The sequence below is a fragment of the Atopobium sp. oral taxon 810 str. F0209 genome (assembly GCF_000466405.1).
In the GTDB taxonomy this organism is placed as follows: Bacteria; Actinomycetota; Coriobacteriia; order Coriobacteriales; family Atopobiaceae; genus Olegusella.
Genome location: NZ_KE952937.1, coordinates 117,193 through 161,574, shown reverse-complemented (window position 1 = coordinate 161,574; position 44,382 = coordinate 117,193). Strand labels below are relative to the sequence as shown.

The window sequence follows — 44,382 nt, the reverse complement described above, 5'->3', positions numbered from 1 at the left end:
CTAAAAAAGTGAAGTAGAACGTGGCGTTTGACACTTGGCATGAAGTAGAACGTGGCGTTTGACACTTGGACTAAAGCAAGGCGTGGCTTTTGGCTCCCAGCATGAAATGAAGCGTGGCGTCTGCCACATGGCATGCCACACCATAGGTTGCTAGTAGGTTGCTAGTAGGTTGCTAGCAAGATGCGCACTCTTTTTGCACGCTCTGCTTTATGCTGTAATCATCAGTGCAGGCAATATGCACTATATCCCTATATTGGTGATTAAACCTCGCAGGAGGTAAGTGTATTCAAACCTTGCGGGAACAAGTGTGAGTGAGGAAGTATAAACCTCGCGACTAACAGGCGCGGGCGGGAGCATTGTGAGGGATTACGGGCGTCGAAGCAGAGTGCTCATGCTGCCTTGGGAGTAAATTTCGACAACATGAGTTGCGCGTGAGATGGCAGTGTAGAGACGACGACGCGCAATCGGAGTGTCAGGATACACTTCCATTTGAGCATCAGGAATGATGACACGGTCAAATTCCAAGCCTTTAGCGAGCTTGAGATCCATCACGATGACACCTTTTGCAGGCAAAGCTTCATCACGACTGAGCAACTTGGCGTCACTGCCCAACTGACGTGCAAGCCAATGCGCACGTTGTCTATCAGCACAGATAATTGCCGTGAGTCCAGGTTTTTGAGCGGCATTTTTGGCAGCGGCTTGCAATATGTCCAAATAGTTGTCCTTGCTACAGGTCTTAATAATTGGTTCGATTCCTGATTCCTGTACCGAGGTGAGTTGTGCCTGTTCCTTTTCGGAGAGAAGACCCGCAAAAAGTGCTGTAACTTCAGGAGAAGAACGATAACTTGTGAGCAGCCTTGCTTCCTTAATCTGTGTGGTGCCGCCAAAGACTTCACGGATTTCGTTCCAGCTTGCAGAATGCTCACGCGTCGCCTGATGCGGATCGCCCAGCATTAAGAAATGAGCTCCGCGGAAATAACGTGCAAGTACGCGTAGTTGCACCACGCTGTAATCCTGTACCTCGTCAATCACGACATAGCGCGCGTCTTCGGCACCATGCCCTGTAATAAGTAGACGTAGCCATAGATGCTCTGCTCCACTAAGGCTTTCTGTACCGAGAACTCGTGTGCCAATACGGTCGAGCCGCAACCACTCCAGCGTATCGACAGCGGTGTGTGCTGCAGCAAATCGCGTGGCTATAAACTCACGAGTAAGTGCGATAGTTTCTTCTTCGCTATCAGGATCAATACTGTGACCAAAGATCTCAACTTGTTCGTCAATATCCAGTCCAATAAGTTCCTCTTGCCAGCGTTCCTCGCGTGACATACGACCAAATTTACGCTCGATAGCCTCGTGTATTTTGTCAGTTGAAAGCGCGGTACGACGTGGACCAACAGGGAATTTTGCGAAGGAATTCCAAGCAGATCCTACTTGGCTTGGTTTGAGGATGGACTCACCTGCAATGGAGATGCCACGGAAGTCTTGTGGTTCAAACTCCAGTGTTCCTAATGCTTGCTCGAGTGTATCTAGCTGACTTGCGTTGCCTTCGGCACCATCACCACGCTGGTCCAATCCAAGGCTTGCAAGAAAATCCTGCCAAGTGCCTGTATTGGGGTTTGCCTCACCCAGTTGTGGCAAGACTGTATCGATATACCGTCCAAAAATCGGACTAGGCGTAAAAAGCCACACTTGGCTGGCATCAAGATTGTCGCGTTGGCGATACAGTAAAAATGCGATGCGCTGCAACATCACAGACGTTTTGCCCGAGCCTGCAATACCTGATACCAGCAATACAGGTACGTCTTCGTGACGAATGATAGTGTTCTGCTCACGCTGAATTGTGGCTGTAATAGCGCGGAGTTTTTCAGAATGCTGTCGGCGTAGCGCATCAAGCAACAATGCGTCCTCGATAGCGACATTGGTATCAAAATAAGAGAGAAGCTTATCCCGCACTAAATCAAATTGGCGGCGCAGCAACAGTTCAACCGTACGCACACGGTCGCCAACCATATAAGAAGTTTTGTCCATTTCTTGATTGTAGTAGGTCTCAGCAACAGGACTGCGCCAGTCAACAACCAAGGGGTTTGCTTCGTGATCGGTGACGCCAGTGGTGCCGATATAGACATCACGAGGTGGACGACCAGGGCGCATACGCAAGGTGACTTTGGCAAAATAGGGCTGTTCAAGTAACAGTAAAATGCGTGCTAGCTTGTCGACCGAGATATCGTGATAGTTGTTATAGGTATCAATGACGGAATTGAGTGTTTCGATGGCCGCAAGGGTCTCCATGGTTTCATCAGCACTGCCAAAGTTTAGGCGAACCTCTTCAGAAAGTGCAATAAGGTCCTCACGAGCGCCATGATGGCTGGTCTCGATTTCCTCGCTTAGTTCGTCACGCAGGGTGATGAGTTGGGTATATATCTCATTGAGATGAGCTTGTTCTGCAGCAAATTCAGCAGTGTTATTGACAGTTGAAGTATCCATTTAGTACTCCGACAAGGTGGGGGCAGTGCTTGTTTGGGCACAGCTGCGCTTTTCTTTGCGTTCCTTGTGACCACCAATTAGCTCACTGACTAAAATCGATACAAAAATTGAAGCAAAACCTACAAGCATAAGTGTCGTTACTGTCTCGTGATAAATCAAAACCGAAAAGATAACGCCAAATACGCTCTCAAAAGACATGATAAGTGCTGCCTGAGAGGGGTCAACATACTTTTGTCCGAGATTTTGCATCACGATAGCAAGGACTGTGCCCAGCAAAATCAAGAAGGCGAGTTTGCCAAGCAAATCTGGAGTAAAGGTTGTGATTGTTGGCAGCGCGTCTTTTGCAACGATACCTGCAACTGCACATACCGCCGCAAATACTAACAATTGAATGACAATGAGTGTAGGTAGATCATGAGCGGGTGCCAGTATAGAAATCAGCACAATATTGATAGCAAAAAGTAATGCACAACCTAGAGTCAAAGCGTCTCCAAGGCCCATTGTAAAGGCCCCTGCAAGTCCTTTGGTACTGCTTCCCAGTGTGACCAAGCAAACACCTACGATACATAAAAGCGCAGCTAGAACATTATGTGCCTGAGGACGTCTGTGCTTTATTGCCCAATATAAAAACGGTACCATCACGCAGTAGGTTGCCGTAAAAAAGGCATTTTTTGCTGGTGTTGTATAGGTCAGACCGATATTTTGTACTAGGTAGGCAGCACCGCCCGAGATGCCAATGAGTGCACCTGCCACCAAATGCGAAGAATCTAGATTACTACGGAGCCGCTTCCAAAAGATCGGTATGCAAAGAAGTCCCGCTGCAGCAAAGCGAATGGTAAGTAGCCACGTTGCTGGAATCGTGTCAAGGGCGCCTTTGAGCACAACAAAGGAACCGCCCCAGATCAGTGTGGTGGCAAGCAGAGCAAGTTTGTAGACCCATACAGGGAAGGCAGCTGTTCTTTTCATGAGGGCAAGTATAGCGGCAAATACAATTTTGCGTGAGCATTGTTGCAGAGTGTTACAGCTATCCCAGTCAATCCGTGCTGCGCGCTACAATATATAGGTTGCAAGTACCTGACTACCAGCATCTCAAGGGAGACCTATGGCTGACAAAATCCAGATGAAAACGCCGCTTGTCGAGATGGATGGCGATGAAATGACCCGCATCATCTGGCAGATGATCAAAGACGAACTGATTTTGCCGTTTATTGACTTCAAAAGTGAGTATTACGACCTTGGCCTGGAAAATCGCGATAAAACTAGTGATCAGGTAACTATTGACTCAGCCGAGGCTACCAAGCGTTTGGGTGTTGCCGTTAAGTGTGCAACCATTACTCCCAACGCACAACGCGTGGAAGAGTACAAACTTCATCAGATGTGGAAAAGTCCCAATGGCACTATTCGCACCATGCTCGATGGTACGGTTTTTCGCGCGCCTATCGTAGTACGCGGTATTGATCCGGTGGTTCGCAGCTGGAAAAAGCCTATTACCATTGCTCGTCACGCTTATGGCGACGTATACAAAAATGCTGAGATTCGCGTGCCTGGCGCTGGCAAAGCAGAACTTGTCTTTACTGCATCAGATGGCAGCGAAACCCGTGAGCTTATTCAAGAGTTCACTGCTCCTGGCATAATTCAGGGTATGCACAATCTTGATGCCTCGATTGAAAGTTTTGCACGTAGCTGCTTTGAGTTTGCGCTTTCTACCAAGCAGGATTTGTGGTTTGCCACCAAAGACACCATTAGCAAAACCTATGACCATCGTTTCAAGGATATCTTTGCTGAGATTTTTGATGCAGAGTATCGCGAGCGCTTTGAGGCGGCGGGTATTGAGTATTTTTATACACTTATTGATGATGTGGTAGCGCGCGTGATGAAGTCCGAGGGTGGTTTTATTTGGGCATGCAAGAACTACGATGGCGATGTGATGAGCGATATGCTTTCGAGCGCTTTTGGTAGCCTTGCAATGATGACTTCGGTACTTGTCTCGCCCCATGGCTACTACGAGTATGAAGCTGCGCATGGTACCGTGCAACGCCACTACTACAAACATCTCAAGGGTGAGCCTACTAGCACCAACTCTGTGGCGACGATTTTTGCTTGGTCAGGCGCTCTGCGCAAGCGTGGTGAGCTTGATGGGTTGCCCGAGCTTATGGCTTTTGCTGACAAGCTTGAACAGGCAACCATTGATACGATTGAGTCAGGCCAGATGACGGGAGACCTTGTGCGTATCACAAGTATTGCAAATCCCACAACGCTGGATACACATGGTTTTATTGCTGCAATTGCAAAGAGACTCAAGGCGTAGCGGAGCGCTTGAATGACAGGTCCTGTGGGTACAAACCCAATGCGCGAGTCACCAGAACCGCAAGGAGGTACGGCTGTGTTTGCAAATCCTGACCGTATCCTTGCGCTTGTTCTTGGGGCTTTATTTGCCGTGATAGCTGTGCTCATGGTATTTCATTGGCATTGGAGATTTCCTGATTGGCAGGATTTGCCAAGTGCTCGTCTCAATTTATTTTTGAACGGTGGGCCAGTGACGGTATCTTTGGAAGCAGGTACCGATGCTGATGCAAATGAGACAACACAAATTCCTATCTTTCAGGAACTTTACGAACGTGAGCTATTTAATAAATTTGCTCCATCGCGAAAGCTTGTGTTGGATGAATTATCGCTGATGCCAGGTCTGGCACATACGAGGAGTTTTGATGCCTGGGAAGGTTTGCCCGCAATGAGTAGGCATATGGTGCCCCAGGGTGTTGCCGTATCTGATAAGTGGATTTTTGTCTCAGCATACGACGGTGCATATCAGACAAATTCTGTGATCTACATGATTGATAAGGCAACGGGCAAACTTGCCAAGACCCTCGTGTTGGAGGGGCAACCTCATGTGGGCGGTTTAGCGTATGACGATACAGTTGACCGTCTTTGGATTGCAACGCGCAAGGGCAAAGCAGCACAACTTGCCTCAGTGAGTCTAGAACAGCTTGAGGCATATAAAGCTGAGGATAACAAACTGCTTGAGTATGATACTCAGATAAGTATTGCGGGCCCTAAGCGTGCATCTTTTGTTGAGTATTTTGAAGGTAGTTTGTACGTGGGATATTTTGATGTTGCAGGTCCAGGCATTCTTTGTCGCTATCGTCTGACTTGGGGAGGAGAGCTGCTGGACGAGGTAGCAAACTCTCCTACTGAAACTTGGGAAATCCCTACGCGTGCTCAGGGAGTTGCACTGACAAAAGACTACGTATTTGTCTCACAGTCCTATGGTGTTGAATCATCAAGACTGTATGTATATGAGCGTCAGAACACTCGTACCCCGCATGCAGATCCCTTTGTGCGTGCAGCCCATGCGGTGGCAGGAGATGTGGCTGAGCTTGTCGGCGTGCGCGCAAAGGCAGCTGATAAAAGCGCAGATATACTCCTAAATTTTGCCAAGAAACAGACAGATAGTATTGACACGACTCCTACAGCAAAGGCTCCTCGTACTCAGACGGGTTCAGCTGGTGCAGGTTCTGCAGGTGCTACTAAGCCATCTGTGCGCAGCCTTAATGCAAAGTTTGTAAATAGCGCCACTGAATCCATAAAAAGCATCGCCAGCAAAGCTCGTAAAGCGAGTAAAAAGGCAGCTCAATATCATTCAAATTATATTGCGTGTCTGCGCTTACCGCCGATGATGGAAGATATTTCCGTTAAGGATGGTCTACTTTACGCTGTTTACGAATCTGGTGCGGCAATTTATCGAGAAAAATATGGCGTGGGAGTTGATCGTGTAGTCGCCTACCCCTTAGAAGTCATTCTTGAGCAAGCGGGGGTGACAAATGATGAGTAGCTCCCAGCAAGATGGCAAAGATAGATTATCTCGTGCTATAGGCTTCCCGCTTACAAGACTTGTCCTTTGTTTTGGTGGCTGGCTTCTCCTTTTTTTGTTGCTGGGAACCAATAATCCTATCTCTCAAATCCTCAATCTGTCCCCTTGGGGTTTTGTGCTGGAGGCCAAACCCTTAGATTATCTTGTATGTATCGGTGGACCGTTACTTACTTTTATCTTGGCGCTGGCATTGTTGGTAGTGGGAGTTGGCTCTGTTCGTGCAAAGAAAGCTCTTTTTAGCGATCCTCTACTTGACCATCTATTCAAAAAACCGCAGCTTGAGACCCCACAAACATTGATTGCATTTATCCTACTTTTTGTGTTGGTGCGTGTGGCAGGTGAGTTGCTTGCTGTATTTTTGCCTCCCGCATTGATACCAGAGACACCTTTGGTACTTGCAGATTTTCAGTTTGATACTCCTGAGTTAGGTGTTGCGGTGGGTTTGCAACAACTCTTTTTCATGGCACTTCATCTGCTCATTGTACTTGCACCCTTATCACTTGCCGTGCAGTCTAGTTTGCTAGACAAAGCTGGTATGTGGCGTTGGCCCTGTATGGGGCTTTGGTTACTTATTGCAGGTAGTTTGGTAGAGTTTACGCCGCTTACAGGTACGTTTGTGTACTGCGCATTGGCATATGGACCGTCTCGGGTGCTTTGTGGCTGGTATTTTTTGAGGACAGGGGATTTTGCTCGGACAGTATTTTTTGCTTGGGTTATCGAGGAGGTTCTGGGCTTTGCTTTTTACTTTTTGGTCTAAAAGAAAAAGTGAATTTTGTAACGTAAAGATAGTGGGCGTTGTTGCCAGTCTGCTGCTGGTATTTGTTTTGCTCACTGGTTGTGAGGCGACTTCACCAGTACATGCGTATAACAATGCTCAGGGTGGCATTGCAGGCGATAGCCAAAGTGAAGTCACCATCGCCAAAGGTGAAAACTATTACGACCTTGAAAGCGTGGTGCTTTATTTGGAAAGCTACGACGAGCTACCACCCAACTATGTCAGTAAAAAAGAAGCACGTAAGCAAGGGTGGTCTGGAGGCAATCCCAGCAATGTAATACCAGGTGCCGCAATTGGAGGCGATTATTTTGGCAACTATGAGGGTGCCTTGCCCAAGCTGCCAAAAGGGGAGAGTTATCGTGAATGCGATATTGATACTGATGAAAGCAAGTCTCGTGGCGAGCGCCGCCTGATTTATGTGGATGATGGTGATAGTAGTAATGGGGCAGGTCCGTACTATTACACCGAAGACCACTACGACAGCTTTGCTGAAGTGCAGATTCAAAATGGCAAGGTGATTGTTAATGACTGACATCGCAGCGCGTCCACACTATATTCTTAGTGCAAAAAAGATGAGCAACAGAGAAAAAGCGCTCGATTATATTTACGAAACCCTGCTGTTGCCACGTGATGGTGGTCGCAATCTTGATGCGATTGCTGATTTGATGGGGGAACTTCCTAGCTGTGTTATCGAACTGAGACATGTTGAGCTGCTTGATGGAAAGGGCCCCCTAGCTGAGTGGGGTTTGCGGCTTCGCGGCATGCTTTTTGATATTGCTATGCAGCGTGACGACCTTGACCTTGTCATTGTCCGCTAACCTGCAGCCTATCGAGGGGCTGTAAGCGACGAAGAAATGCGGGTTATTAGCTTAGGCCGCTTTGCGATGGCTGTCGCGGTGCATGAGAAGCCAACTGATGCCCAGCAAAACGCAGCTGATTGTAATGGTATGCAGTCCTAAGTGCACAAGCAGAGCATTACCTAAAACAGCACCGATGACAAAAGTAATGACCACACCGTAATAAAGTCCTGCTGTCCGCAAATGAGAGATTTTCTTTCCATCAAAATAATCGACGAGTTCCTGTGTACCACTACGTAGGTTGCCGATACACATGGTGGTTGCAAAAGCATGCCCATGCAGTTTGCGGAAAGCTTGTACTTGCATGCCGCAAGCGAGGGAAGTCAGACTGTTGGCAACAAGGTTAAAGTCGGATCCTAAGCAAGCGACTATGGCAAGCAAAACGATTTCTCCAAGTACGACATGCTGACGCCAATGGATGCCTGGCTCCTTTGGAGTCTCGTTTTTGTGATAGCGGCGAATTACCTCGGAGATGGCACAGCCCAGCGCAAATGCGATGATGGGGGAGAGGTAGCGGCCAATTACATCCCAGTTGCTGGTAGAAAGATTGACGCCCAAAAGTAGAAGGTTGCCTGTTTGAGCATTTGCAAATACCTTGCCTCGTGCAAGATAGGAATAGGCATCCATCAGACCACCAGATAGTGCCAATACCAGCGCAAGTTCAAGTGATTCGGATGTTTGGATTGCCTTGGATCGCACAAATAAACCTTTCGCAGTAAACCTTGCCCTATCAACAATGGCACAATCCCTGCTGGGTACAAGACTCAAGCCAAAGTTTTGACAAGAATCAAACCTTAAAGGTTTTCGCAATCCTAAATCATGCGTATAAAACCAATCATCTGAATGACTGACCCAAGCAGTACAAAGATATGCCAGACACAGTGCATATGTGGGTGTTTGCTTCCCGCCAAATAAAAGATGATGCCTATCGTATAGGCTACCCCACCAGCAAAGATCCAACCAAGCCAACCTTGCCCCACCTCAAGCAGGGTGGGCAAGGGGATAAGCATGATTGCCCAACCCATCAAAAGGTAGCTAATTTGACTGAGTACCTTGATAGGCTTTGCCGTCATATCATAGGCGTTAGCGGCAATTCCCAGCGCTGCAATACCCCATTCCACTGCAAGCAGTAATTTACCAGCAGCTGTATTCCAAAATACAATGAGTGCAATGGGCGTATAACAACCAGCAATTAACAAATATATAGAGCAGTGATCAAGGATGCGTAGCACTTTCTTTGCCCGTCCTACCGGCAGTGCATGGTAAGCAGTGCTAACGCCATATAACAACATCAGGGAGAGTGCATAGATAACAATGCCGACAATCATTGGGATAGTGGGTGCCTCAAGGGCAGAGCGCAACATCCATCCCAATGCAAAAAGACCGAGTCCGACGCCTACAAGATGCGAAATAGCATTAAAAGCTTCTTCGCTGGGGCTATATTTTGGTAGAGGAATGCGATCGAGCATAGTAACCTCCTTTGTTCCTTTTACATGATTGTATCAATATAAAGATGAGATTATAGGGTTATTAAAAACCGTACACACAAATTAACAAACCCATCTTTGACGAAGCAGAACCTAAACAATAAAATTTGTAAAGATGTGCGTACGTGCATAGTTGCTAAGGAGCAAATAAAGTGAGCAAAACAGGAAAAGAAATGCGAGCTTCTAGTCAAGCAGTGCTGACGGACTTTTATTTGCCTGCGCTGCGAGATATTCCCGATGTGGGCCTGTTGCTTGAACAAACATGCAGACTGATTAATGGTTATCTAGACCCGTTGGGTAGTGTGCATCTGACGCCTTCAATGATTTCCAACTATGTTAAACAGGGCATTATCGATTGCCCTATAAAAAAGCTCTATTATCGCAATCATGTGTGCGATCTTATTTTTGTAGCAATCACTAAGACGGTTCTACAACTGGATGATATTCGTAGTTTGCTAGAGCTTCAGCGTGCGCAATACACGCGTGAAGTGGCCTATCAGAGTTTTATTGAGCTTTTTTCCACTGCGATTAAGGGTACAGAGAGTATCTCTACAGATGAGGATAGTGAGCTCAAGCAGCTGTTATGTGAGCTGGTGAGCTGCTGTGCCAATCAGATTCGTTTAGAAAAACAGGTTCGCTATATTCTTGACAAGCAAAGCCAAGGAGAATCTGCATGAAGCGCATATTGCTTATAGCTACAGGCGGTACTATTGCCTCGGTCGCTGGCGAAGCAGGGCTTTCACCCGCAATGACAGGAAAAGAATTAGCCTTGCAGGTGCCGCTCATCGAGGGTTTGTGCAAACTAGATGTTGTTCAGCCGATGAACATCGATTCAACTAATATGCGCCCTCGCGACTGGCTACGTATTGCTCGAGAAATTCGTGATAATTACGACAGGTACGATGGTTTTGTTGTATTACACGGTACCGATACGATGGCATATACTGCGGCGGCGCTATCGTATCTTATCCAAAACAACGACAAGCCAATCGTGCTAACGGGGTCACAGCAGCCTATGGGCAATCCCTTTACCGATGCCAAACTTAATGTGTACCAAAGTCTGCTTTATGCTCTTGACGATGAGAGTAGTGATGTGAGTGTGGTTTTTGGGGGCGAAGCGATTGCGGGAACGCGCGCTCGCAAACAGCGCACGATGAGTTTTAATGCATTCTCAAGTGTTAACTATCCAGCCCTTGCGCTCATACGTAATGACCAAATTGTGCGTGTTAGTTCTGCTCATAAACTCACTGAACAACCTCGAATACCTTGTTTTTATGACAAGTTGGATGAGTGTGTGATTGTTATCAAGCTTACGCCCGAGCTTCAACCTTCAATTTTTGCTCTGCTTCAGGCGGACTATGATGCCATCATACTTGAGACCTTTGGTATTGGTGGTGTTCCAGAGTATCCCGATGCATCGTATGAGCGTGCGATAGATGAATGGATAGCCTCAGGTCGCAGTTTGGTTATGACAACACAGGTACCTGAGGAAGGCCTCGATTTAGGCGTCTATGAAGTTGGGCGTGCTTACGCCAATAAGCCTGGCATTTTGCAGGGTGGCGACATGACGAGTGAATCGCTTGTAGCCAAGACTATGTGGGTTCTTGGACAAACGCACGATACGGCAAAAATCAGTGAGTTGTTTTATCGTCCAGTCAACCATGATCGTAGCTAGTCCAAACCAATCGAGGTTGCAGCTGAACTTGCGTGTTACTTGGCTCTTATAGGTCGCGATGGGTAAACTGACGCTTGCCTGAGGCATAGTCACTTACAACATGGTTCTGTCCACGCAACAAATACTTATAACTTACGAGCCCCTCCAGTCCTACAGGACCGCGCGCATGAATCTTGCCCGTGGAAATGCCAACCTCAGCGCCAAAGCCGTAACGGTAGCCATCGGCAAAGCGTGTTGAGGCATTGACATAGACACCTGCTGAATCAACCATCTGCTGGAATTTGTGAGTCTCGGTGTCACTGCGGGTAAGAATCGCATCGGTATGATGAGAGCCGTAGCGATTGATATGTTCGATTGCCTCTTCGGTATTCTCGACAAGCTTGACACTGAGTTCAAGTGCGAGATATTCGTGAGTATAGCCGTCTTTGCCTAGCGGCTTCACCTTAATGTAGTGGGCAACCTCGTCATCGCCGTGCAGACTAACACCAACTGCCTCACAGGCTGCAGCCAAGCGGGGTAGAAATTCCGTTACGATACTGCGCTGTACTAAGACAGTCTCTGTCGTATTGCAGGCAACTACATACTGTGTTTTAGCATCAATAAGTACGCGCAAGGCTTGGTCGAAGTCCGCGCTCTGTTCAACAAAACTGTGGCAAATTCCATCGGCATGGCCCATTACGGGGATTTTGGTATTGTCCATAATGTGACGGACAAAGGCATTTGAACCGCGCGGAATTAGCAGGTCAACATCACCATCACAACCCAGTAGTTCATCAATGTCAGCATGGGATTCTGCTTGCACGAGGCAAGCTTGGGGAAGTCCTGCCTTAAGAATAGCGTTGTGGATGAGAACAAAAAGACAACGATTTGTTTTGGCGGTTTCACGTCCTCCCTTAAGAATTGCACAATTGCCCGACTTGATACATAGGGTTGAAATCTGCACGAGCGCATCGGGGCGTGCTTCAAAGATGACGCCAATAACACCTATGGGACAGCTTATACGACGGAGTTCTAGACCCTCGTCAAGTTCGCGGTTAAGTGTGATGACTCCAAGCGGATCGGGAAGACCAATGAGCTGGTCGATACCTGCACACACATCGTTTAATTTGTGTTCATCAAAGCATAGGCGTTTAATGAGTTGGCTTGCAATTCCTGCTTCCTTGGCGGCTTGTATATCTGCAGCATTTGCTGCAAAAATCGTGTCTTTAGCCTCAAGCAGGGCTTGCTTTATCAGCCCAAGCGCATGATTGCGAAGAGTAATATCGCTGGCAGCAAGCGCAGGTGCACTCAGTTTCATCTGGCGAGCATCATCACGAATACTCATCGTGTTTCTCCTTCTCAGCAATATTGCAACGACGCTATTTATGCGCTGCGAGTTGAGTTAGATAGTCTTTAAGGATGGCGGCATGGTTAATTGTGAGATCCTTGGCTGCAAAAAGGAGAGTCACTTTTGCATCTGGTGCAAGTCCTTCAACAAAGACCTCCGCCGCACCGCTTGCATCGAGTTCTGCTTGATAGGCAGTGGCAAATTCATCCATACGTTCTGGGTCATGACTCCACCATTTGCGCAGTTCAGGACTGGGTGCCAAGGATTTTTCCCACCTGTCAAGTGCTGCCCGCTCTTTTTTCATTCCACGTGGCCAAAGACGGTCTACCAGTACGCGCAAGCCGTCATCTTTGCTTGGTTCGTCATAAATTCGCTTGATATAAAAGCTCGGCATTTAGCCCAGATCCTCAAAATCAAAATGATAGGGAAGCCCTAGCTCGTCTCGAACGGCAATAAGATCTGCTTGGACACCAGAACCCACTGGCACACCTTTGTCCTTACGCTCTTGCCACGCCAACCATTCTTTCTCACCAGCGGTGTAAATACGCTCTTGACCAGGAGCTTTTTTGGAAGCACGCAGCGCACGACAGATATCGCCAGCAATTTTTTCAAAGGTCTTACGACCACAGAAAGCCTCAGGATCAACCACAAAGAAGAAGTGGCCCAAGCCATACATCTGCGGCTTTCCATCAGCAGATACACCCATGAGCGCCTTCATAAACTTGCCGCCAGCAAGTGCCGCCGAGAGGATTTCGACAACTGCAGCATAGCCATACCCCTTGTATCCTGCAGTGGCGTCACCTACGCCACCCAGAGGAGCGAGGGCTGCTGTGCCTTCCACAAGATCTTTGAGTATCTGCTGACTGTCGGTTTCGGTGCCGCCATCAGCCGTAACAACACAACCTGCAGGGGTTTCTTTGCCCTCGCGTGCGTAATATTCGATACGACCACGTTGAACAATGGAAGTGGCGCAGTCTATACAGAAGGGAAAATCCTCATCTGTTGGTAGAGCAAAGGTCAAAGGGTTAGTACCCATCATATTGTCTACACCAAATGTTGGTGCGATAGAGGGGCGAGCATTGGTACCAGTAAGACCAATTAAACCCTCATTGCTTGCCATTGTGGCCCAATAACCAGCGATGCCATAGTGAGTAGAGTTTTTGATTGCTCCACCCGCCATACCCTGGGTATTTGCCTTTTCAATAAGCATTTGCATCATTTTATGGCTGGCAACCATACCCATGCCATCGTGTGCATCCATGACAACGGTTGTTGGGGTTTCACGCACAATCTCGATATGAGTAACTGGTAGCAATGTCCCGCGCTTGATACGGTCGAGGTAGATAGGCTTAAAGCGGTTGCAGCCGTGACTCTCGATACCACGACGGTCGGATTCCATTAAGACATCGGCGCAAATCTCAGCATCGGCCCTCGGTACGCCATAGGCTTCAAAGGCGTCAACCATAAAATCGCCGATTTGCTTCCAAGGAACATAAGGACGAGTCTCTGTACTCATGGTCTGCCTTTCGTTGTCGTGAGCCTATTTTTGTCTTATAAAGTTCAGTGTAGCAAGCAAAGCGACAAATGCTGCGTTCTAGGTACGAGCAATACCTTCAACGTGCGCTTGGTTGGCGACAGCGGTTGCTACGGCTTTGGCAACGCGCTCATCAAATGCACTAGGGATGATGTAGTCTTCGCTTAATTCGTCTGCGCTTACGATGTCTGCAATTGCATGTGCTGCCGCAAGTTTCATGCCCTCAGTGATGTCGGTTGCGCGCGCATCAAGAGCCCCGCGGAAAATTCCTGGGAAGACAAGCACATTGTTAATCTGATTGGGATAATCTGAACGCCCCGTTGCAACCACGCGAGCGCCACCAGCCTTTGCCTCGTCAGGCATGATTTCGGGCGTGGGGTTTGCCATTGCAAAGACAATAGCATCATCTGCCATGGTTGAGACGAGTTCAGCGTCGAGCACTCGAGGAGCAGAAACGCCGATAAAGATATCGCGGCTAGGAAGCACCTCTGCTAGATGGCCGTGAATGTGCTCGGGGTTAGTGCACTCGGCCATGGCTGCTTGTGCGGGATTCATCCAGTCTTCGCCGGGAGCAAGTGCTCCTCTTCGAGCCAATAAAACAATATTTGTAGCACCGAGCGCACCCAACAGTTTGGCAATAGAAATACCAGCAGATCCTGCGCCATTAATAACAATACGCGTGTTCTCGAGCTTTTTCCCAACAAGACGCAATGCGTTCAGAAGGCCTGCTGAGCAGACAATCGCTGTACCGTGTTGATCGTCGTGAAAGACAGGAATATCAAGCTCTTGGCGCAGACGTGTTTCTATTTCAAAGCAGCGCGGAGCAGAAATATCCTCAAGGTTGATGCCACCAAAACTGGGCGCCAATCGCTTGACTGTTTCGACAATCTCATCAGGGTCTTTTGTGTCTAGACAGATGGGAAAGGCATCGATATCGCCAAACTGTTTGAATAAGATAGACTTACCCTCCATGACAGGCATAGCTGCCAATGGTCCAATATCGCCTAAGCCCAGTACGGCAGTACCATCCGAGACAACTGCAACAAGATTGCGTTTTGCGGTGTACTCCCATACTGCATCAGGGTTGGCGGCAATTTGGCGACAGGGTTCGGCAACACCAGGAGTATAGGCAACAGAGAGATCATCACGACTATTGAGCGCAACCTTGCTGATAACCTCGATTTTGCCGTGATGCTGACGGTGCATCTCAAGTGCTAATGCGGCAAAATCCTTGTGCTCCTTCGATGTCATAAGTCCTCCAAATACTTAATTCAAACGAGCAATAACAAAAAGCGACACCATAAAGATGCCGCTTGTATTCTGCGATTTAGGCCAAGGCAGCAAATGCCTGCTCAAGGTCAGCAAGAATATCTTCGGAGTCTTCCAAACCACAGGATAAACGAATCATACCAGGGTAGATTCCTGCGGCAAGCAGCTGCTCATCGGTGAGCTGGCGATGGGTCGAAGTGGCGGGATGTAAGGCACAGGTTTGCGAATCAGAGACATGTACCTCCTGAGAAACAAGCTTAAGATGATCAAGTACTGCAGCTGCGCGGTCACGGCTGCCGCCCTTACTGCCCTTGCCATCTCCTACCACAAAGGAAATGACTCCGCAGGGACCATCAGGCAGATACTTATTTGCTAGCTCATGATAGGGATTGGATTTCAGGCCAGGGAAGTTGACCGAATCTACCTCAGGGCGTGCCTCCAGATATTCGGCAACCTTTTGAGCGGTACTTGTATGACGCCTAATGCGCAGCGCAAGAGTCTCGAGTGTCTCGTTGAGAATAAAGGCATTGGTTGCGGGGGGATATACGCCAAAATCACGCATGAGCTGCATACGGGCCTTCATGATGAAAGCAATCTTGCCATAATCACGCGTATAGATGGTGCCATGGTATGACTCGTCAGGTTCGGTAAAGTCGGGGAAGTGACCAGAAGCAGCCCAATCAAATTTGCCTGAGTCAATAATGACGCCGCCGACAATCATGGCATGACCGTCCATGTACTTGGTAGTGGAGTGCACAACGATGTCGGCACCCCATTCGATAGGACGGCAGAGTACGGGCGTGGGGAAGGTATTATCCACAACTAAGGGCAGCCCCGCTTCGTGAGCTGCAGAAGCAAAAGCCTCAAGGTCAAGTACGGCGAGGGCAGGGTTAGCAACAACTTCACCAAAAACAAGCTTAGTTTCGGGGCGAATGGCTGCGGCGATTTCCTCTTTTGTTGCACGAGGAGAGACGAAAGTGGTAGTAATGTCAAACTTAGGTAGGGTGGTAGTAAAGAGGTTTACCGTACCACCGTAAATCGCGGAGGAAACTACGCAGTGATCGCCAGCTTTGCAGAGATTGGCAACGGTAAGGAAGCTTGCCATCTGACCAGAGCTTGTTAGCATAGCTGCAGCACCGCCCTCAAGAGCTGCAATTTTTTCTTCTACTGCAGCGCAGGTGGGGTTGGTAATGCGGGAATACATATGACCTTGTTCGGGATGGTCAAAAAGATTTGCCACTGCGTCGGTTGTGTCATAGTGATAGGTGGTGCTGAGGTAGATTGGCAAGCAGCGCGGTTCGCCGTTTCCTGCCTGATATCCTGCATGGATGCATGTAGTATCGATGCTCATAGCAAGTCCCTTCCTTTGGGTAGCAGACTTGTCAAGCGTAGCGCTTAGAGGGCACCTATGTCGGTATCATTTTTGTTAACAGTTTGAGCGGCAAAAAGTGAGGATGCAAGCATGCTTGACCGCATACAAAAGCTTTGTGTAACCGATGAAAATCTGCAGGAGTGTCCACTACAAACCCAAACTGCGTGGACAGGCAAGATTTTTTCGGTTGAGACCTCCAAGGTGAGCTGTCCTGATGGGAGTATTGCTTATAGAGAACTGGCACGTCACCATGGGGGTGCTGCAGTGGCAGTCATACGTGATGGCAAGCTGTGTTTGGTGCGCCAGTGGCGTGTATCTGTGGGGCACCTGACACTTGAAATTCCAGCAGGAAAACTCGAGGTAGGAGAAGATTCTGCTGTTTGTGCTGCTCGCGAACTCAAAGAAGAAACAGGTCTTGTTGCGACTTCACTTGAGTTGTTGGCAACATCATATGGTTCGATTGGTTTTACTGATGAACATACGATGATTTACCTAGCGCATGGCGTGCATCAAAGTGATGCGACCCCCGATAAAGGTGAGTTTGTCGATGTAGTTTGGCTTGATATCCCAGAGGTTCTGGATGCTGTAAAAGCAGGACTTATTTATGATTCCAAAACTATCATTGCTGCTAGCATGGCTTCCCAGGCATTACGACGTCGTGCCCAACTAAAATCAGCAATCTATGGACTTGCTATAGGGGATGCCTTGGGCGTGCCTTATGAGTTTTGTGAGCGTGGAAGTTTTTGTTGTACAGGCATGGTGGGTCACGGAACACATGATCAAGAGACAGGAACATTTTCAGACGATACCAGCATGACTTTGGCAACCTGTGACAGCATTCGTGCGTGTGGCTTGATTAACATTACTGATATGCGCGAGCGTTTTTGCCGCTGGTTGTATGAGGGTGCATATACGCCTGATGGCATTACTTTTGATGTAGGCAATACAACCGCAGTGGCACTGAGACAGGGGTATGGCTGTGACGGCGAGTGGGATAACGGCAATGGTTCGCTTATGCGCATAGCTCCTCTTGCCTTTACCGCTGCAAGCGATAAGGATATCCGTGCAGTTTCAGCTATTACTCATGCGCATGCCTTGAGTTGTAATCTATGTGTGAGCTTTGTTCATATTCTAAAGCGTCTGGCAGCTGGTGCGACTGCGGCGGAAGTGGCAGGGGAGTGGAAGGATAAGCCTGCGCCCGCATCCAGTGGTTTTGTACAGCATGCCTATGATGCGGCACTTTGGTGTTTGGCAAATACTTCGAGCTATCGAGATTGTGTACTTGCTGCAGTTAATCTGGGTTTGGACACTGATACCACTGCCGCTATTGCTGGTGCATTGGCGGGCGTGCTCTATGGTTATGATGCTATTCCCGTCGAGTGGATATCTGCTTTGCGAGCAAAAGATTTGATCGAGTCCTGCTTGTTTTAATATTTTTTGTCCAATCTTTGCTCTAAAGCGTTTTCACTCCCAACAATATCTAAGATACTTATGGCACGAGATGGTGTAGGTCGTGGTAGGATATCCCTGCACTAGTTGCAGTAACGGGCGCCCTTAGCTCAATGGATAGAGCACCAGTCTTCTAAACTGTAGGTTGGCGGTTCGAGTCCGCCAGGGCGCACCATTTTTTCGAGTGCAATTCTTCAGTCTTAATCAGCTTGGGCTGTGGGAGTCTGCCTGAGGGTTGGTTTGTCAGCATCGGCAGGGCAGGTTAGCTTGTATGTGATGGTAACTGTCTCACTAAAGTCAAGCTGTACAGCGCAGTTTTCAAGTTTGTGTCCATCCCATTCCATAGGCTCATGGGTGAAGCTTAGACCATTACCTGTTTGCGATTCACTTTTGGCATCAACGTCGCTTATCGAAACGCCTTCGGATGCAAGTAAGTAGAGCTGCAACATCATATCGGCATCACTACGTCTACCTGCACTTGCGTTGCCCAATACGACAAAGCTACCTGTGCTGCTCCAAAGTTCAGAAAGCTTAGACATATCGATTGTATTGGTGAGTGTTGTAGTGACTTGATAACTAACACTGCCATCAGATTCCTTGGAAGCCTTGCCAATCTCTGTTTTTGCATTTAGATACCAGTTAATGCGTCCGTTGGTTTTTTCGTTGATATAAACGCCCAAGACAGGAGATTTTTTGTCATTGTTATCTATACCAGCAAAGCCAAGCTCGGAAACGAGTTTTTCTTCCTCAGTATCAGCAAGCCAAAGGGATAACCTGCCCTGCTTGACACTGGTATGTAGAGTCTTGATGAGTTTGGCATTATCAATGCTGCCAAGCTTTTCAAACAAAGGACCCACGCTGGCATTGCAAACATCATCAATCTTTTTGCCCTGTTCCCAAGAACCGGTATTTTGCGCGAGTTCTTTAAGGACATATTCAGCAAAATTTTTGCTATCAAGAGTAGTTTCATCATCAAGGGTGACATTACCTGTTATGGCAAGCAGATTCTGCACCACATAAGGGTCAAGCAAAATCACACCATCAATGTGATTGCCAGACTGATTTTCATAAGCCTGTGCGAGTAGCTCGGCGGCACGTGATGCCTTGGGGATGGAGGTAATTTGTGATGGCTGCGAGCTCAGCGTGTCTCCTACAAGCTCATCTTCTGCAGCAGATGTCTTGAGGAGCTTGTTACCACTCAAGGTGGTACTACTAGAATCGTCATGTGAGAAGGGCTGCAAAACCAACGAACCATTGGATGCCGTCAGGATGCTCTTGCTAAGGGGGGCACCGCCCAAGGAACGCAGTTGATCGTTATCTTGGATAACCACCAGATAATTACGTGTTTCTTTAGAACCAAGAATAGTTGCGGCATGCGGTGCAAGTTTGTGAGCAAGTTGGCTGCGCTTGTCCAGCTCATCGAAGGCTTTTTGAGCATGCTGAGTTGCTTTTGCAAAGTCGGAATCTCCCGTAGAGGCAAGAGCTGATAACTGTTTTTTTGCCTCGGTTATTTTTGCTTGATTGTCTTTGAGAGTATCGAGTGTGCCTGATAGGAGCGCAAGATTAACCTTGCCACTTGAAAGGATTTGAACGCTGTTTTCCTTTTGGGCGACTTTCATAAATGGTTCGACAATGTCATGTGAGAGTAGCTGGGCAGCGGAGGAAAGTTCTTGAGCTGTATGAGCATCACTTCCCGCTACAGGCAAAATTGACACAAAAGGCCAAAGCGAACCTTGGGTAAGTGACTTCAGGCTATCTGCATCGGTAATCATTGCGGCAGAAGCTTTATTTGCTGCGGCGACATCTCCCGCATCTACAGCGTCTTCAAAGCTGGCATAACTTGCCATGACTTGTTTGGCTTTGCTTCCTGCTTCGCGTACCTCGCTGGAGATGGCATTGGTTGCAATGGCGCCGGCGATAACTAAGACTGCGAGTGCGGTGCCCAGTGCAATTCGCAGCATGGGCAGATGATGGGAACCGCGATTGTGAGTGATCTGCATGCGGTTTTCTGAATATTCGGCAACATGAGCAGTCTGCTCTTCGCGCTCGCTCATGGGATGTTGGATGGTTGCGCGACCGACAGAACGTGCACGAGCATTACGGAGGCGTTCTTCGCGGGATTTCTTGTCATTACCCATGGGCAAAATCTGCTTTCTTCAACCAGTGCTCAAAGGCGAAGTTGAACACTTCCTGTATTTGATTATTTTCCACCACACTATGATACTGATAAAGGAGATGTTTCGGTGCTGTATTGCTTGTCCGTTATGCATGTGTAGGCTGATTTTTGCGGCTGATGGCAGCTTTGGAGGTGATGAGGGCATTCAAACATGAAACCGATACCACCTTTTACCATACGTACGGCAGGCTTAAACGACCGTCTTCCAAATTATTCTCTCTTTTCGTTCCGTAAAGTCTAAGTATGTGAGAATATGAATCGAGTTGGCATTTGGAAAGGAGCTCGCGTTGATTTACACGATGACCCTAAACCCCGCCATTGACTACGTCATGCATCCTTTGACGTTGGATATGGGTTTCACTAACCGCTCTTCGACTGAAGAAATTTATTGCGATGGCAACGGTATCAATGTCTCGACGCTTCTCAATGAGCTACAGGTTCCCAATGTAGCTTTGGGCCTGCTTGCTGGCTTTACGGGTGACTACATGCTGCAAATGCTGCAGGATGCAGGTCTCACCTGTAATTTTGTCCGCTTGGACAAGGGCTTCACCCGTATTAATGTCAAGCTTATCGGCATTGCAATGACAATGGTTAACGGTATGGGCCCCAAGATTTCTGAGAAGAAAGTCGATGAGCTGCTTGAGCGCATCGATGCTATTGGCGAGGGCGATACCCTTATTTTGACAGGCTCCATCCCCAAGTCTCTGCCTGAAAATATGTATGAGATTATCATGCGTCGTCTCAAGGGCCGTGGTATCCGCTTTGTTGTTGATGCTCCCGGTACGTTGCTGTTGCAGTCACTGGATGCAGAGCCCTTCTTGATTAAGCCTAACAACCATGAGGTTGGTCGTATTTTTAATTCTCACCCCGAAACTCCTGAAGAGTGTGAGCCTTATGCCCGTGAGCTACAGAAGCGCGGCGCACAAAACGTTATCGTTTCCTGTGGTGGGCATGGTTCATTGCTGCTTGATGAGAATGGTGTGATGCACACCGTGCCTACAGCAAAGATTCGCCTTGTTAACGCTACAGGTGCAGGCGACTCTATGGTTGCTGGTTTTGTCGCCATGGTTTCTGCTGGTGCTGATTATGAGAACGCTCTACGTTTTGCTTCTGCTTGCGGTACGGCTACGGCAGCAAGTAAGGGTATTGCCAAGCGCGCAACTATCGATCGCGTGTACGGTCGCCTCATTGAGCTCATCAACAAACAGGCAAAGCAGAAATAGGCTCGGTCTTAGACATTGTCTTCTCGCTTTATACGGAGATGGCGTCAATGGATTTGCCGCGCCATCAGGCGCGTGTCTTATGGGAACGCAAAAGAGGAGCTCATATGTTTAAAGGCGTTAATGCATCGGATGGCATTGGCATCGGTGTTGCGCGTGTCGCGGTGGTGCCTGATCTCTCCTTCACCCCGACTGCCCCCAAAGATCTAGAGGCTGAAAAACTTCGTTTTTCGGCTGCCCGCGACAAGTTTATTGCTCGTACTAATGAACAAATTGAGCGTATGAAGGCAGGCGGTCTCGAAAATGAGGCAGGCATTATGGGTGCTCATATCGAGTTTGCCGAAGACGATGGCATCCTCGAGAGTGTTAATGACAGCATTGATGAGGGTATGTGCGCCGAGCAAGCTGTCTCTGAAGCCTATGACATGTATTACAACATGTTTATCAATATGGAAGACGAGCTCTTCAAGGCACGCGCTGCTGACGTTGCCGACGTAAAGACTGGTTTGCTTGCCAATCTTTTGGGCAAAGAGTTAGTTGACCTGTCCAACCTGCCCGAGCACTCTGTTGTTATTGTGCATGAGCTAACACCTTCGATGACTGCTGACATTGACAAGAACAACATCGTTGGCATCATTACCGAGACGGGTGGACGTACTTCTCACTCCGCTATTATTGCCCGCGCTATGGAAATTCCTGCCGTCCTGTCTGTTGAGGGCTGCACGACCGCTATCAACAATGGGGACTTGCTGATTGTTGACGGCACTCAGGGTGAGGTTTTCCTTAATCCTAGCAATGAGGAGCTCGATAGCTACAAGTTTAAGGCCGAACTGCTTGCCGCTGACAAGAAGAGACTCGAGGCATATCGCGGTAAGCCAACCAATACAGCCGATGGTATTAACAAGCTGCTTGTTGCTAATATTGGCAACCCCGATGATGCAACTGCTGCTATTGAGCATGACGCTGAGGGCGTTGGTCTTTTCCGCTCTGAGTTCCTCTTTATGGATGCTTCTGAACTGCCTACCGAAGATGAGCAATTCTCTGCTTACCAAAAAGTTGCTTTGCGTATGAAGGACAAGCCTGTCATCATTCGTACGCTTGATGTGGGTGGCGACAAAGAGATTCCGTATCTTGACCTTGTCAAGGAGGAAAACCCCTTTATGGGATTCCGTGCCGTTCGCTACTGCCTTGCCAATCCTGAGCAGTACAAGGTACAACTTCGCGCTCTGCTGCGCGCCTCCGCCTTTGGTGACATCAAGATTATGGTGCCTCTGGTAACTGACCTTGTTGAGATCCGCAAGGTTAAGACTCTTGTTGAGGAATGCAAGAAGGAACTCGATGAGCGTGATGTTGCTTACAACCCCAATATTGAGGTTGGTACCATGATTGAGACACCTTCCGCGTCTTTGATTGCAGATTTGCTCGCTGCTGAATGTGACTTCTTCTCTATTGGTACTAACGACCTTATTGGTTATACGATGTGTGCTGACCGTGGTAACGATCGCATTGGGTATATCTATGAGGTCTATCAGCCGTCTGTACTGCGTTCGCTTAAGCGTATTATTGAAGAAGGCAACAAGGCTGGCATCATGGTTGGTATGTGCGGCGAAGCAGCAGCCGATCCTTTGATTATTCCCGTGTTGATTTCCTTTGGTCTAGGTGAGTTCTCCGTATCTTCGCCGTCCATTCTGCGTACACGTCACATTATTTCGCAGTGGACCAAGGAGGAAGCAGACGCTTTGACTGAAAAGATTATGAAGCTCGATACTGCTGCTGAGGTCAAAGCTGCTTTGCAGGCTGCTGTCAAGAAGTAATTATGCTAAATGGTAGATAGCTAAAGAAATAGTTATTTATACACTTTAAGAGTATTGACATAACCCCAAAATATAACCCCAAAATCTGATTTGTTTCAGGTTTTGGGGTTTGTATTAGTTTAGTATGGAGTTTATTATCGCTACGCTATGAGTACCAGATATAAACTAACAAAGTTTTTTTATTTTTACTCATACACACTTTTTGAATTGATGGAGGAGTTCAACGAGCAGTGTGACTGCCTATCAGTCTGCCAGCAGACAGCTTCATACCAACGCTACCTGCCAGCAGTTTCCTTACAGTACTGAAATTGTACCCATTGCAATGAGGTATATCGATACTGCCATCGTGATGACAATAATCGCCGCAATAACTTTATCCACCATAGTTGGCAAAATCTTCTTGCCTTGGGTTACTTCGCCCCAAGCATAAAGAGCAATACCTGGGGTAAACAATATGGTCGTAATCATAATGCCAGTTAGTCCACAGGACCACACTAGAAAGATAGTATATGCCACGCCCAACGAACCAAAAAAGCGTGCCTTGTTGATATTACCTGCACCATCGACACCCATGAACTTGTTCTGCCAGGCGATTTTGGCAAAGTATAATACCGAGGCGACATAGGGCACTAAAATTGTGCATACGGCACAGTTGTACATAAATTGATAGGTGGTTGTTGCAAATACTGCCAAAATCAAAAATAGCTGTGTAATTGCAGATGACACAATGAGTGTCACGATGGGAGATCCTGCTTCATTTGATTGCGCAAAAATCTTGGGGAAAGTACCCATCTTTGCTGCTTCATACGGAGTTTCGGCATTGATGATGACATAACCTAACATAGCGCCTAACAGCGACAACACTACGCCGAGATTGACTATAGCAGCACCAATAGGTCCGATAGCAGCTTCGAGTACACCAGCCATCGAAGGTGTCGCGAGTTGAGCCATTTGCTCGCGAGGTACTACACCCATGCTGAGGACCGATATCAACATATACAGTACAAAAATGGAAACAAATCCAATAATGGTCGAGCGCCCCACATCTTTTGCGAGACGAGCACGTCCTGAAATTACCACGGACGCTTCGATGCCAGTAAAGACCCAAACAAGTGCAACCATAGTGGATACAACCTGCTCAAAAAAGCCTGGGCCGCCTGGTTCACCTGTAAAGTTAGTCATAAAAATAGAAGGATTAAATTTACCCAACAGCAAAATTGAGACGATAAATAGCCCAAGAGGAATAATCTTTGCAATGGTTACAAAAACGTTGAGCTTAGCTGCTTCTTTGACACCTTTTGCTGCCAACCAGACCAAAAACCACAGATATGCGGAGGCAAAAATACATGAGAGAAGATTGTTGCCGCCTTCAAAAGGCTTAAAGAAATATCCAAGTGCTGAGAAGAGTAGAAGAGCAAACGAGACGTTAGATAGGCATCCTGAAATCCAGTAACCATATGCTGAAATGAAGCCAACAAAATCACCAAATCCTGCTGCAGCATAGGCGTAAATGCCGCCAGTTAGGTCAGGCCGTGCACGTGATAAACCAAAAAAGCACATAGCAAGTGATAGTACGCCTACAAAGCAGATGCCCCAGCTGATCAGTACAGCTCCTGTATTGGCACCACCTGCTGCAAGATCACCTGCCAGTGAGAAAATACCACCGCAAATACTCGCTGTGATAACCATCATTGACAGGCGTAGCAGACCCATGCCATTGGGATCGATGATTTTGTTACCTTGCTCGTCTATGAGTAATTTTGCGGGACTACTTGTCATTACATTAGATGTTTGCATCGTAGCACCCTCTCTCCGTAGTAAAAGGTTGCGTGGATCGTTTTGCCGACCCGCGCAACCTTTTGGGGATGAAGAAAAAAGTTCTAGAAGCGCAAGCCTAGGCAGGATAGACCGCCGTCGAGTTTGCGATATTCAGACGTATCTACCACGATAGTTTTGTAACCAGCATCTTGTACAGCCTTGAGCACAACGGGATAGCCCTCGGCGACGATGACTGTGTCATTTATCCAAATACAGTTGGCGCCGTAGGCCTCTTCTTCAGGAACAATGATCTTGTTGTAGCTTGCAAAATCAGTTTTTTCGATAAATTCGCCAGAGACGAGCATATTGTTGTTCTCGATATAGTTGACGCCTGTCTTTAGATGCAACACTTTCTCCAGAGGGACTTCAACACACTTCAGACCCCACTCTTGTAGGATGGCGGCAAACTGACGGATGCCTTCTGCATTGGTACGTTTTGACCTGCCAACATAGAATGTGTTACCTACCATCATGACATCACCGCCCTCAAGGGTGCCTGGTGAGGTAATGTGACGAATTTTGTCATAATCAAAAAAGCGATGCAGTACAGGTTCAAGCAGTGCTGCCTCACCACGACGAGTGTCAGCTCCTGGGTTGTCTACGATAACACCACAACGTGTAATTACGCAGGTATCCTCAACAAAGCAGCTGTCAGGGTACTCTTCGGATGCAGGAAGTACGGTGACATCTACGCCGCAACGCGTAAGGGCATCAATGTAGTCATTGTGCTCTTCAATAGCGCGATTATAGTCGGGCTTTCCAAGCTCAGGGGCAGAGGTAATGCCGTTAAGCAAAGAGTGACTTGGACGACGGACGATGCAATGAGTAAATCTAGCCATGGTAAAACTCCTTTCAAAAAACTAACTTTGCGCTTCGTAAGTCCAAAATATCTTTAAGATTTGCATACCGTGTACAATTCATACTCAAAGGTATTATTTTTTCAGTAAGCGGTAATTTATACGCTGTTTATCTTTACTTTTTTGTTTATATTGGCAAGAATGACGATTGTATACAATAGTATTGTAAATACAATAAGTTATAGGTGTGTGACAGTATGAGTAAAGAAAGATACTTTTCTCTCAAAGATCATGTGTATATGCATATTGCCAATCTCATCAATGAAGGCATGCTGGGGGAGTTTGAACATATTAGCGAGCAAAGTATTGCTGATGCATTGTCAGTTAGCCGTACCCCTGTGAGAGAAGCGCTGATGCAGCTTGCAGACGAGGGCTATTTGGAGCGTTTGCCGCGAAAAGGCTTTATTGTGCGTGGCTTTGATGAGTCGGCAGCACGCGAAGTGTTTGAGATTTTGGGGCCGCTTGATGGGAGAGCGGCTCTTTTGGCAGCAGGGCGTATGAGCGACAATGATGTTGCGCAACTAGGATTTTTGTGTAACAGTATGCAGCTGGCGATCAATAGCGGGTTATTTGATCGCTATGATGATTTGCAACGCGAGTTTCATCAGACTTACGTGCAAAAGTGTGGCAACAGTCGACTTGTAGACTATATTGATGATCTTAATCGCTTTTTTATGAAACGCGCCTATTTGCAAGAAAAGCCTGATGTGCTGGAAGCCAATGCGCGCAAAGCCAATAAGGAACACGCACATATTTTGGCACTTTTCAAGAAGCGGGATGGTATTAGTTTGCAATCTTATATACGGGATGTGCACTGGTCATTGGATAACGCTAAATATCTGTCGTGGTAGGAAAGAGCCGTGCTAACCACGTAGTCTGTATCCAGCTATATCGGGTGAAACAGCCCCGAGGAGGCTTTTTTGTTCGCATTCCTACCAAAAAAGCCTCCTCGGGGCTAAAAATATTAACCATCTATTCTTCTGAACATATATAAATGAACGATGGAATAGTGTAGATATTTTTAAGAGCAAAAAATATATTTTATTTTTTTGGAGCTGCTGTTACGCAGCGGGCTGTTTCAATTAGTCGGTAGTATTGTTCGAAATGATAACTTTCAAAGCAGCGGGGACAACATCAATGCTGTGATGTTCCTGTTTGGGTATTTTTTCTCCATCGATTTGTCCAGGAGGAATTTCCTCGGGGAAGTGTATGTCCAAATGAGTTAATTGATCAAAAGCTAAATGCCGAGATCGTGTGTGCTTTCCTAGACGAGTCAAGCCAAAGAGCCGCAGAGTGTTAGGCACCATCGGCAAACTGCAGTTATAACAAAGGTCAAGCAGACCATCAGATGCATCTGCCTTAGGTGTAATTTGGAAGCCGCCACCATAGGTTACGCCCTGTTGCACAGCAAAAATAATTTCGTGACCTGCAATTTCTTTTTTGTTGCCAGCAGCATCGCAGTAGCTTGCGCTAAAAGCCCAGCCATGATGAGCTTTGCTCATAATTTTGAGACCAGAAGTAGCAAAAAGTGTAGCTCCTTGTTGATGAGTATCTGCAGCGCGACGATTGGTGGTATCAAGAGCAATAGCTGCATCAAGCCCAAATGAGAGAGTTTCTATGTAGTACTTTTCTTGTGGAGTGTCCTTATCTAAAACACCTAGATCAAGCTGCTTTGTCGTACCCATCATAACTTCAGTAAGTGCAGCTTCAGGGTCGTTAATGGCAGATCCAAGCGTACGCGCAAAATCGTTTCCTGAACCCATGGCTATAACAGCAAGAATGGGGCGCTGGGCTGCAGGTATTTGCATAAGACCATTCACAACTTCGTTGATAAGTCCGTCTCCACCTAGCGCAATGACGGTATCTGCCTCAGCCGCTTGAGCAGCCATATCTTGAGCATGGCCACTTGCGTTGGTAAGCTGCATATGGAACTTATCTGTTGCGGAGCTATGCGCTTCAAAGTATCGGCGGACAAACTCAGCTGCATGAGCCCCTTTACCACTGCGAGCAGCAGGGTTGGCAATGGCGATAGTGCGTCCCAGTTGTCGGCTCATGTGTAAAACCTTTCAAACTCAGTTTCTTCAAATTTTGCTTGTACAAAGTATAGGCCAGCCTACAAAAGCAGCGTTGGACATGAAAATTTGGGCATATAGGAAAAACGTGTGTTGGAATGTGGCATATAAAACGCAGCATACATTACAGCGCGAAGCTGCAACATGCGAAAACGGTTCACAATTCATCAATTTCATCGGAATCGGATTCCTAATTCATCATTGACCCAAAATTTACCAGACCCCTTTTGTGGAGCCAAAAGTGAAAAACGAACCCTTTTTGGATGGGATGATAAAAAAGGAATCTCATTTTTTCTATATCCCGAAAGTTGGTGTCACACCATAGCTTTACGTATGAAAAAAAGCCAGCGCCTCAGTGACGCTGACCTCTGCATTTGTATGGAGCGGCGGACGGGACTCGAACCCGCAACAATCAGCTTGGAAGGCTGACGCTCTACCAATTGAACTACCGCCGCACATGACGTGCTAAGACAGAATAGCCCAAGTCTTCACATCACGCTACATAAATCTTGCCTTTGCTGAGTAATTCTCACAAGAATAAGAATATTTTCATGGCAGGGGTTTGTGAGCAAATAGCAAGCAAAGTAAAAAATTATTGGTAAGTTGTTCTATCCGTTGCGATAAAGGCACAGCTCATCTATAATTGCCCTCCGTCAACGGGGCGTAGCGCAGCCTGGTAGCGCGCCTGCTTTGGGAGCAGGATGTCGTGGGTTCGAATCCCGCCGCCCCGACCATACTTTATTTGTCGCCTTTGTTGCGGTTTTTTATCAAGTAGAACCTCTTATAAGACATAAATGGTTGGCGAACTGTTTCGTAACAGATAAATTTAATACTTGATTTAGTAGGCAAAGAAAAACCCACCTACTCTAGACTTGGCGTGAATGAGTACGCCAGAGGGACGTCATCTTGGGATGACGTTCGCACCGGGGCGACAGGCGTCGTGCCCGCACTACCATGAGAGGGGAATCATGTCCGAGCAAAACTATTCCGAGCGCGTTATCGCTGAGCTTTCCGAGCGTTACGCTGACCAGCCTGAATTTATTCAGGCTGCGACTGAGGTCTTAACAACCCTTCAACCTGCCCTTGATGCTCATCCCGAGTACGAGCAAGCCGCTTTGCTTGAGCGTCTTGTAGAGCCAGAGCGCATTGTTATGTTCCGTGTGCCTTGGGTTGATGGTGAGGGTAAGGTTCAGGTTAATCGCGGATATCGTATCCAATTCAATTCAGCTATTGGTCCTTACAAGGGTGGTCTGCGTCTGCATCCTAGCGTGAATCTTTCCATCCTAAAATTCCTAGGTTTTGAGCAGATATTCAAGAATAGTCTCACAACGCTTCCCATGGGCGGTGCCAAGGGCGGCTGTGACTTTGATCCCAAGGGTAAGTCTGACCGTGAGGTTATGGCATTTTGTCAGTCCTTTATGACCGAGCTTTTCCGTCACATTGGTCCTAATACCGATGTTCCCGCAGGTGATATTGGCACGGGCGCTCGCGAGATTGGATATATGTTTGGCCAGTATAAGCGCTTGCGCAATGAATGGTCTGGCGTACTTACCGGTAAGGGTCTGAGCTATGGTGGCTCTCTTGCACGTACGCAAGCAACGGGCTATGGCGCAGTTTACTTCCTGTCTCATATGGTGGCCGAAAAAGAGGGCACTCCCACCGTTGCAGCAGCTCCTCTTGCAAATAAGACCATCTGCGTTTCTGGCTCGGGTAATGTTGCAATCTATGCAGTTCAAAAAGCAGAGCAGCTCGGCGCAAAAGTTGTTACCGTGTCTGATTCATCAGGCTATGTCTATGATCCCGATGGCATTGATGTAGCCACTTTGCAGACAGTAAAAGAAGTACATCGTGCTCGTCTGACCGAGTACGCTGCCGCTCGTCCTAATTCTGTCTATCATGCGGGTGAGCGTCCTTGGGGCGAGGCCTGTGATGTTGCTATGCCTTGTGCTACGCAAAACGAGCTCAATCTCGACAATGCCAAGGAGCTTGTTGCTCACGGCGTTAAGTATGTGGTCGAAGGCGCTAACATGCCAACCACGCTTGAAGCAACTCAGTATTTGCTGCAAAATGACGTCTTCTTTGCGCCTGGCAAGGCTGCAAATGCTGGTGGCGTTGCGACCTCTGGTCTTGAGATGAGCCAAAATGCAGAACATCTCTCTTGGACCTTTGATGAGGTTGACGAAAAACTTAAAGGCATCATGGAGTCTATCTATACCGCTGCGAGTAACGCTGCAAAGCAGTACGGTCATGAGGGCGATTTGGTCTTTGGTGCCAACATTGCTGGCTTCCTCAAAGTGGCAGAGGCTATGATGGCTCAGGGTGTTTGCTAAGGCGTATTTACTAGATAATCCTAGCGTGATGGTTTTGCAGCGCCTGCCGGTCTTATGCCCGGCAGGCGCTGTTTTTCGTCTAGGATAGACCTAGATATAACGTATTGTTTGTAAACTAAACGCTGATAGTAGGCACCCGTGAGCTTTTTTACGACTGACTCCATGAATCTAGCAAAAATGTCGGCGGATAATAGAAAAAAGCAAATCCGCAAACGTACGATTCGGCGCAGCCTGCTGGTCGGTGCCAATATCGTGGCACTGTCCGTTGCATTGGGTTCCGCTTCAGGAGTGGTGTCTCCGTCTCCTATAGAACCTTTAGATACGCCTACGAGCAATACTTCAACTTCGTATGTTAGGCATACTCTTCAACATGAGCATCTTTTTGAAAAACCCGAGGTAGAGTTGCCTGCCGTTCCTACCCCCACTATGCAACCTTCAACCAAAGGTCAACGTGCGGCTTACAATCAAATGGTTGGTTACATTGCTCATAGTCCATATTCGCGCGATAGTCTTCTTAATATGCTTAAGCCAAATGATCAGTTTTCGGAGGCTGATGCTGTATGGGCTATAGACCATAGCGGTATTGACTGGAATGCGGAAGCTTTGGCATATGCACAGCAGTTGATAGGAAGTGCTGCCAGCTCACAGTCGGGTTTGCAAAAAGAATTAGCGTATTTAGGTTTTACTGACGAGCAGGCCACCTATGCTGTAGAAAATATCAAAATTGATTGGAACGAGCAGGCACTACGTTGTGCTTGGAGCTACTACGATTATGACATCATCAAAGATAAAAAAGACATGGAGCGTCAGCTCATCTTTGATGGATTTACACGCAAACAAGCAGAAGCGGCTGCGACAGAAGTATTTGGCAAGTAAAGCTTTACATAGGTAATCCGCTTACATTTCTTCCGTCAACGGTAGTCATGTAGTTGCTACGTGGTCAGTTTGAGTTTTCCTACCCAGCGGAGGGTAGTTTTGCTAATATCTTCTCCTGTGTGTTTATATGCGGGCGTGGCGGAATTGGCAGACGCGCTGGATTTAGGTTCCAGTGGGGCAACCCGTGAAGGTTCAAGTCCTTTCGCCCGCACCATTCACACTAGAGGTAAAGCCAGATTAACGTTTGCATATGATTTGGCATGAGACACTGGAGGAACGTTGAAGATTTCCGTCACTTCTGAGAGGACCGACGACGGCAAGGTCGCGGCCAAGGTTACTGTCCCTGCTGCTGAGGTCGATGCTACGGTCAAGAAGACCTATCGTGACATTGCTCAGCGCTATAACTTCCAGGGCTTCCGTCGTGGTCGTGCACCACGTCCTGTTATTGACGGCATTTTGGGTAGGGATGCAGTTCTCGCACAGGCTACTGACGAGCTGCTCCAGGAGGTTCAACCTCAGATGATTGAGGAACTCGACCTTGTTCCCGTTGAGCGTCCCGACTGGGGCGAGTCTGATCCTGTCGTTGAGCACGAGGATTTTGTTATCGACTGCACTGTTGTCGTGCCTCCCGTTGCTGGTCTTAAGAGCTATGATGCCCCCGCTATCAATATGCCTCCCGCAGAGGTAACCGAGGCGGAGATTGACAACCAAATTGAGCAGTTGCTCACTTATCGCACCACCTTTGAACCCAATAAGCGTGCCAAGAAAGTCAAGGACAAGGACATGATTACGGTCACTGCCGTTGACAAGAAGGGCGAGTCTGGTATTGCTGGTGAGGATCGTACCTTAGCCCTTGGCAATCCCAATCTTGCCGATGAGCTCGTCTCTGAAATTGTTGGCATGAAGGTTGGTGAGACCAAGACCATCTCTTGGACTCATAGCCATGGTGACCATACCCATGAGTTTGAGGTTGAGGTTACTGTCAATACCATCCAGAAGGCAGTTACTCCTGAGCTTACCGATGAGTTTGCCAAGACTGGCTTTGGTTTTGATACCGTCGCTGAACTCCGTGACGCCGTTAAGGAAGAAGTTGCAGCAGACAAGAAGGAAGGTCTGCCTGGTCTCAAGGAGGATCGCGTTGTAGCCGCTATTGGCGAGCAGCTCGACCTTGAGGAGGTTCCCGAGGCCTACCAAAATCAGGTGTTCAATGAGCTCGCTCAGGAGTTCTTGGGTCAGCTTTCTCGTCGTGGCATGAATCTTGATATGTATCTCAGTATGCAGGGTATCAAGAGCGATGAGTTCTTGACTGACCTGCACGATCAGGCCGAAGAGCGCGCGCGTCAGTCTCTGGCTCTTGACGCTTTGGCGTGCGAGCTCAAGCTTGAATGCAGCGATGAGGATATCCGTAGTGAGTTTGAGAAGGCCAACGTCAAAGATGTTGATTCCTCCATCAAAGAGTTCCTCTCTGATGGTCGTATGCCTGCTGTGCGTCAGTCCATCCGTCGCACCAAGGCTGTTAACTGGCTTGTTGAGAATGCACAGGTTACCGAGGTTGACGAGGTTGCCGAGGCTCGCGCCAAGGATGAGAGCAACAAGGACGAGGCCAGCGAGGACGCTGAGTAGTTTTTGGTCGCAAGTTTTTGATGGTCAAGTGCCCTGGCAGAAAAACTGCCGGGGCACTTTTATCCATAAATGTCTCAGAGTGTCACGAGTGGGGTACCATCGTTAGGTAAAGCATTTCGTAGGCGAAAGGATGCACTTATGCACAACCCAACAAATATTCCTTTGATTCCCTATGTGGTTGAGCAGACCCCTCGTGGCGAGCGTAGCTACGACATCTATTCAAGGCTACTCAACGACCGCATTGTCTTTCTTGGTGAAGAGATTACACGCGAATCTGCAAATCTTGTTATCGCGCAGCTTTTGCACCTAGAAAGTCAAGACCCCGACAAGGATATCAGCTTGTATATCGACTCTCCTGGTGGCGAGGTCTATGCTGGTCTGGGCATTCTCGATACGATGAATTTTATTAAGCCTGACATTTCGACCATCTGTGTTGGTATGGCAGCCTCGATGGCGTCTGTCCTACTTGCTGCTGGTACCAAGGGTAAGCGTATGGCGCTTCCTAACTCGATGGTGTTAATTCATCAGCCCAGCTCTGGTGCCCAAGGACAGCAGACCGACATTCAGATTGTGGCTGATGAAACCAAGTGGATTCGTGAGCACCTCAATGAATTGCTCGCAAGCTACACTGGCCAGCCAGTCGAAAAAATTAATGCTGACACCGAGCGCGACAATTATTTGCGTGCCCAACAAGCGATGGAGTATGGCCTAGTAGACCGTGTAATTACGTCACGCACCGAGCAGTAAGATTTTGAGTAGGAGGGCACATGCCTTCGTTTGGTAACAACAGAACAGGGATGTTTGACGAGCTGCGTTGCTCGTTTTGTGGCAAGACTCGTACTCAGGTGCGTAAGTTAATTCAAGGGCCTGATGGTGTATTCATCTGTGATGAATGTGTTGCTGCTTGTCAGGATATTATTTCAGGTTCGGATGCCGAAGATGCTCGTGCACGAGCTCAGGAACTAACACATATCAGCAATGATGCAGCTGCTGGCTTTGAGCTTGCGCCTGAGGAAGAATTTGAGCCCAGCAATGAGATGCCCCTCAAGCATCTTCCAACGCCGCATGAGATTTATGACGAACTTTCAAACTATGTCATGGGTCAAGAAGAAGCAAAGCGCGCAATGAGCGTGGCCGTCTACAATCATTATCGCCGCATTGCTGCGGGTGCTGATGAGGTTGCCGAAGATAGTGAAGACGTTGAGATTGCAAAGTCCAACATCTTGCTACTTGGTCCTACGGGTACGGGTAAAACGTTGCTCGCCCAGACGCTGGCACGCTTCCTTGAGGTGCCCTTTGCCATTGCTGATGCAACTACATTGACCGAGGCGGGATATGTGGGTGAGGATGTCGAAAATATCCTGCTCAAGCTCTTAACGGCTGCGGATGGCGATGTTGAACGTGCTCAGATGGGCATCGTTTACATCGATGAGATCGACAAAATTGCTCGCAAAGCTGAGAATCTCTCGATTACGCGCGATGTGTCGGGTGAGGGCGTCCAGCAGGCATTGCTCAAGATTCTTGAGGGAACCGAAGCTGCAGTACCTCCTACAGGTGGTCGCAAGCATCCTCAACAAGAGCTTATTCGCATCGATACCACCAATATTTTGTTCATCTGCGGTGGTGCTTTTGTGGGCTTGGACAAGATTGTTGCCGATCGTATTGGCAAGAAGGGCATCGGCTTTAATGCTGAACTTTCGCGTAAAGTCGAGGAAGACCAAGACGAGCTGATGAGCAATGTCATGCCTCAAGACCTGCATAAATTTGGCATGATCCCTGAGTTCATCGGGCGTATCCCGGTGATTTGCTCAACGCGTGAACTGACAGCAGATGATTTGGTGGAGATTTTAACCAAGCCGCGCAATGCTATTGTCAAGCAGTACAAGCGTATGTTTGACCTTGAAGGCGTGGATCTGAACTTTACTGAGGATTCTTTGCGCGAGATTGCTGACCAGGCTATTGCCCGCGGTACGGGCGCTCGTGGTTTGCGATCCATCTGTGAAGCAACGCTGCAGAACACGATGTTTGATTTACCAAGTGACCTTGATATTACCGAGGTTATTGTGACGCCTGAATCTGTAGGTGGCGCGCAGTCTCCCCAGATTGTGCGTTCTAGTGAAGGCGCCAACCGTTCGAACTTGTAAGTTTTATTCCGCCAAGACGAAGCGCGCTCTAGACATGAGTGCCCACCACGTCGCGGCAGGAGAGGGAGGATTTTCATGGAAGAAATGCCCAAGACCTACGACCCTGCTACCAACGAACCCGAGCAGATTGAGCGATGGGTTCAGGCGGGCTGCTATCAGCGTTCTCGTGGTGTAGGGGACTGCACGGTTACGATCCCACCTCCCAATGTCACAGGTATTTTGCATATGGGTCATGCGATGGATGACAGTATCCAAGATACCTTTGTGCGCTATAACCGTATGCGTGGTCGTTCTACTCGCTGGATTTTGGGCACAGACCATGCAGGTATTGCTACCCAGACCAAGGTCGACAAAAAGCTCAAGGCAGAAGGTGAGTCTCGTCTTGAAATGGGTCGTGAGAAGTTCTTAGATGCTTGCTGGGACTGGACTCATGAGTATGGCGGCACAATTGTCAATCAGATTAAGCGTATGGGTTGCTCCATTGATTTTGATGACGAGCAATTTACGATGAGTCCTGAGTTTTCACGTGCGGTTCGCAAGGTCTTTGTAGACTGGTACCATGACGGCCTCATTTATCGAGGTAAGCGCATTGTTAATTGGTGTCCCCATTGCCGTACCGCTATTTCTGACGACGAGGCCGAATATCACGATGAAAAAGGCCATCTCTGGTATTTGCGTTACCCACTGGTAGAGCCTGTAGGTGATAAGACCTATATCACTGTAGCAACCACGCGTCCCGAGACCATGCTTGGCGATACGGGCGTTGCGGTAAGTCCTCAAGATCCAGAAAAAGCTGACTTTGTGGGCAAAAAGGTTTTGCTTCCCATCGTCAATCGTGAGATTGAAATTTTTTCTGATTGGCATGTACAGCCTGGTTTTGGTACGGGTTTTGTCAAGGTAACCCCTGCTCATGACCCTAATGACTATGCCATGGGTCAGACTCACAATCTCGAACAAATTAATATTTTTGACGAAACTGCGCACGTGGTTGAGGGTTATGGCGCCTACTCGGGCATGGATCGCGATGAAGCTCGAGAGGCTATTGTTGCTTGGTTTGATGCACATGGTCTGCTTGATCATATCGAAGATATTGAGCATTCAGTTATGCACTGCTATCGCTGTGATACTGCGCTGGAGCCGTGGCTGTCCGAGCAGTGGTTTGTTGCTGTTGACAAACTCAAGGAGCGCGCGACTCAGGTTGTAAAGGATGGTGAGGTTACGTTCCATCCCGCGCGCTGGACCCAGACGTATCTCACTTGGATGGAAAACCTCAAGGACTGGTGTATTAGCCGTCAGCTTTGGTGGGGTCATCGTATTCCGGTGTTCTACTGTGAGGATTGCGGTTGGGAAGATGCTCTGCTTGAAGATACTGATGTCTGTCCACATTGTGGAAGTCATCATATCCATCAAGATGAGGATGTACTTGACACATGGTTTTCTAGCCAGCTGTGGACTTTTGCTACGCAAGGTTGGCCCGACCACCCCGAGTGCATGGAAGGTCATCATCCCACAAAGGTGCTCGTGACTGCTCGTGACATTATCGCCTTGTGGGTTGCGCGTATGATCATGAGTTCTTTGTACTTTACCGACGAAGTACCGTTCCACGATGTGTATATTTACGCGACTATCTTGGCTAAAGATGGTAGTCGTATGTCCAAGTCCAAGGGCAATGGTGTTGACCCAATGGATTTGATGGAAAAGTACGGCGCAGATGCCATGCGTCACAATCTGCTTACTCTGATTACCAACAATCAAGATGTTAAGTTTGACGCTGATATCGACAAGAAAACACGCGAACTCATTAAATCAGATCGTACTGATGCGGCACGTTCCTTTGTTACCAAGATTTGGAATGCCAGTCGTTTTGTACAGATGAACCTTGAAGGCTATCAGCCTGGATCTCCTGTTGCCGAGACGCCCGAGGACGCGTGGATGCTTTCTCGTCTTGCCCGTGCGGTTGCTACGGCTACTCGCCAGCTAGAGGCATATGAGTTTGGTGACTATGCTCGCGATTTGCAATCCTTCTTCTGGAATGAGGTTTGCGACTGGTATATCGAGCTTTGCAAAGGTCGCCTGCTGGATGGTACCCCCGAAGAAAAGCTGCAAGTACAGCGTAATTTGATCTATGTGCTTGATGCTAGTTTGCGTCTACTGCACCCCGTAATGCCCTTTGTAACCGAAAAGATTTGGGATGCGTTGCCTGCAAGCGAACTTGATCGTGATGAAAATGGCAGTTATGTCAGTCACGATGGTCGTTTCCTTATGATGGCCGCTTGGCCTGAGGAAGCAGACTTTGCCTCCTATGTAAATGAGCGCGCGGAGCATGACTTTGAGTTGGCAAAGGCGCTGGTGGGTGCTGTGCGTTCCACACGTGCGCGCTATCGCCTGTCACCACGTACTGAGCTTGATGTGGCGGTACGTACTATGGGCAATGATGCCGAGGTTATCGAGGCTCAGCGCAGCTTTATCTGTAGTGTGGGCCACATTGACCAGATGGTAGTTGGTGCGCGCATCGACAAACCTCAGGGCGCTATTTCTGTAGCTTTAGGTGATATGGAAGTATTTGTGGCACTTGGTGGCCTCATTGATTTTGAAGCAGAAAAGAAGCGTCTGAGCAAGCAGCTTGAGGCAGCTCGTAAGGAGCTTGCCGGTACCGAGCGTACGCTTGCCAACGAGAGTTTTGTTGCTAAGGCAGCCGCAGCTGTTATTGAGAAGAAGCGCGCGCGTGCTGATGAGTTGAGTGCAACTATCTCGCAACTTGAAAATCAGATTGCTGACTTTAGTTAAGTAGAAAAATAGCGCGGCAACAAGCAAATTTTTGCAAGTTGCCGCGCTATAGCTATGTTTAAAGCAAAGTTATGGTAAAAGCTCGCTCAACGGTTTCGCCAGGCTGTGCTGTGAGGCTGCCTTGCTTGTGTTCAAGTATGTCATCTTCGTCGGTACGCGTTGCAGTACCTGTCCATGGCTCGATAGCGACAAACGGTGCATCGCCTGACTCGCAGCCAGGAGACCAGATACCCAGATAGGGAAATCCTTCAAAATCCAGATGCAGCACTGGCTTATCAGCGCCATCCACCAAGGTTACGCGAGAATCTGGTGTGCCCTCCAACTCGATGGTGTCATAGCAAAAAAGCTGACGGTCTAAAGGAAGTTTATCTGCCTTATCAACAATAGGCGTCTTGATTTGATAGTCCCAAAGGCCCTCAGCATTTACACCAGGCGAAACATAAGACCAGGGCTGCGTGAAACGCAATGCATAGTCTTCCCAAGCACCCGTATGTTGCGGTGCAGGAACATTAAAGGCGGGATGCCCACCGACTGAAAAAGGGAGTGGATCGGTGCCTGTATTAGTGACAGAGAAGCTCTGGCGCAGAGTATCCACAGCTCCACCAACTGCACTTGCTTCGAGACTATAGCTCATGTGTAGTACAAAGGAGTAGGGAAAAGCAGCCGTGGTATCTGCATCAGAGCAAAGTTCTAGTGTTACTGTATCTGCGCTTTGCTCGGCCACAGTGAAGTCCTTGAGACGTGCAATACCGTGGCGACCCATATGGCATGTACCCGCCGCAGTCTGAGCTTTATCGTTGCGAATACTGCCTACGATGGGAAAGAGTACCGGAGCGTGACGGCCCCACCAGCGTTCGTCGGCTTGCCACAAAAATTCATCGTCTCCTCGTTGTAGGCTCGAAAGCTCAGCTCCGTGTAGTTTTATTTGCGCGGAAAGATTGCCCGAAGCAATCGCAACAACTTTGGACATGCGAATCCCTTCTTTGTGTGAGTGACAGGATTTTCTTATTGCTCCAACACACGCTTTGTAGTCATTCTAGAATGAGCACGAAGAAAGCGACACTATACAATTCAAAGATTTACATCTGCAGAGAGGGAATCGGACAGATGACGACATATGATTTCACCACGGTTTATGAGCGCCGTGGTCACGACGCAACCGCTTATGATGCTGCAGGAAAAGAAGTCTGGGGCTTTGAGCCAGCTGCTCCCAAGCAAGGCTTTGACTTTATCCCCATGTGGGTAGCCGATATGAATTTTGCAACTTGTCCAGCGGTAACGGATGCTATTGCAAAACGTTTAGCACATCCGCTTTTTGGATACTTCCAGCCTAGCGATGCCTATTACCAGGCAATTTGTGACTGGCGTCGTTCTGGACATCCCGATATCACGCCTGAACTTATTGGTTATGAGAATGGTGTGCATGGTTTTATTACTTCAGCAATCCAAACGCTTACCCAACCAGGGGACAAAATTTTGCTGCATAGCCCTGTCTATGTGGGTTTTCGCTCTGATGTAGAAGGTACGGGTCGTCATAGTGTCTATAGTTCGCTTTATCGCGATAAGCAGGGCATCTGGCGTATGGATTATGAAGATATGGCTCGTAAGATTGCAGAAAATAACATTAGGGTTGCAATTTTCTGCTCACCTCATAATCCTTGCGGTCGCGTTTGGGAGCATGAAGAACTCAAGGCTGCAATGGCTGTTTTTGAGGCCGCGAACGTAACAGTTATCAGCGATGAAATTTGGGCTGACTTGGTGTTTGCGGGTCATACGCATATACCTACACAAATGGTATCTCCTTGGGCGCGCGAACATGTTGTTGCGGCATATGCGCCAAGCAAAACTTTTAATCTCGCGGGCCTTATTGGTAGCTATCATGTGATTTATAACGAAAAGTTGCGACATCAGATTAGTGAATTTGGCGAGAAAACCCACTATAACGAGATGAACGTACTTTCTATGCATGCCCTTATCGGCGGCTATTCTCCGCAAGGTCATGAGTGGAAAAATCAGCTTATGGATGTCATCGAAGACAACGCGAGTCTTTTTGTTGACTATATCGCAACACACTTCGATGGAGTGAGCTGTGCGATGCCTCAGGGTACCTACATGCTTTTCTTGGACTGTACGCAGTATTGCGAGCTACATGCTTGCACAATTGATGATGTACTGCAGGCGGGGTGGGATGTAGGAGTAGGTTGGCAGGATGGTCGTCACTTTGGTGGACCTTGTCATATCCGTATAAACCTTGCATCACCCCGTTCACTTATTGAAGAAGCACTTTTGCGAATAAAAAATTATGTCTTCGTGTAATCTGTCCTTTTAAGCCTCGCATGAGGCCATATGGGAGGATGAATGAAGGCACTGCTAAGTTATCGGGAATACGCACGGTATGCTCGCCAAGATGCGGAGCATATTGCTGCTGACTGTCGTATCGAGTGTTTTCATGCGAGCGGTCCTGGTGGGCAGGGGGTTAATACCTCGGACACAGCGGTACGTATGTGTCATCTGCCAACAGGTATTGCTGTAACAAGTCGGGATTCGCGTAGTCAGTTTCAAAATCGAGCACACTGTATTGAAAAAATCAGAGCTGAGTTAAGACGTCGTTCGATTCCGCCCAAGCAACGTCATGCAACGCGTCCCACTAAAGCTTCTATACAGCGTCGCCTTGACAGTAAAAAGAGACGGTCACGTGTCAAAACTATGCGTCGACGCGTTGAGGAGGATTAACTATGTTTCAGGCATCTCGTACACAGTCTCGTCTGTTATGTATATTGCACAAATATAAAGCACCAAGCTTTGTGCGACGTTTCGCTTTTGCGGGTTTAGTTGCTCTGCTTACGCTCGGCTTGGGAACAAGTTGCAGTGTTTTGGGCGTGAGTCATGATGGTTCGGCGACTCAGTCAAGCCAGCTTTCGGCAACGCGTCCTATGGTGGTTCCACACTACAAAAAATTTGATACAGCTAGCTTTCAAAAGGATTGTGACAAACTTACTAAGCTTGCAAAAGATGGAGATGAGGCTGCAGTTATCCAGCAGTACGATTTGCTGTATAGCAAGCTAGCAAAACTCGATGACAATACCAATGCCGCCTATCTTGCGTATTGCTCAAATATAAATGATGAAAATATCTCTGAACAATTTACCGAGGCTCAACTGGATTCGGATAGTTGTCATAATGCAGCAAATGTTGCATTTGCTGCTGCCTGTACAGGTCCTACTGCAGATGCTTTCAAAAAGCATGTAGGCCAGGTGGCCTTTGATTATTACGCACAGTCTGAAGAACCCAGCCAACGCGAGCTTGAACTTGACGAGCAGGAAGCCAAACTTAAGGAAGACTATTTCTCGGCAATCAATGAAGCCGATCTAGACGAATTGACACCCACCGAGCTTAATGAGAAGGTTGGGCCTATCTTTGTTAAGCTGGTTAAAATCCGCACTGAGCTGGCAAAACTTAATGGTTATGATAACTATGCCGACCTTGCGGATGATATGTATTTGCGTGATTACGAACCCGAAGATCTTGAAAAGCTTTATGCGGCTGTCAAAAAGATCGGACCACGCTTCTTTGAACTTTATTATGAAAGTGATGCTTCTTTTGCTTTTACCGAAGAGGCGCCCGAACAGGATCTTGCAACTACGCTTAATAAACTCCAGTCGGCTGGCAGCAAGATTGATCCGATTGTGAGCGATTCGGTTGAACTGCTTAAAAAACATCATCTTTTTAATATCGGTAGCGATGACAATCGCATGGATGGTGCCTTTGCAACGGTTTTTGTTGAAAATCAGGTACCGTTTATCTATATGAAGGCGAATGGTGTGACCGATCTACAAACACTTTCACATGAGATTGGTCATTTTACTGATTACCGCCTTAATGCATCGCCCAATAATCTGGTATATGGTGGCGGCAATCTTGATATCTCTGAGATTCAAGCGAATGGTCTTCAATCTCTTTATACCAATTTTTATGATGAAATATATGGTGTTGAACTTGGCAAAAAGGCAGCAAGTGCCAACCTTATGGATCAATTAACCAATGTGATTGATGGCTGTATCTATGACGAATTTCAGCGTGAGGTTTATGCGCATCCTGATATGACTTTGGATGAAATTAACAAGACCTATGCGCGCATTGCGAGTGAATATGGCGATGAAACCGATGATGAAAGTGCTTATTGGTGGCAGTATGTTAGCCATACCTTTGATTCGCCGCTTTACTATGTGAGTTATGCAACCAGTGGCATTGCAGCACTGCAACTTTGGGATAACAGCCAGACTGACTTTAAGGGTGCTTGCAAGACTTGGCGCAAAATTATCGATGCGGGTTGCTATAACTATGGCTATCGTGAACTCATGGCAAAAGTCAAACTCGTTGATCTCACGGACACTAATAAAGTGAGCAAGACATGCAACGATGTGTTGAGCTATATCGAGAGGCTTTAGTGTGGCGCTCGTGGCTTCAAATGGGCTAAAGGTAGACCTGTATGTATTACATACAGAAGGTTTAGAGAGGCTGTGGCAAAGACGACCCGCACAGCTTCTACCCGCTGCTTGTGCGAAGGCAGAGCATCTCTTTAGTTTGCAAACCCCACGCGCATCAGCTGCAGGGTTAGGTGTTTTTGGCTCTGCTTTACTTTTGAGTGCTGTGCTTGGAATTAGCGATGCGGAACAACTTCGCTATGGGGCGTATGGCAAGCCTTATCTTGCGGGTGGAGGTCCCCACTTTAACCTTTCAGATGCTGACAATTTAGTGGTGTTGGGAGTATGCGAAGAAGAGCTTGGAGTAGATGTTACGCCAGTCATGAAAAACATCTCTGACCGGGCTTTACTTGCCTTGGGGCGGACACTTGGTATACCTCATAAAAAGGGCGATGAGCCGAGCGCGCAGCTACGTAAATTGGCATCAGATCCTGTAAATTTTGCACGCCAATGGGCTCGTATCGAAGCAGTGCTCAAAGCGCAGGGTACGGGTTTCGGCGTGGATTCGTCTATTTATTTACCGTGGATGAATGAATGGCAGCTTGCCTATCTCAACTATTCAGCATCGGTAATTTGTGTGGCGACAGCAAAGTGCGCACAGCTACGCTTGCATGAATTTGATGCAGACGCGTGGGTGTGCAAGTTCAAGGCATAGCTTTAAGGGGTACGTATGGACAGCAACGAGATTATGGCGCAAAAAAAAGAGCTGAGAAAGCAGTTCATCCAGCTACGCAAAGGCTTGTCTACTGATGAGCGTGCCCGTATTGATATGGTTATCGCCAAAAATGTGGTAGCGACACCTGAATGGTGCAATTCTGTTTTGATTTTGACCTACCTTTCGGTCAATGAAGAGGTCGATACTCGCGAACTTATCGAACTTGCGTGGCAGGCAGGAAAGACAGTCGCGGTTCCTCGCGTTATCCCTCATACCCGTCTGATGGACTGGTATCGTATTCAAGATTTCAATCAGTTAGAAAAAAGCAAGTTTGGCGTGCTAGAGCCTTTGGCGGATCCAAAGAATTTAATTCGTCTGTCTGATGAAGATGTATTTGGTATTCCGTCTTTGGCAGTTGTGCCTGGATTGAGCTTTGATCTTGCAGGCTATCGCATGGGTTATGGCGGTGGCTTTTATGACAGCTTGCTAGCAAGTTTTGCGGGTTATTCTGTTGGTCTTTGTCGTGAAATTCAGATGCGAGATAGTTTGGCGGATTTAGGCGTTATTGATATTCATGATCAACCCGTAGAACTTGTTGTAAGTGAGCAGCGAACCATAAGGGTAAACGCTTAGTAGCTGTCCCATTAACTTAGGTGCAAGTTCAAGCCGTACTGCTTCTTTGCAAAAAGGGCGAGCGCTGTATTTCGTGATTCCAAATAATTACTAAGATAACAAAACATATTTGTGTGAATTACTAAAAGAAACAGTAGAAAAAGTGTAATAGCAGGTAAAACAGCGTGTTATAGTGGGTATATAAGTTACGAGAATGTTACAGCGGCGACGGAGAAGGGTGGTTCATATGGCAGTCATCGCTTTTATTTTTGCTTTGGTTATTGGTGGACTCGTTCTTTCTGCAGTTCCTTGTAGCACGGCATCTGAAAACGCAGATCAGCCAGACTATCACTATGTTCCTTATGCAGGAGATGTCTGGAAGGCATAAGTTTTAGTAGTAACACAATTTAAATCTCATTGGGACCCCATTTGCGAGACGGCACACCCATGGTGTCGTCTCGTTTTTATGCCCCCATACGCTGTGCTACCTAGATGCTGTTTCAGTTGTTCCTTGCAGGTGGTTCAGGAAGCACTCTTTTACCCGCATCGGGTTCAATAAGCACCTTTCAGCCCGCATCGGGTTCAATATGCATCCTTTTGTCCGCATCGGGTTCAAGAAGCGCCCTCGCGCCATTTTTTACCTGGGCATTCTTCGGCGGTTTGGTACGGTTTTGAACCGCCTGTATTAAAGGGAAGACAACGGGTTCAAGAAGCACCCTTTTTGCTCACAGGCGGTTCATAAAGCTCCCTTTTACTTGCATCGGGTTCAATAAGCGCCCTTGCAGAAATTTTTACCAGCGGTTTTGTGGCGTAT

Annotated in this window: 36 protein-coding genes, 4 tRNA genes and 1 pseudogene; 26 read left to right on the top strand and 15 right to left on the bottom strand. The window is 47.7% G+C overall.

From position 1 onward, the window contains the following. Window positions 1-366 precede the first annotated feature (366 nt). Window positions 367-2,484, bottom strand: a complete 2,118-nt coding sequence (locus HMPREF9069_RS02135) for a HelD family protein (protein ID WP_021625465.1) — start codon at window positions 2,482-2,484, stop codon at window positions 367-369. Further along, entirely contained in the window at window positions 2,485-3,450 is a 966-nt protein-coding gene (locus HMPREF9069_RS02130) for a DMT family transporter (RefSeq protein WP_021625464.1), read from the bottom strand. A gap of 136 nt (window positions 3,451-3,586) precedes the next feature. Here HMPREF9069_RS02130 and HMPREF9069_RS02125 point away from each other — a divergent pair, with 136 nt between their 5' ends. The 5 genes from HMPREF9069_RS02125 to HMPREF9069_RS02105 all read left to right on the top strand — a co-directional run bounded on the left by HMPREF9069_RS02125 (window position 3,587) and on the right by HMPREF9069_RS02105 (window position 7,948). Next, window positions 3,587-4,792 carry an NADP-dependent isocitrate dehydrogenase gene (locus HMPREF9069_RS02125; protein ID WP_021625463.1) on the top strand — a complete coding sequence of 402 codons (1,206 nt, stop codon included), beginning with the start codon at window positions 3,587-3,589 and terminating at the stop codon, window positions 4,790-4,792. 75 nt (window positions 4,793-4,867) lie between these two features. Further along, window positions 4,868-6,316 (top strand): PQQ-binding-like beta-propeller repeat protein, encoded by a 1,449-nt coding sequence (locus tag HMPREF9069_RS02120; protein WP_156894139.1) that lies wholly within the window; start codon window positions 4,868-4,870, stop codon window positions 6,314-6,316. Continuing rightward, window positions 6,306-7,112, top strand: a complete 807-nt coding sequence (locus HMPREF9069_RS02115) for a hypothetical protein (protein ID WP_021625461.1) — start codon at window positions 6,306-6,308, stop codon at window positions 7,110-7,112. The genes HMPREF9069_RS02120 and HMPREF9069_RS02115 overlap by 11 nt, the downstream gene beginning before the upstream one ends. Then, window positions 7,090-7,662 carry a ribonuclease domain-containing protein gene (locus HMPREF9069_RS02110; protein WP_051317755.1) on the top strand — a complete coding sequence of 191 codons (573 nt, stop codon included), beginning with the start codon at window positions 7,090-7,092 and terminating at the stop codon, window positions 7,660-7,662. The genes HMPREF9069_RS02115 and HMPREF9069_RS02110 overlap by 23 nt, the downstream gene beginning before the upstream one ends. After that, the gene (locus HMPREF9069_RS02105; protein ID WP_021625459.1) at window positions 7,655-7,948 is read left to right on the top strand and encodes a barstar family protein; all 294 of its coding nucleotides are present in this window, start codon (window positions 7,655-7,657) and stop codon (window positions 7,946-7,948) included. The genes HMPREF9069_RS02110 and HMPREF9069_RS02105 overlap by 8 nt, the downstream gene beginning before the upstream one ends. A gap of 51 nt (window positions 7,949-7,999) precedes the next feature. Here the strand turns inward: HMPREF9069_RS02105 and HMPREF9069_RS02100 are convergent, their stop codons facing one another. Both HMPREF9069_RS02100 and trhA read right to left on the bottom strand, forming a co-directional pair. After that, window positions 8,000-8,686: a YoaK family protein gene (locus HMPREF9069_RS02100; protein WP_035438096.1), complete on the bottom strand. Its 687-nt coding sequence runs from the start codon at window positions 8,684-8,686 to the stop codon at window positions 8,000-8,002. A 113-nt stretch (window positions 8,687-8,799) separates the two neighbouring features. Continuing rightward, complete coding sequence (trhA, locus tag HMPREF9069_RS02095; protein ID WP_021625457.1) at window positions 8,800-9,456, bottom strand: PAQR family membrane homeostasis protein TrhA; 657 nt, start codon at window positions 9,454-9,456, stop codon at window positions 8,800-8,802. A gap of 170 nt (window positions 9,457-9,626) precedes the next feature. Between trhA and HMPREF9069_RS02090 the strand changes: the two genes are divergently transcribed. Then, on the top strand, window positions 9,627-10,151 hold the full coding sequence (locus tag HMPREF9069_RS02090; protein ID WP_051317754.1) for a DUF1836 domain-containing protein: 525 nt from the start codon (window positions 9,627-9,629) through the stop codon (window positions 10,149-10,151). Then, window positions 10,148-11,149, top strand: coding sequence for an asparaginase (locus HMPREF9069_RS02085; protein ID WP_021625455.1), 1,002 nt, complete (start codon window positions 10,148-10,150; stop codon window positions 11,147-11,149). Before HMPREF9069_RS02090 ends, HMPREF9069_RS02085 begins: the two co-directional genes overlap by 4 nt. Before the next feature lie 46 nt (window positions 11,150-11,195). On the opposite strand, the gene HMPREF9069_RS02080 is transcribed toward HMPREF9069_RS02085, so the two are convergent. From HMPREF9069_RS02080 to HMPREF9069_RS02060, 5 genes are all read right to left on the bottom strand, one after another. Next, the gene (locus tag HMPREF9069_RS02080; RefSeq protein ID WP_021625454.1) at window positions 11,196-12,473 is read right to left on the bottom strand and encodes a glutamate-5-semialdehyde dehydrogenase; all 1,278 of its coding nucleotides are present in this window, start codon (window positions 12,471-12,473) and stop codon (window positions 11,196-11,198) included. Between the two features lie 34 nt (window positions 12,474-12,507). Next, window positions 12,508-12,870 (bottom strand): DUF488 domain-containing protein, encoded by a 363-nt coding sequence (locus tag HMPREF9069_RS02075; RefSeq protein ID WP_021625453.1) that lies wholly within the window; start codon window positions 12,868-12,870, stop codon window positions 12,508-12,510. Beyond that, the gene (locus HMPREF9069_RS02070; RefSeq protein ID WP_021625452.1) at window positions 12,871-13,992 is read right to left on the bottom strand and encodes an Ldh family oxidoreductase; all 1,122 of its coding nucleotides are present in this window, start codon (window positions 13,990-13,992) and stop codon (window positions 12,871-12,873) included. Window positions 13,993-14,070: 78 nt separating this feature from the next. Next, window positions 14,071-15,261 (bottom strand): NAD(P)-dependent malic enzyme, encoded by a 1,191-nt coding sequence (locus HMPREF9069_RS02065; RefSeq protein ID WP_021625451.1) that lies wholly within the window; start codon window positions 15,259-15,261, stop codon window positions 14,071-14,073. A gap of 76 nt (window positions 15,262-15,337) precedes the next feature. Further along, window positions 15,338-16,630 carry an O-acetylhomoserine aminocarboxypropyltransferase/cysteine synthase family protein gene (locus tag HMPREF9069_RS02060; protein ID WP_021625450.1) on the bottom strand — a complete coding sequence of 431 codons (1,293 nt, stop codon included), beginning with the start codon at window positions 16,628-16,630 and terminating at the stop codon, window positions 15,338-15,340. A gap of 111 nt (window positions 16,631-16,741) precedes the next feature. On the opposite strand from HMPREF9069_RS02060, the gene HMPREF9069_RS09510 reads away from it, so the two are divergent. Together HMPREF9069_RS09510 and HMPREF9069_RS02050 are read left to right on the top strand one after the other, a co-directional pair. Further along, window positions 16,742-18,082 (top strand): ADP-ribosylglycohydrolase family protein, encoded by a 1,341-nt coding sequence (locus HMPREF9069_RS09510; RefSeq protein ID WP_021625449.1) that lies wholly within the window; start codon window positions 16,742-16,744, stop codon window positions 18,080-18,082. Window positions 18,083-18,199: 117 nt separating this feature from the next. Then, window positions 18,200-18,275 (top strand) — tRNA-Arg (locus HMPREF9069_RS02050). A gap of 25 nt (window positions 18,276-18,300) precedes the next feature. Here the strand turns inward: HMPREF9069_RS02050 and HMPREF9069_RS02045 are convergent. Beyond that, a complete protein-coding gene (locus HMPREF9069_RS02045; RefSeq protein ID WP_021625448.1) occupies window positions 18,301-20,238 on the bottom strand; it encodes a DUF4012 domain-containing protein in 1,938 nt (645 codons plus the stop codon). A 325-nt stretch (window positions 20,239-20,563) separates the two neighbouring features. Between HMPREF9069_RS02045 and pfkB the strand changes: the two genes are divergently transcribed. Continuing rightward, complete coding sequence (pfkB, locus tag HMPREF9069_RS02035) at window positions 20,564-21,499, top strand: 1-phosphofructokinase (RefSeq protein ID WP_035438094.1); 936 nt, start codon at window positions 20,564-20,566, stop codon at window positions 21,497-21,499. 104 nt (window positions 21,500-21,603) lie between these two features. Further along, complete coding sequence (ptsP, locus tag HMPREF9069_RS02030) at window positions 21,604-23,310, top strand: phosphoenolpyruvate--protein phosphotransferase (RefSeq protein WP_035438092.1); 1,707 nt, start codon at window positions 21,604-21,606, stop codon at window positions 23,308-23,310. A 294-nt stretch (window positions 23,311-23,604) separates the two neighbouring features. On the opposite strand, the gene HMPREF9069_RS02025 is transcribed toward ptsP, so the two are convergent. Then, on the bottom strand, window positions 23,605-25,107 hold the full coding sequence (locus HMPREF9069_RS02025) for a basic amino acid/polyamine antiporter (protein ID WP_051317753.1): 1,503 nt from the start codon (window positions 25,105-25,107) through the stop codon (window positions 23,605-23,607). A gap of 83 nt (window positions 25,108-25,190) precedes the next feature. Further along, window positions 25,191-25,967: a dimethylarginine dimethylaminohydrolase family protein gene (locus HMPREF9069_RS02020; RefSeq protein WP_035438091.1), complete on the bottom strand. Its 777-nt coding sequence runs from the start codon at window positions 25,965-25,967 to the stop codon at window positions 25,191-25,193. Window positions 25,968-26,182: 215 nt separating this feature from the next. On the opposite strand from HMPREF9069_RS02020, the gene HMPREF9069_RS02015 reads away from it, so the two are divergent. Next, on the top strand, window positions 26,183-26,836 hold the full coding sequence (locus HMPREF9069_RS02015; protein WP_021625442.1) for a GntR family transcriptional regulator: 654 nt from the start codon (window positions 26,183-26,185) through the stop codon (window positions 26,834-26,836). A gap of 231 nt (window positions 26,837-27,067) precedes the next feature. On the opposite strand, the gene HMPREF9069_RS02010 is transcribed toward HMPREF9069_RS02015, so the two are convergent. Both HMPREF9069_RS02010 and HMPREF9069_RS02005 read right to left on the bottom strand, forming a co-directional pair. Then, the gene (locus tag HMPREF9069_RS02010) at window positions 27,068-28,039 is read right to left on the bottom strand and encodes a diacylglycerol/lipid kinase family protein (RefSeq protein ID WP_021625441.1); all 972 of its coding nucleotides are present in this window, start codon (window positions 28,037-28,039) and stop codon (window positions 27,068-27,070) included. A 397-nt stretch (window positions 28,040-28,436) separates the two neighbouring features. Further along, window positions 28,437-28,512: transfer RNA gene (locus tag HMPREF9069_RS02005), tRNA-Gly, on the bottom strand. A 202-nt stretch (window positions 28,513-28,714) separates the two neighbouring features. On the opposite strand from HMPREF9069_RS02005, the gene HMPREF9069_RS02000 reads away from it, so the two are divergent. The 8 genes from HMPREF9069_RS02000 to HMPREF9069_RS01965 all read left to right on the top strand — a co-directional run bounded on the left by HMPREF9069_RS02000 (window position 28,715) and on the right by HMPREF9069_RS01965 (window position 37,817). Beyond that, window positions 28,715-28,791: transfer RNA gene (locus tag HMPREF9069_RS02000), tRNA-Pro, on the top strand. Between the two features lie 234 nt (window positions 28,792-29,025). Next, on the top strand, window positions 29,026-30,387 hold the full coding sequence (gdhA, locus tag HMPREF9069_RS01995) for an NADP-specific glutamate dehydrogenase (RefSeq protein ID WP_035438088.1): 1,362 nt from the start codon (window positions 29,026-29,028) through the stop codon (window positions 30,385-30,387). Window positions 30,388-30,525: 138 nt separating this feature from the next. Further along, complete coding sequence (locus HMPREF9069_RS01990; RefSeq protein ID WP_035438086.1) at window positions 30,526-31,263, top strand: Ltp family lipoprotein; 738 nt, start codon at window positions 30,526-30,528, stop codon at window positions 31,261-31,263. Window positions 31,264-31,392: 129 nt separating this feature from the next. Beyond that, a tRNA-Leu gene (locus HMPREF9069_RS01985) sits at window positions 31,393-31,477 on the top strand. Between the two features lie 65 nt (window positions 31,478-31,542). Further along, on the top strand, window positions 31,543-32,886 hold the full coding sequence (tig, locus tag HMPREF9069_RS01980) for a trigger factor (RefSeq protein WP_021625437.1): 1,344 nt from the start codon (window positions 31,543-31,545) through the stop codon (window positions 32,884-32,886). Between the two features lie 138 nt (window positions 32,887-33,024). Continuing rightward, a complete protein-coding gene (locus HMPREF9069_RS01975) occupies window positions 33,025-33,633 on the top strand; it encodes an ATP-dependent Clp protease proteolytic subunit (RefSeq protein WP_035438083.1) in 609 nt (202 codons plus the stop codon). 20 nt (window positions 33,634-33,653) lie between these two features. After that, on the top strand, window positions 33,654-35,030 hold the full coding sequence (gene clpX / locus HMPREF9069_RS01970) for an ATP-dependent Clp protease ATP-binding subunit ClpX (protein WP_084170281.1): 1,377 nt from the start codon (window positions 33,654-33,656) through the stop codon (window positions 35,028-35,030). Between the two features lie 75 nt (window positions 35,031-35,105). Then, the gene (locus HMPREF9069_RS01965; protein WP_021625434.1) at window positions 35,106-37,817 is read left to right on the top strand and encodes a valine--tRNA ligase; all 2,712 of its coding nucleotides are present in this window, start codon (window positions 35,106-35,108) and stop codon (window positions 37,815-37,817) included. A 58-nt stretch (window positions 37,818-37,875) separates the two neighbouring features. Here the strand turns inward: HMPREF9069_RS01965 and HMPREF9069_RS01960 are convergent, their stop codons facing one another. Further along, complete coding sequence (locus HMPREF9069_RS01960) at window positions 37,876-38,787, bottom strand: aldose 1-epimerase family protein (RefSeq protein ID WP_021625433.1); 912 nt, start codon at window positions 38,785-38,787, stop codon at window positions 37,876-37,878. Between the two features lie 137 nt (window positions 38,788-38,924). Between HMPREF9069_RS01960 and HMPREF9069_RS01955 the strand changes: the two genes are divergently transcribed. From HMPREF9069_RS01955 to HMPREF9069_RS09170, 6 genes and pseudogenes are all read left to right on the top strand, one after another. After that, window positions 38,925-40,133, top strand: coding sequence for a MalY/PatB family protein (locus tag HMPREF9069_RS01955; RefSeq protein ID WP_035438079.1), 1,209 nt, complete (start codon window positions 38,925-38,927; stop codon window positions 40,131-40,133). Between the two features lie 111 nt (window positions 40,134-40,244). Then, window positions 40,245-40,550: pseudogene (locus HMPREF9069_RS01950) on the top strand (peptide chain release factor-like protein); the annotation flags it as partial. A gap of 2 nt (window positions 40,551-40,552) precedes the next feature. Beyond that, on the top strand, window positions 40,553-42,265 hold the full coding sequence (locus HMPREF9069_RS01945; protein ID WP_035438077.1) for a gluzincin family metallopeptidase: 1,713 nt from the start codon (window positions 40,553-40,555) through the stop codon (window positions 42,263-42,265). Window position 42,266: 1 nt separating this feature from the next. Beyond that, a complete protein-coding gene (locus HMPREF9069_RS01940; RefSeq protein ID WP_021625429.1) occupies window positions 42,267-42,956 on the top strand; it encodes a 4'-phosphopantetheinyl transferase family protein in 690 nt (229 codons plus the stop codon). Between the two features lie 15 nt (window positions 42,957-42,971). Continuing rightward, entirely contained in the window at window positions 42,972-43,589 is a 618-nt protein-coding gene (locus HMPREF9069_RS01935; protein WP_021625428.1) for a 5-formyltetrahydrofolate cyclo-ligase, read from the top strand. A gap of 226 nt (window positions 43,590-43,815) precedes the next feature. Continuing rightward, window positions 43,816-43,956: a hypothetical protein gene (locus HMPREF9069_RS09170; protein WP_021625427.1), complete on the top strand. Its 141-nt coding sequence runs from the start codon at window positions 43,816-43,818 to the stop codon at window positions 43,954-43,956. The last annotated feature ends 426 nt before the right edge of the window (window positions 43,957-44,382 follow it).

Excerpts from the sequence above, each read along its gene's own strand:
- HMPREF9069_RS02015 (WP_021625442.1), top strand. The coding sequence starts at position 26,183 with ATGAGTAAAGAAAGATACTTTTCTCTCAAAGATCATGTGTATATGCAT.
- HMPREF9069_RS01945 (WP_035438077.1), top strand. The coding sequence starts at position 40,553 with ATGTTTCAGGCATCTCGTACACAGTCTCGTCTGTTATGTATATTGCAC.
- HMPREF9069_RS02010 (WP_021625441.1), bottom strand. The coding sequence starts at position 28,039 with ATGAGCCGACAACTGGGACGCACTATCGCCATTGCCAACCCTGCTGCT.
- HMPREF9069_RS01965 (WP_021625434.1), top strand. The coding sequence starts at position 35,106 with ATGGAAGAAATGCCCAAGACCTACGACCCTGCTACCAACGAACCCGAG.
- HMPREF9069_RS02115 (WP_021625461.1), top strand. The coding sequence starts at position 6,306 with ATGATGAGTAGCTCCCAGCAAGATGGCAAAGATAGATTATCTCGTGCT.
- clpX (WP_084170281.1), top strand. The coding sequence starts at position 33,654 with ATGCCTTCGTTTGGTAACAACAGAACAGGGATGTTTGACGAGCTGCGT.
- HMPREF9069_RS02060 (WP_021625450.1), bottom strand. The coding sequence starts at position 16,630 with ATGAGCATCGATACTACATGCATCCATGCAGGATATCAGGCAGGAAAC.
- HMPREF9069_RS02080 (WP_021625454.1), bottom strand. The coding sequence starts at position 12,473 with ATGAGTATTCGTGATGATGCTCGCCAGATGAAACTGAGTGCACCTGCG.
- HMPREF9069_RS02020 (WP_035438091.1), bottom strand. The coding sequence starts at position 25,967 with ATGGCTAGATTTACTCATTGCATCGTCCGTCGTCCAAGTCACTCTTTG.
- trhA (WP_021625457.1), bottom strand. The coding sequence starts at position 9,456 with ATGCTCGATCGCATTCCTCTACCAAAATATAGCCCCAGCGAAGAAGCT.
- HMPREF9069_RS02085 (WP_021625455.1), top strand. The coding sequence starts at position 10,148 with ATGAAGCGCATATTGCTTATAGCTACAGGCGGTACTATTGCCTCGGTC.
- HMPREF9069_RS02070 (WP_021625452.1), bottom strand. The coding sequence starts at position 13,992 with ATGAGTACAGAGACTCGTCCTTATGTTCCTTGGAAGCAAATCGGCGAT.
- HMPREF9069_RS02105 (WP_021625459.1), top strand. The coding sequence starts at position 7,655 with ATGACTGACATCGCAGCGCGTCCACACTATATTCTTAGTGCAAAAAAG.
- HMPREF9069_RS02125 (WP_021625463.1), top strand. The coding sequence starts at position 3,587 with ATGGCTGACAAAATCCAGATGAAAACGCCGCTTGTCGAGATGGATGGC.
- HMPREF9069_RS09510 (WP_021625449.1), top strand. The coding sequence starts at position 16,742 with ATGCTTGACCGCATACAAAAGCTTTGTGTAACCGATGAAAATCTGCAG.
- HMPREF9069_RS09170 (WP_021625427.1), top strand. The coding sequence starts at position 43,816 with ATGGCAGTCATCGCTTTTATTTTTGCTTTGGTTATTGGTGGACTCGTT.
- gdhA (WP_035438088.1), top strand. The coding sequence starts at position 29,026 with ATGTCCGAGCAAAACTATTCCGAGCGCGTTATCGCTGAGCTTTCCGAG.
- HMPREF9069_RS02075 (WP_021625453.1), bottom strand. The coding sequence starts at position 12,870 with ATGCCGAGCTTTTATATCAAGCGAATTTATGACGAACCAAGCAAAGAT.
- HMPREF9069_RS01955 (WP_035438079.1), top strand. The coding sequence starts at position 38,925 with ATGACGACATATGATTTCACCACGGTTTATGAGCGCCGTGGTCACGAC.
- HMPREF9069_RS02045 (WP_021625448.1), bottom strand. The coding sequence starts at position 20,238 with ATGGGTAATGACAAGAAATCCCGCGAAGAACGCCTCCGTAATGCTCGT.
- ptsP (WP_035438092.1), top strand. The coding sequence starts at position 21,604 with ATGTTTAAAGGCGTTAATGCATCGGATGGCATTGGCATCGGTGTTGCG.
- HMPREF9069_RS01935 (WP_021625428.1), top strand. The coding sequence starts at position 42,972 with ATGGACAGCAACGAGATTATGGCGCAAAAAAAAGAGCTGAGAAAGCAG.
- HMPREF9069_RS02065 (WP_021625451.1), bottom strand. The coding sequence starts at position 15,261 with ATGACATCGAAGGAGCACAAGGATTTTGCCGCATTAGCACTTGAGATG.
- HMPREF9069_RS02135 (WP_021625465.1), bottom strand. The coding sequence starts at position 2,484 with ATGGATACTTCAACTGTCAATAACACTGCTGAATTTGCTGCAGAACAA.
- HMPREF9069_RS01975 (WP_035438083.1), top strand. The coding sequence starts at position 33,025 with ATGCACAACCCAACAAATATTCCTTTGATTCCCTATGTGGTTGAGCAG.
- HMPREF9069_RS02130 (WP_021625464.1), bottom strand. The coding sequence starts at position 3,450 with ATGAAAAGAACAGCTGCCTTCCCTGTATGGGTCTACAAACTTGCTCTG.
- HMPREF9069_RS01960 (WP_021625433.1), bottom strand. The coding sequence starts at position 38,787 with ATGTCCAAAGTTGTTGCGATTGCTTCGGGCAATCTTTCCGCGCAAATA.
- HMPREF9069_RS02025 (WP_051317753.1), bottom strand. The coding sequence starts at position 25,107 with ATGCAAACATCTAATGTAATGACAAGTAGTCCCGCAAAATTACTCATA.